The organism is Pantoea sp. USMM079 (assembly GCF_037153115.1).
Taxonomy (GTDB): Bacteria; Pseudomonadota; Gammaproteobacteria; order Enterobacterales; family Enterobacteriaceae; genus Pantoea; species Pantoea communis.
In genome coordinates this window covers 170,178-227,848 of sequence record NZ_JBBCKX010000004.1, presented here as the reverse complement: position 1 = coordinate 227,848, position 57,671 = coordinate 170,178, and the positions used below count along the sequence as shown (strand labels likewise).

Below are 57,671 nucleotides of genomic sequence, written 5' to 3'. Positions count from 1 at the left end.
CACTCAAAATGAATTTGTTGAAATCGCTGGCTGCGGTCAGTTCGATGACCCTTTTTTCCCGCGTGCTGGGCTTTGCCCGTGATGCCATAGTGGCACGCGTTTTCGGTGCCGGTATGGCCACCGATGCCTTCTTCGTGGCCTTTAAACTGCCCAATTTGCTGCGCCGTATCTTTGCGGAAGGCGCCTTTTCTCAGGCGTTTGTGCCCATTCTTGCCGAATACAAAAGCAAGCAGGGCGAAGAGGCCACACGCGTATTTGTGGCCTACGTTTCCGGTTTGCTGACGCTGGTGCTGGCGGTGGTGACGGTGCTCGGCATGATTGCCGCGCCCTGGGTGATTATGGTCACTGCGCCCGGATTTGCTGATACCGCCGATAAATTCGCGCTGACCAGTTCGCTACTACGCGTTACCTTTCCTTATATTCTGCTGATCTCCCTGGCGTCGCTGGCCGGTGCGATACTCAACACCTGGAATCGCTTCTCGGTTCCGGCATTTGCGCCGACGTTATTAAACATCAGCATGATTGGCTTTGCGGTGTTTGCTGCCCCGCATTTCCATCCACCGGTGATGGCGCTGGCATGGGCTGTGGTGGTCGGTGGGGTGTTGCAACTGTTCTACCAACTGCCGCACTTGAAGAAAATCGGCATGCTGGTGTTGCCGCGCCTCAACCTGCGTGACGCCGGCGTATGGCGCGTCATGCGCCAAATGGGACCGGCGATTCTTGGCGTATCGGTGAGCCAAATATCCCTGATCATCAACACCATTTTCGCCTCATTCCTCGTCTCGGGTTCAGTGTCGTGGATGTACTATGCTGACCGTTTGATGGAGTTCCCGTCGGGCGTATTGGGTGTCGCACTGGGCACGATTTTGCTGCCATCGTTAGCGAAGAGTTTCGCCAGCGGCAATCATGATGAGTACTCGCGTCTGATGGATTGGGGCCTGCGCCTCTGCTTCCTGTTGGCCCTGCCGAGCGCCGTTGCCCTCGGCATCCTCTCTGGCCCACTGACCGTGGCGCTGTTCCAGTACGGTAAATTCACCGCGTTCGATGCCGCCATGACGCAGCGTGCGCTGGTGGCGTATTCGGTAGGATTGATGGGGCTGATTGTGGTCAAAGTGCTGGCGCCCGGATTCTATTCGCGTCAGGACATTAAGACCCCGGTGAAGATTGCGATTGTGACGCTGATCATGACGCAGGTGATGAACCTGGCGTTTATCGGCCCGCTCAAACATGCCGGATTGTCGTTGTCGATTGGATTAGCGGCTTGTCTGAATGCCGCGCTGCTGTACTGGCAATTACGTAAACAGGATATCTTCCAGCCGCAGCCGGGTTGGTTTAGCTTCCTGGTGCGTCTGATGATTGCGGTTGTGGTCATGGCAGCAGCGCTGCTGGGCATTCTGCATGTGATGCCGGCCTGGGAAGAAGGGCAGATGTGGTGGCGGTTACTGCGTCTGGCTGCAGTCTGTGCTATTGGCGGTGGTGCTTACTTTGTCATGCTGGGTCTGTTGGGCTTCCGCCCGAGAGATTTTGCCCGCCGCACGCTGGCATAAAAAAATCCCGCCTCGGCGGGATTTTTCTTTATTAACCTTTGCGGCTGAGCGTCGACTGACCTTTGCCTAATCCATCGGGACCGTAAAACGCCTGAGTCTGGTGCGGTTTCAGTACCGAGAGCGCATCATTGGTGAAGCTGATTTGATGCTGCAGCAGAATACCGTTATGAGTGTTGGTATCGCGCAAACGGCGGGTATGCTGCTGAATGCTCTGCCAGCGGCGTTCACGATCGCTGTGACCATCATAGGGCGCCTGAGTACCGAGTGATTTTTCGGTATTTCGGCGCATGTCGTCCAGATAATTCAACGTCGTCAGCAGCGCGCTTTTATCTTCTGATATGCGCTGCAACAGGTTGCCATTAACCTGGCCGGCAGACAGTTGCTGTTGCTCTTCATCCATCACCACAGTGAGTGAAGCCAGCACGTCTTGCATTTTATCTAAGGTGGTCAGCAGATTGTCCATTGGGATTAGTTACCCTCTAAATACGCCTTGGTATCGGCGATCAGCGCGTCGGCGATCTTACCGGTATCCATTTTCAGTTCGCCATTACGAATAGCGGTTTTCAGTTGTTCAACACGTGCAGTGTTGATGTCTTTGCTGCCCGGCTGCATTAACTGCGCCTGAGCCGTGCTCAACTTCACTTCGGCACCGCTTTCGCTGGTGCTGGCGTTGGTTGAAGCAGTAACGTTTTGGCGCACCTTGCCGTTGTTATCGTTGGTGTCGCGGGATTGTACAGTGCTCACCGGAATTAAAGGCTGCGTTCTGTCGATGCTCATGGTCGTGCTCCTGTAAGGTCAGCTGAGGGTCAGTCAACTGAGTCAGCATAGGGTAATGTCTTTGTTGATATCTCTATCGGCAGAACAACAAGGTTCTTTAACGCTTTATAGCGATATCAGAATATTCCCATCCGCGTCGACGCGCCCACTGACAACCTGACCATTTCCCATGCGCACGCGCACCATTTGTGCCGCGCTGGCGTTGTTCAGCGCACGTCCTTCGCTACTGGCATTAAACCCGTTTCCGCTGGCTACCACCATCACATTTTGTCCTGCTTTGACCCGCCAGGGCTGACGCAGCATCATCGCGGTCACCGGCTGTCCAGGCGGGATGTCGCGCAGCGCAATCGCATCGGCCACACTGTTGTTATCGAACAGGGCTCGCGGAGGCAGTTCATCCAGACGCCCGGTCTCGAGACGGAAATCATTCGGGTCGAGGGTACTGCCACGGGCGACCTGATGGCTGGCAACTAAATACTGACCGGTCACCTGTACCTGAACTTGCAGGAAACGACGATTCTGATCGCAACTGGCGGCAATGCTGAGATTACCCCACTGGCGGCTGTTGCCCGGCAGTTGTAACGCCGGAGCCTCGCAGGTCGGCCACTGCTCTTTGGGCGTGCGCACCACCACGGTCATCCCCGCGGCATGTTGCGGATCGCGCGCTTTAAAAAACTGCGTTAACTGTGCGGTCAGGTCCGCCGCATGAACGGGCAGCGCGAAGGCCAACAACAACGTGGCCAGCAAAGATAAAGAACTGCGCATAAACGCCTCCTGTCGAGAAGATGGCCTGAGTCTACTCTTCGCGCGAAAAATTCAATGTCAAAAATAGCCGTGATTTTTGCTGCTATTCAGACGATCACCCTTGCATTTGTCCACTTAAGCTGTCAGCTCGAAATTCTCATTCGCGGAGGAAGCATGCTCGACAAACTCGATGCCGCGCTGCGATTTGGTACAGAAGCGTTAAATCTGCGTGCTCAGCGCCAGGAAATCCTGGCGTCCAATATTGCCAACGCCGATACCCCGGGCTACCAGGCGCGGGATATCGACTTTGCCAGCCAGCTGAGCAAGGTGATGGAAAATGGTCGCGCGGAGGGGAGCAGCATGGCGCTGAAAGTCACCTCTTCACGCCACATCGCTGCTGAAACCAACTCTCAGCCATCCATGGACCTGATGTACCGCATTCCCGATCAACCTGCCGCGGATGGCAACACCGTGGATATGGATCGTGAACGTACGCAGTTTGCTGATAACAGCCTGAAATACCAAACCGATCTCACCCTCATCAGTAGCCAAATCAAAGGCATGATGAGCGTTCTGCAGGGGCAATAACCATGGCATTGCTGAATATTTTTGATATCGCCGGTTCTGCGATGACCGCGCAATCACAGCGCCTCAACGTCAGTGCCAGTAACCTGGCCAACGCCGATAGCGTCACCGGGCCGGATGGCCAGCCTTATGTGGCAAAACAGGTGATATTTCAGACCGATGCCGCCCCTGGCGCGGCGACCGGTGGCGTCAAAGTCGCGGGCGTGGTGAACGATCCTACCCCGGCCAAATTGGTGTATGACCCCGGTAATCCGATGGCGGATGAGAAGGGTTACGTCAAGATGCCAAACGTCGATGTCGTATCAGAAACCGTCAACACCATGTCAGCGTCCCGCAGTTATCAGGCCAACGTCGAAGTGTTGAATACGGTGAAATCAATGATGATGAAAACCCTGACGATGGGTCAATAACGGAGCACGAACATGAGCGTAGCAGTCGGCGTTAATGCCAATCTTGACCCAACGGTACTGAGTTCTTCCAGTTCAACAGGGACGGGAAACAGTGCTCAGGACTTGCAGAACCAGTTCCTGACCATGCTGGTGACGCAGTTGCAGAACCAGGATCCCACCAACCCAATGGACAACAGCCAGCTCACCACTCAGCTGGCGCAGATTAACACCCTGAGCGGCATTGAGAAGCTGAATACCACATTGGGTTCTATCTCTGGCCAGCTCACTACAAGCCAGTCACTGCAGAGTACGACGCTGATTGGGCATGGTGTGATGATTGATGGCAGCCAGATCCTGGTTGGTAGTGGTACCACGACACCATTCGGTGTGGAGTTAACTACCGCATCCACAGCGACCACGGCGACGATCAAGGACAGCAGCGGTACGGTGGTTCGTACCATTGATTTGGGTGCGCTGTCTTCCGGTGTACATACCTTCTCGTGGGACGGCACCGATGCAAATGGCGCTACCGTTGCAGACGGTAAATATTCAGTATCCATTGCAGCCAGCAATGGCACAACACAACTGGTGGCTCAGCCGCTCAACTATGCCTACGTCAATGGCGTGAGTACGGTCGATGACACCTCCAAACTGGATCTCGGCACCATGGGCTCCGCGACCCTCGATGAAATTCGTCAGATTCTCTGATTAACCTTTTAGCAGGAGAAATAATATGTCTTTTTCACAAGCGGTAAGTGGTCTGAGTGCTGCTTCCAGTAACCTCGACGTCATCGGTAACAACATTGCCAACTCCGCCACTGCCGGCTTCAAATCCAGCACCATCTCTTTTGCCGATATGTTCGCCGGTTCAAACGTGGGTATGGGTACGAAAGTGGCTGCAGTCATCCAGAACTTCAACGATGGCACCACCACCACTACCAGCCGTGGTCTCGATGTGGCATTGAGCGGTAACGGTTTCTTCCGTATGACCGACTCCAGTGGAGCAGTTTATTATTCACGCAACGGTCAGTTTACTTTGGATGAGAACCGTAATCTGGTGAACACCCAGGGTCTCTCAGTAACCGGATATCCGGCCACAGGGACTCCACCGACAATTCAAACCGGTGCAAACCCGGTCGCGCTGAGTGTGCCTACCACTCAGATGTCAGCACGTGCCACAACGACTGCGACACAAGTAGCGAATTTGAACTCAACCAGTACTGCATTGGACGATACCGCATTTGATGCCTCCAACGTCGACACTTACAACGCCAAAAGTACGGTAACCGTGTATGACTCACAGGGTAATGATCATGCTTTGGATCTGTACTATGTGAAAACGGCTGATAACACCTGGAGTGTTCACGCTATTGATTCCACGACAGGAACAAGCGCTGGCGATTTTACAGCAGTGTTCGACTCTAGTGGCAAAATGACGAGCTTAGGCGGTGTGGCTGGAGCAACTTCAGTATCCCTGACCATCAACGGTTCTAATGGTGCCGCAGCAGGGCAGGCAATCACATTGAGCATGAGTGGTAGCCTGCAGCAGAACACCGGGACGACGACATTCGGCAACCCAACTCAGGATGGCTATGCGCCTGGCGATTTGACCAGCTACGCGATTAACGACGATGGCACTATCACAGGCACCTATTCCAACCAGCAGACTCAGTTGCTCGGTCAGATCGTGCTGGCTAGCTTCTCTAACCCTGAAGGTTTGAAGTCCGAAGGTGACAACGTCTGGTCAGCCACCAGCTCTTCCGGTCAGGCTGCTATTGGTCTTGCTAATACCGGTACTTACGGTTCGCTCACCTCTGGCGCGCTGGAAGCGTCTAACGTCGACATGAGCCAGGAATTGGTCAACATGATCGTGGCGCAGCGTAACTATCAGGCCAACGCCCAGACCATCAAAACGCAGGACCAGATTCTTAACACCCTGGTTAACTTACGTTAATTCGCTAACGGGATTGCATTATGGATCACGCAATATATACCGCGATGGGCGCCGCCAGTCAGACGATGGAACAACAATCGGTGACCGCCAGCAACCTCGCCAACGCCTCAACGCCGGGTTTCCGCGCCCAGCTCAACGCGTTGCGTGCGGTGCCGGTCAACGGCTGGTCGCTGCCGACGCGCACCTTAGTGGCTGCCTCAACGCCGGGTGCCGATATGACGCCAGGGGCGATGGACAACACCGGACGCCCGCTCGATGTGGCCGTACAGCAAGATGGCTGGCTGGCGGTGCGTACCGCTGACGGTTCTGAAGCCTATACCCGCAACGGCAATATGCAGATCAGCTCGACCGGTATTTTGACCATTCAGGGCAATCCCGTGATGGGCGATGGCGGTCCAATCGCCATTCCACAAGGCTCCGAACTGACCATCGCGGCTGACGGTACCATCACCTCGCGTAATGCGGGTGATGCACCGAACGCCACGGTGCAGATTGGCAAGCTGAAGCTGGTTAAGGCCACGGGCAAAGAGTTACAGCGTGGCGACGACGGCATGTTCCGTCCAACCCAAGCGACGCAGGCGACACGCGGTGCGGCTTTAGCTCCTGATGCAACGGTCGCGGTCATGCCAGGTGTGCTGGAAGGCAGTAACGTTAAGCCAGTGGAAACCATGGTCGACATGATCGCCAACGCCCGACGTTTCGAGATGCAGATGAAAGTCATCACTAACGTCGATGAAAACGAACAAAAAGCCAATCAACTGCTCAACATGAGCAGCTAAGGCGTAAGGAAAACAACATGATTCGTTCTTTATGGATCGCTAAAACCGGCCTTGACGCCCAGCAAACCAATATGGACGTCATTTCGAACAACCTTGCGAACGTTTCAACCAACGGGTTTAAACGTTCGCGTGCCGTGTTCGAAGATCTGATGTATCAGACGCTGCGTCAGCCGGGCACGCAGTCATCGGAACAGACCACATTGCCTTCAGGCTTGCAGATTGGTACCGGTGTGCGCCCAGTGACCACCGAGCGTCTGCATACCCAGGGCAACCTGTCGCAGACCAGCAACTCAAAAGACGTGGCAATCAACGGTCAGGGTTATTTCGAAGTGCAGATGCCAGATGGCACCTCATCTTATACCCGTGACGGTTCATTCCAGGTAGATCAGAACGGTCAGCTGGTGACCAACGCCGGCTATCCGGTTCAGCCTGGGATCACTATTCCGGCGAACGCCACCAGCATCACCATCTCGCGTGACGGTGTGGTGAGCGTGACGCAGCAGGGGCAGACCAACCCAGCGCAGGTGGGACAGTTGACGCTGAGCACCTTTATGAACGATGCGGGCCTCGATAGCCTGGGTGAAAACCTCTATCAGGAAACGCAGGCATCCGGTGCGGCGACGCAGAGTACGCCAGGGCAGAACGGCGCTGGTTTGCTGTATCAGGGTTATGTTGAAACCTCTAACGTCAACGTGGCGGAAGAGTTGGTCACCATGATTCAGACGCAGCGTGCTTATGAAATCAACAGCAAAGCGATCACCACCTCTGATCAGATGCTGCAGAAATTAACCCAGGTTTAATCTGGGGCCGTTGGGCCAGCCTGGCTGGCCCGATTAAGAACATGAATAAGGTCAGAACTCCGTGGCGAAGCAAGTGATTCTCAAGCCTGGGCATTGGTTAGTAGCCACGCTGCTACTGACATTAAACGGTTGTGCGTTAGTCCCGCGTACGCCTCTGGTGCAGGGTGCCACAACGGCAGAACCCACGCCTTCCGCACCGCCAGTGGTAAACGGTTCCATTTTCCAGGGCGTTGCGCCACTGAACTATGGCTATCAGCCGCTGTTCGAAGACCGCCGTCCACGTAACATTGGCGATACTCTGACGATTACGCTGCAAGAAAATGTCAGCGCCAGCAAAAGTTCTTCAGCCAATGCGAGTCGCGATGGCAGCAACAGCTTTGGCGTGAGCACTGTGCCAACCGGCCTGAGCGGTCTGGTCGGCGCCGCCGGTGAGAAAGCCGGACTGGATGCCAATGGCAAAAATGACTTCGCTGGCAAAGGTGGCGCAACGGCCAATAACACCTTTACCGGCACCATCACCGTCACCGTGAATCAGGTGTTGTCGAATGGCAACCTGCGCGTGGTCGGTGAGAAACAGATCGAAATTAACCAGGGAACCGAATTTATTCGCTTCTCCGGTGTGGTTAACCCACGCACCATCAGCGCCAGCAACGCCGTGTTGTCAACGCAGGTGGCCGATGCACGTATTGAGTATGTCGGAAACGGGTATATCAATGAGGCGCAAACCATGGGCTGGTTCCAGCGTTTCTTCCTGAACGTGTCGCCGATGTAATCGAGGTAATGATGAAAATGAACACTCTGCTGCGTCTGAGCCTGAGTCTGCTGCTCGGTGTCAGTTTGATGGCCCAGGCTGACCGCATTCGCGATCTGACATCCGTACAGGGCGTACGCGAAAACCAGCTGATCGGTTACGGCCTGGTGGTGGGACTTGATGGGACAGGTGACCAGACAACGCAAACCCCGTTTACCACCCAGACGGTAAGCAACATGCTGTCGCAGCTCGGTATCACCGTGCCCACCGGCACCAATATGCAGCTGAAAAACGTGGCGGCGGTTATGGTCACGGCAAAGCTGCCGTCGTTTGCGCGGCAGGGGCAGAATATTGACGTGGTGGTCTCTTCGCTGGGTAACGCCAAAAGCCTGCGCGGTGGCACGCTGTTAATGACGCCGATGAAAGGGGTTGATAACCAGGTGTACGCGCTGGCGCAGGGAAACATCCTCGTCGGTGGTGCGGGTGCATCAGCCGGCGGCAGCAGTGTGCAGGTGAACCAGCTTAACGGGGGTCGCATTACTGACGGAGCGACGGTGGAGCGTGAACTGCAAAGTAACTTTGGCAGCCAGAACACCATCAACCTGCAGCTGAATAATGAAGACTTCACCATGGCTCAGCGCATCGCTGATGCGATTAATAGCCGTGGTATGGGATCCGCTCAACCGCTAGATGCACGTACCGTGCAGATTCGTGTTTCGCCGAACAACAGTTCGCAAGTGCGCTTGCTGGCCGAAATCCAGAACATTGACGTTTCCGTGCCGATCGAAGATGCCAAGGTCATCATCAACTCGCGAACCGGTTCTGTGGTCATGAACCGTGAAGTCACACTGAACACTTGTGCTGTGGCACAGGGCAACCTGTCGGTAACGGTTAACCAACAGCAGAACGTCAGCCAGCCGAACACGCCTTTTGCTGGTGGACAGACGGTCGCTACCACCCAGACGTCAATCGATTTACGCCAGAGCGGTGGCGCGTTGCAGCATGTTAACTCCAGCGCCAATCTGAATAACGTGGTTCGTGCGCTGAATGCGTTGGGTGCGACACCAATTGAGCTGATGTCGATTCTGCAGTCGATGCAAAGTGCAGGCTGTCTGCGCGCCAAACTGGAAATCATCTGATGACCGATACGCAATCGCTGATGAGTGCGGCCTATGACAGCCGCTCACTGAACAACCTGAAACGCGAAGCAGCCGCCGACCCGAAAGGGAAGGCGCTGCAGGTGGCAAAACAGGTTGAGGGAATGTTCGTACAGATGATGTTGAAGAGCATGCGTGAAGCGTTGCCGCAGGATGGCATCTTCAGCAGCGACTCAACGAAGATGTACACCTCAATGTACGATCAGCAGATTGCGCAGGAAATCGGTAAACGCGGGCTGGGTATGGCGGATTTGATCGTCAAACAGATGCAGCCCGCGCAAGAGCCTGATGAAACCGCTGGCACGGTACCGATGAAGCTGGATAACAGCTTCATTTATAGCAATCTGCCTTCCAACCAACTGGAGCAGATGGTGCGCAAGGCCGTACCACGCCTGCCGGTGTCGCCGTCCAGTTTCCCAACGGATAGTAACGACTTTATTGCACAGCTGTCCCAACCCGCGCAGGCCGCGAGTCAGCAAAGTGGTATTCCTCATCACCTGATTCTTGCCCAGGCGGCACTGGAATCGGGCTGGGGACAACGCCAGATCCTGACGCGCGACGGCAAACCGAGTTACAACGTGTTTGGAATCAAGGCAGGTGGAGACTGGAAGGGCGCAACCACCGACATCATGACCACCGAATATGAAGGTGGCGTGGCGAAGAAAGTGCGTGCCACCTTCCGTGTGTATGGTTCCTACATGGAAGCACTCAGCGACTACGTCAAACTGCTGTCCAATAACCCGCGCTATGCCGCCGTTGCCAATGCTGCAACGCCGGAGCAGGGCGCACGAGCCCTGCAGGCAGCGGGCTACGCCACCGATCCGAAATATGCGCAGAAATTGGTGGGAATGATCCAACAATTCAAAAACATGGGCGAGAAAGTCGTGAAGGCGTACAGCCAGGATATCACCGATTTGTTCTGATTTTTTACCTCAAGTTTCACTTAAGCACGCCGATAACCATCATAAGCTGCGGGCGTTTTAGCCCGCCCAATCGCACTGATGACTGCCAGCCCGGTTAACGGGAAATAAAGGAACCGAGATGTCCAGCATAATTAACTCAGCGATGAGTGGGCTGAGCGCCGCACAGGCCGCATTAAGCACCACCAGTAACAACATCAGCAACTACACGGTAGCGGGTTACTCACGTCAGACCATCCTGCTTAGCCAGTCCAATAGTACGTTATCAGGCACCAGCTACTACGGTAACGGCGTTAATGTCACTGGTGTGCAGCGCGAATATGATGAGTTTATTACCGCGCAGTTACGCGGCTCCAGCGCTAACTACAGTGCAGTCAACACACAATATAATCAGATTTCCAATATCGATGATTTACTGTCGACGTCGACTACCAGCCTGTCGACTTCCATTCAAAGCTTCTTCACCAACGTGTCTAACGTGGTGAGCAATGCGAATGATCCATCAGCACGCCAGTCGATGCTGAGTTATGCGCAAGGTCTGGTCAATCAATTCCAGACCACGGCGCAATATCTGACAAGTATGCAAAACAGTGTTAACACGGATATCACATCGAGCGTTGACCAGATAAACACATATACCAGTCAGATTGCAGACCTTAATGTGCAAATTGCCAAACTAACCACGGCAAGCGGTGCGGCACCAAATGATTTATTGGACCAGCGTGATGAGCTAGTCAATAACCTGAACAATGTGGTTGGCGTGACTGTGTCGCAGCAGGATGGAAATTACATCGTATCCATGGGCAGCACGACATTGGTCAGCGGCAAAAATACCACCCAACTGGTAGCGATGCCATCCAGTAGTGATCCTTCACGCATTACCGTAGGTTATGTCGATAAGCTAGCGGGTAACGTGGAAATTCCTGAGAAGACACTGACGACCGGTTCATTAGGTGGGCTGTTAGCCTTCCGTACGCAAGACCTTGATACAGCACAGAATCAATTAGGCCAGTTGGCCGCAGCCTTCACCACCAGCTTCAATGCGGTGCAAACCGCAGGGTATGACAGTAACGGTAATCAAGGCACTGATTTCTTCACCATTGGCAGCCCAACGGTATTAAGCAACACCAAAAACACCGGTAGTGCAACGGTGACGGCTGAGTGGTCTGATAGCAGCGCATTGAAAGCATCGAACTACACGGTGAGTTATGACGGTACCAACTGGTCTGTAACGCGTATGTCAGACAACGTAAAAGTGACGGCGACACCCGGCACCGATGCCGATGGGAATACCACGCTGAGTTTTGATGGTCTCGATCTTACCGTAAGTGGAACTGCTCAGGCGAAAGACAGTTTCCTGGTCAAACCGGTGCAAAATGTTATCGGCGACATGTCGGTTGCCATCACTGATGAGTCGCAAATTGCTGCTGCATCCTCAGCGACCAGCGGTGAAAGTGACAATACCAATGCGCAGAAAATGTTGGATCTGCAGGATGCAAACCTGGTGAATGGCAACGCCACGCTGGCACAAGCCTATGCCACCATCGTGAGCACCGTTGGCAATAAAACCAGCACGCTGGAAACGGCTAGCACCACCCAGGAGAGTGTGGTGAGCCAATTGACCGACCGTCAACAATCCGTGTCTGGTGTTAACCTCGATGAAGAGTATGCCAACCTGACTAAATATCAGCAGTTTTACACGGCGAATGCCCAGGTATTGCAAACAGCGAACACGATTTTTAATGCGCTGATTGGCATCATGAGCTAAGTAGAGAGAGGATAAAAGCCCATGCGTCTTAGTACTAATATGATTTTCAACCAGCAGGTCCGCGGGATTACCGAGTCACAGGCATCCTGGTTGAAAGTGGGGCAGCAGCTTTCCAGTGGACTGCGCGTTAACACGCCATCAGACGATCCTATTGCTGCGGCAAGCTCAGTTGTGTTGGCGCAGTCACAAGCAAAAAGTAGTCAATATGCCACTGCGCGCACTTTTGCTACACAAAGTCTGTCGTTGGAAGAGAACACACTGCAAAGCGTCACCAATGGCATTATTGATGCGCAGTCCGCGCTTGTTGCGGCGTCAACCGGCACCTTGAGTGATGACGATCGTGCATCCTATGCCACTCAGCTTCAGGGCTTACGCGATCAGTTACTTGGCCTGGCGAACAGCAAAGATGCAAGCGGTCGTTATATCTTTGCCGGCTATAAAACAGAAGCTGAGCCGTTTAGCGATACCGGTACAGGCGTTACCTACGTCGGCGGAAGTGATGCCATCAGCCAGAAGGTGGATGACAGCCGCACGATGACGGTAGGAAACACCGGTGACTCTGTCTTTATGTCGATCACCAGCAATGCGAAAACTGAGCCTGACGGCAGCGCCAGTGAAACTAATTTGTTTAATATGTTGGATAGCGCCATTGCAGCACTGAAGGTGCCACAAGATGATGCCGATGATGCGACTAAGCAAGCATTCCAGGATGCAATGGATAAAACCAACCGCGGCCTGAGCAACTCTTTGAACAATGTGTTGGCGGTTCGCTCGGATGTCGGTATTAAACTCGACGAACTGGACACGCTGGATTCCCAAGGTGATACCAATGACACCATCATGGCGACTCAGATGAGTAATCTGGTGGAAGTGGATTACACCCAGGCTATCTCCAGCTACACCATGCAACAGACAGCACTGCAAGCGTCTTACAAGACCTTCACTGATATGTCGAAGATGTCACTGTTCCAGCTGAATTCATAAGATCTGACTTGAAAATTTGAGCGTGCTTAAACCGGGCGCGCTTAGTTTCTCCCACCGCCTTTTGGGGCCGTGGGATTTTTTTTGCCTGTCATTTCGTCGCACCGTTCATCGTACCTGGCACCTGCGGAGCCGCGGTCTGTTTGTGTACTCTGCCAGATCACCACCTCTTGGCTCCTGCCTCCTGCGGCGCAGCGGTCTGTTTGTCTACTCTGCCAGATCATCACCAGTCATTGCGGCAGAGCAGGATCGACAGGCAATAAAAAACCCCGAACCAGTCGGGGTTTTGTTAACGCTGATTAGCAACTAAGACTTAAACGCTTTCCGGACGTGTAGCCGGTGCCGTCGCCTGATGCGTGGCGCTATGGCCGCCCGCAGAGCCACGGCCTTCGAAGTCAAACGGTGGGCGAACCCAATCGCTGTGACGAACGACTTCTGGCTCCCATGCCGGAGCAGGTGCTTTGGTCATCGGCGCCGTGGCGTGGTGCTTCCAGCGGGTTTGAGCGTTGCTCACTGCGGTATCACGTGCAGCAACAGGAGCATGCGGCTCAGTAACCGGTGCAGCAGGCGCTTCAGCAGCCACGGGTGCAGCCAGTACTTCTTCCACTTGCTCTGCAACAGCAGGTTCAACTTCAGCGGGTGCTTGCTCAGCCGCTGCAACAGCAGGCTGAACTTCAGCAGGCGCTTGCTCAGCCACGGCTTCGCTGACCTGTGGTGCGGTAATTTCCGCAGCAGGGACTTCTTCAGCTGGTGTCACTTCAGTAGCAGAAACTGTTTCAGTCGATGCAGGCGCCGCAGCCGGTGCCACTTCAGACGATGCAGCAGCAACTTCCGTAGCGGGTGCAACTTCAGCCTGAATATCTTCAACGTCATTAGCGATGACCGTGTCAGCCGGTGCCGTTGTCACTTCATCGGCCGGTACGGCTTCAGCAGCGGTTTCTTGCGCAATCTGCTCAACAGCGGCAGAAATCACGGCAGGCTCTTCGTTAACAGGCGCAGCGACTGGGGTCAGGTCATCGGTGTTCACCACCGGCACTTCAGTGTGTGCTTGTGGTTCAGACTGATGAACAGCCTCTTGCGCTGCTGGCTGAGCAACTTGTTCTGCTGCTGCCGCAACCGGCAGTGCGTCCGTTTCACCGGTATGTTGATAGCTGTAATCAGGCATTTCGTTCAGCGCTTCCTGAGAGGAGAACTGATCGTGGGCCTGAGCAACCGGGTAGGTAATCCAGACTTTGCCGGATGCCATCTCTGGAGAAGAGGCAGCCGATTCCAGCGGCATGGCAGATTGGGTTGGGTAACGCTCATCACGGTAGCGACGACGACGTTGGCCGCTCACGCGCAGATGACGTGGTGAACGACGTGAGCGACGCGGCATGTTGGCGCTATCACGGTTCTCGTTATCATCCTGTTCATCCTGAGCGACTTCAGATTGCTCATTGAATGCAGTGCGCTGTGCATTTTCCACAACCGCTTCCGTGGCTGCTGGTGCTGGGATGGCTGCCGCCACTTCGCCAGTATCACCCACGCGCACGCGCTGGGTCAGTTGACGCTGTTTACGGCGTGGCATGACCTGCACACGTTCTTCTTCCTGCGCAACGTTTTCATCAGTGATTTCGGTCTGAGCAACGGTTTCAGCGGCTTTTTGATCCTGCTGCTGATTACGTTTCTCATCCTGACGACGACGCTGGCGTTCAGCTCGCTGCTCACGACGCTGTTGCTGCTGCTCATCACGCTGCTGCAGCTGCTCATCGGTCAGCGCTGGACGTTCACCACGAGGCTCGTTCTGACGCTTGTTACGGCGATTGTCCTGATTGTCACGCGGCTCGCGGGCTTCACGTGGTTCACGCGATTCGCGTGGCTCACGTGCTTCACGCGGTTCACGGCCTTCGCGACCCTGAGCATTTTCTCCGTTGCGCGGAGTGCGATCGCGACGATTATTGCTACGACGGTTGTTACGGCGGTCACCACGCTGCTGATTATTCTCACTTTCAGCGGCTTTCTCTTCTGGTTTAGCTTCAACAGGTGCAGCAGCAGGCGTATCGCCAGCAAACAGTTTTTTCAAACCGCCCAACAGGCGAGCGACAAAGCCAGTGCTGGCAACGGCAGGCGCCGCAGCGGCAGCTGCCGGTTTCGCATCCGCTTTAACCGCACTACGGCTCTCTTTTTCCACTTCAACCGGCGCAGGCGGCGCATCAGGCATCACAAAGGCGGCCAGGGCTGGCTGCTCAGGACGACGACGTTCGGCATGCTCTTCTTCCGAAGGCAGCGCCATTTCGGCTTCATGCAGTTTCGGCAGGTGGTAAGACAGTGTCTGCGTCTCTTCGCCTTTGCGCACGCGCAGCACAGAGTAATGTGGCGTTTCCATCTGATCGTTTGGCACGATGATGGCACGCACGCCACCCTGGCGTTTCTCGATCGCACTGACTGCATCACGTTTTTCGTTCAGCAGGTAAGAGGCGACGGGAACCGGTACAATCGCATGCACTTCTTTGGTGTTGTCTTTCAGCGCTTCTTCTTCAATCAGACGCAAGATAGACAGCGAGAGCGATTCGTTATCGCGGATGGTGCCGGTGCCGCTACAGCGTGGGCAGACGTGATGGCTGGATTCACCCAATGATGGGCTAAGACGCTGACGCGACATTTCCAGCAGACCGAAACGCGAAATGTGACTGATTTGAATGCGTGCACGATCCTGACGAACCGCTTCACGCAGACGGTTTTCAACCGCGCGCTGGTGTCGAACCGGTGTCATGTCGATGAAGTCGATGACAATCAGGCCGCCGAGGTCGCGCAGGCGCAACTGACGAGCGATTTCATCAGCCGCTTCGAGGTTAGTATTGAATGCCGTCTCTTCGATGTCGCCACCGCGTGTTGCACGGGCGGAGTTGATATCGATGGCGGTCAGCGCTTCGGTGCTATCGATAACAATTGAGCCACCGGAAGGCAAGCGCACTTCGCGCTGGAATGCCGATTCAATCTGCGACTCAATTTGGTAGTGGCTGAACAGCGGAATTTCACCGGTGTACAGTTTGATTTTGCTGCTGAAGTCAGGGCGTCCGAGCGCAGCAATATGCTGACGGGCCAGCTCCAGCACTTTCGGGTTATCGATGAGAATCTCACCAATATCCTGACGCAGATAGTCGCGGAAGGCACGTACAATGACGTTGCTTTCCTGATGGATCAGGAACGGGGCAGGGCGGCTATCAGCGGCTTTTTTGATCGCTTCCCAGTGCTTCAGTCGGAAACTCAGGTCCCACTGCAGCGATTCGGCAGATTTTCCAACGCCTGCGGTACGCACGATCAAACCCATACCGTCTGGCAGTTCCAGTGCGGACAGCGCTTCCTTCAGTTCGGTGCGATCGTCACCTTCAATACGGCGGGAAATCCCCCCGGCACGCGGGTTATTCGGCATCAGGACTAAATAGCTACCGGCCAGAGAAATGAAGGTGGTTAAGGCTGCACCTTTATTTCCACGCTCCTCTTTATCGATTTGCACGATAACTTCCTGACCTTCACGCAACACCTCTTTGATGTTAGGACGGCCATGTGCGTTGTAATTAGCAGGGAAGTATTCGCGGGAAATTTCTTTCAGAGGGAGGAAACCGTGGCGTTCAGCACCGTAATCGACAAATGCCGCTTCGAGGCTGGGTTCAACACGGGTGATTTTACCTTTGTAGATATTGGCTTTTTTCTGCTCGTGTCCGGGGCTTTCGATATCCAGATCGTACAGACGTTGGCCGTCAACAAGGGCAACGCGCAACTCTTCCTGCTGAGATGCGTTAATTAACATTCTTTTCATCGTGACTTACTCGTTATTCTCACATGAGTGATGTAGCTGCGGGCATCGTTACCCTGGACGAGAATCAACCGATGGCCCCGTGTCTTAATGCACTGACGTCAACCTCACGGCTGTCGTCGGCTAAAGGGGCGCAAATCTTGTCGGTGGCCTGTTTTTCATAAGGAAAAACAGCGCCTGAAGGTGGAATAGCTATAGAAAATTCAGAAATCCACACATCCCAGTCTGTCGTCCAGGCTGCAACCCGCAGCCCGCTAAGTGCCTGATTTAACATTACGTCTTACGCCATTGCTGCGTGTCCGTTCAATCCGGCAAAATGACTTATTTCGCTCTTTTTTCCTGCCTGAATTTTTCCAGGGCAGAAACCCCTGCATTATTCCATTGCTCACTCACATATAGCAAGGCGACTTTTGCCGAGCTGTGAAGTTTGTGCATCCTTAACCTGTTCATTTGCAGGGCTTAACATCGCATCGGTGAAAAAGTCATCATTATGACCTTTTGTCCGCGCGACAAAGAGAGAGTTAAGCACAGAAAAAGGGGTGGCGCTATCCAGGGACACTATTTAGAATCGCCGCCATGAAAACAGAGAATCCCGGCGTACTTTATGTCGCCATTACGGCTGAAAATGCCGAACAACGTATTGATAACTTTTTGCGCACTCAGCTCAAGGGCGTGCCGAAAAGTATGATTTATCGCATCTTGCGTAAAGGCGAGGTGCGCGTGAATAAAGGACGCGTGAAACCCGAGTATAAGCTGCAGGTGGGGGATGAAGTGCGCATTCCGCCAGTGCGTGTGGCCGAGCGTGAAGAGCAGGCGGTATCACCGAAACTCGATAAGGTTGCCGCGCTGGCGAACGCCATTCTGTATGAAGACGATCATCTGCTGGTGCTGAACAAGCCATCGGGTACCGCCGTTCACGGGGGTAGCGGTCTTAGCTTTGGTGTGATTGAAGGTCTGCGCGCGCTGCGTCCTGAAGCCCGTTTCCTCGAACTGGTACATCGTCTTGACCGCGACACTTCCGGTATCTTGCTGGTGGCAAAAAAACGTTCTGCGCTGCGTTCGCTGCATGAGCAGTTACGTGAAAAGGGCATGCAGAAAGATTATCTGGCGCTGGTGCGCGGTGACTGGCCTTCACATTTGAAAGCGGTGCAGGCACCGTTGCTGAAAAATATTTTGCAAAGCGGTGAGCGCGTGGTGCGTGTCAGTGCGGAAGGCAAGCCCTCCGAGACCCGTTTCAAAGTGGAAGAGCGTTTTGGTTTCGCCACTCTGGTAAAAGCCAGTCCGGTGACCGGGCGCACGCACCAGATCCGTGTGCACACGCTGCATGGCGGCCATCCTATCGCTTTTGACGATCGCTATGGCGATCGGGACTTTGATCGTCAGCTCGCGTCAACGGGCCTGGCGCGGTTGTTCCTGCATGCTGCAGCGCTGACCTTTACCCATCCGAATACCGGGGAAGTCCTGCGAATGGAAGCGCCGCTGGATAATGCGCTGAAACACTGCCTGGCGCAGTTGCGTCAGAAAAAAGCCTGATTTTCCGGGCATCAACCCAGCGCGTTGATGCCCACTTTGATCAGCATCTTATTTAACGCTATCAGCGGTAATCCAATCAGCGTATTGGGATCGCGCCCCTCCAGCAGCTCAAACAAGCAAATCCCCATACCTTCGCTTTTGAAGCTGCCCGCACAATTCAACGGCTGCTCTTTTTCCACATAGTGACGAATTTCTGCCTGACTTAAATGACGGAAATGTACGTTGAACGGTTCACAAACCACCTGCTGTTGTGCCGTTTGTGGCTGAATCAAGGCGAGCCCGGTATAAAACGTAATCACTTTGCCACTGGCCGCAGCCAGTTGCCGGCAGGCATTCTCCACCGTATGCGGTTTTCCGGTGATGTTGCCATCAAGCACGCAGACCTGATCGGAACCAATAATCCAGCTTTGTGGAAACTGAGCGGCTAGCGCCTGGGCTTTTGCCAGTGCTAAGCGTTGCACTAACTGCGGTGCGGTTTCGTTCGGTTGCGGCGTCTCGTCGCAATCGGGCGCAACGGCAATAAAAGGCAGGCCAAGCTTGCTCAGCAGGGTCTGACGGAATGGGGAAGTGGAGGCCAGAATTAACGGTGTCATGATTTTTTTTCAGAATAGATAGCGTAAAGATGACAGGCATTTTAAACTATGCGCCGCACTGGATGCGACTAACGGGTGAAAGATGCTGTAAACCGGCCTTTTTCTTTGACTCTATGACGTTACAAAGTTAATATGCGCGCCCTATGCAAAAGGTAAAATTACCCCTGACGATCGATCTGGCCCGCGCCGCGCAAAAGCGCCTTGATTACCAAGGTGTGTATGCACCTGAATTGGTGGCGCGCCTGGCCGAAACGGTCGTGAGTGTGGACAGTGATGTGGAATGCACCATGTCGTTTGCGATTGACAACCAGCGCTTAGCGGTTCTGCAAGGAACAGCCGATGTGCAGGTGACATTGTCGTGTCAACGCTGCAACCAGTCATTCCCGCATGCTGTCCACGTAAGCTATTGCTTCAGTCCTGTCTCTTCTGATGAGCAGGCCGAGGCACTGCCGGAAGCTTACGAGCCAGTTGATATCAATGATTTCGGCGAAATCGACTTGCTGGCAGTTATCGAAGATGAACTCATCCTCGCGCTGCCTGTAGTTCCGGTGCATGATTCTGAACACTGTGAAGTGTCCGACGCGGACATGGTATTTGGCAAGTTGCCTGAAGAGGCAGAAAAACCAAATCCCTTTGCCGTATTAGCCAGTTTAAAGCGTAAGTAATAGGAGTAAGGTCCATGGCCGTACAACAGAATAAACCAACCCGTTCTAAGCGTGGTATGCGTCGTTCGCACGATGCGCTGACCACCGCAGCTCTGTCAGTAGATAAAGTTTCTGGTGAAACTCATCTGCGTCACCATATCACTGCGGATGGTTACTACCGCGGTCGCAAGGTTATCACCAAGTAATTCTTTGCGGTTACGCAAGGCGATACCTTGACACGTTTGACCCTGGCAGTTGATGCCATGGGCGGGGATTTCGGTCCCTGCGTGACAGTGCCTGCATCCTTGCAGGCACTGGCCTCTCATACGAATCTGGTTCTTCTTCTGGTCGGTGATCCCGACATCATCTCGTCATTTCTTGCCAAAGCGGATTCCTCGTTACTGGGGCGTGTGCAGGTGATCCCTGCCGAATCGGTTATTGCAAGTGATGCCAAGCCTTCACAAGCCATTCGAAACAGCCGCGGCAGCTCGATGCGTGTGGCACTCGAACTGGTGAAAGAGGGGAACGCGCAAGCCTGTATCAGTGCAGGCAATACCGGCGCGTTAATGGGTCTGGCTAAGATGTTATTGAAGCCGCTGGATGGCATTGAGCGTCCGGCGCTGATGACCGTTCTGCCGCATCAGCAGCAGGGTAAAACGGTGGTGCTGGATCTCGGCGCAAATGTGGAATCGGATAGCGATATGTTGGTGCAGTTTGCCATCATGGGCGCTGTTATGGCCGAGGAAGTGCTGGAAATCGACAGACCGCGTGTCGCGCTGCTCAACATTGGGCAGGAAGAGACCAAGGGGTTGGAAACGATTCGCACAGCATCTGCGGTTCTGCGGGATACGCCGCAAATCAACTATATTGGTTATCTTGAGGGGAATGATCTCCTCACCGGCAAGACGGATGTGCTGGTCTGTGATGGCTTCGTGGGAAACGTCACGCTTAAAACCATGGAAGGCGTGGTAAGAATGTTTCTTTCTCTGCTCAAGTCGTCAGAGGATGGGAAAAAACGGGCGTGGTGGTTGAAATGGGTCGGGCGCTGGCTGCAAAAGCGTCTGGCTAAACGTTTCGGTCATCTCAACCCCGACCAGTACAATGGCGCTTGTCTGTTAGGATTGCGCGGAACAGTGATCAAAAGCCACGGTGCGGCGAATCAACGTGCGTTTGCCGTGGCGATAGAGCAGGCAGAGCAGGCGGTGCGCAGGCAAGTCCCAGAGAGGATTGCGGCGCGCCTTGACGCTGTATTAGCCAGGAGTGACAAAGCGTAGATGTTTACCAAAATTATCGGTACGGGCAGCTATTTGCCTGAGCAGGTTCGCTCCAATGCGGATCTGGAAAAAATGGTGGAGACTTCGGACGAGTGGATTGTCACGCGTACCGGTATCCGTGAGCGCCGTATTGCCGCGCCAGATGAAACGGTTGCAACTATGGGCTTTGCGGCTGCACAGCGCGCGCTGGAAATGGCAGGCGTAGCGGCCAGCGATGTTGGCCTGATTATCGTGGCGACCACCTCTTCCAGCCATGCCTTCCCAAGTTCAGCGTGCATGATCCAGCAGATGCTGGAGATCAATGACTGCGCTTCTTTCGATCTGGCCGCTGCATGTGCAGGTTTCACCTATGCACTTAGCGTTGCCGATCAGTACATCAAAAACGGTGTGGTCAAGCACGCGCTGGTGATCGGTGCGGACGTATTAGCCCGCACCCTCGATCCTAACGATCGTGGCACCATCATCCTGTTTGGTGACGGCGCTGGCGCTGTGGTGCTGGGGCAAAGTGAAGAGCCCGGTATCCTGTCAACGCATCTGCATGCTGACGGTCGTTATGGCAAGCTGTTGACGCTGCCGTATCAGGATCGTGAACATCAGGATGAGCCAGCCTATCTCACGATGGCCGGTAATGAAGTCTTTAAAGTCGCTGTGACCGAGCTTGCCCATATCGTGGACGAGACGCTGCAAGCCAATAACCTTGATCGCGAAATGCTCGACTGGCTGGTGCCACATCAGGCCAACCTGCGCATTATCAGCGCAACGGCCAGAAAGCTCGGCATGGGCATGGAAAAAGTGGTGGTGACGCTGGATCGTCATGGCAACACTTCAGCGGCTTCGGTGCCAAGTGCACTGGATGAAGCGGTGCGAGATGGCCGTATCAAGCCTGGCCAACTGATTTTGCTGGAAGCCTTTGGTGGCGGTTTCACCTGGGGTTCTGCGCTGGTTCGCTTTTGATTGACAGGAACGACAGATGACACAATTTGCTTTTGTTTTCCCAGGACAGGGCTCACAGACCGTCGGCATGCTGGCCGATCTGGCTGTGGAAAACCCGCAGGTTGAAGCCACTTTCCGTGAAGCTTCTGACGCACTGGGATATGACTTATGGCAGTTGGTACAACAAGGTCCAGCTGAAGAACTGAATAAGACCTGGCAGACGCAACCTGCGTTGCTGGCGGCCTCCGTCGCGATTTATCGCGTCTGGCAGAGCAAAAATGGCCCGCAGCCTACGCTGATGGCCGGCCATAGCCTGGGTGAATACTCTGCGCTGGTATGTGCTGGCGTACTGAACTTTGCGGACGCAATCAAGTTAGTCGAATTACGCGGCAAACTGATGCAGGAAGCGGTTCCTGAAGGGACCGGTGCCATGCAGGCAATCATCGGGCTTGATGATGAGTCTATCCGTAAAGCGTGCGAAGAAAGCGCGCAAGGTCAGGTGGTTTCGCCGGTGAACTTCAATTCGCCAGGCCAGGTGGTTATCGCGGGTAACAAAGAAGCGGTTGAGCGTGCAGGTGCTGCCTGTAAAGCAGCGGGTGCCAAACGCGCACTGCCGTTGCCTGTCAGTGTGCCTTCGCATTGTGCGTTGATGAAGCCTGCAGCAGATAAACTGGCTGTGGCACTGGAAAGCATCACTTTCAACGCGCCAACTGTACCGGTCGTCAATAACGTTGACGTCAAGTGTGAAACCGATGCCGCGGCGATCCGCAGTGCACTGGTTCGCCAGCTGTATAGCCCGGTGCGCTGGACCGAAGCCGTTGAGTTTATTGCCACCCAAGGCGTTGGCCAGTTGTTGGAGATCGGTCCAGGTAAAGTCCTGACCGGTCTGACCAAACGTATTGTGGATAGCCTGACCGCTGCAGCCGTGAACGATTCTGCGTCACTCTCTGCTGCGCTTACACAGGAATAAGAGGAAAAACATGAGCTTTGAAGGTAAAGTAGCGCTGGTGACTGGCGCAAGCCGCGGCATTGGCCGTGCAATCGCGGAAACGCTGGTTGCGCGTGGTGCGAAAGTGGTGGGAACCGCCACCAGCGAAAGCGGTGCGGAAGCAATCAGTGCTTACCTCGGCGATAACGGCAAAGGTCTGCTGTTGAACGTGACCGATGCGGCCTCTATTGAGAGCGTGCTCGAGAAAGTTCGCGCTGAATTTGGCGAAGTGGACATTTTAGTCAATAATGCAGGCATTACGCGTGATAATCTGTTGATGCGCATGAAGGACGATGAGTGGGCGGATATCCTCGATACCAACCTGACATCAGTCTTCCGTCTTTCTAAGGCGGTTATGCGTGCCATGATGAAAAAACGCGTGGGCCGTATCATTACCATCGGTTCTGTAGTTGGAACCATGGGTAACGCGGGTCAAACAAACTATGCGGCAGCAAAAGCAGGTTTGATTGGCTTTAGCAAATCACTGGCGCGAGAAGTCGCGTCACGTGGCATTACCGTAAACGTCGTGGCTCCGGGCTTTATTGAGACGGACATGACGCGTGCACTGAACGAAGATCAGCGCTCGGGCATTTTGGCAGAAGTGCCGGCAGGTCGTTTAGGCGACCCGCAGGAGATTGCCAATGCTGTTGCATTCTTAGCCTCTGACGAAGCCTCTTACATCACGGGTGAGACGCTCCACGTCAATGGCGGCATGTACATGGTCTGATAATCACGAAAACATTTGCATTATCTGCGGTAAACACCGCAGAATAGCGCAAAATCGTGGTTCGACCAGCCGGGATTTTGTTGCATCTTTTTCAACATTTTATACACTACGAAAACCATCGCGAAAGCGAGTTTTGATAGGAAATTAAATAGTATGAGCGATATCGAACAACGCGTTAAGAAAATCGTAGCTGAGCAGCTGGGTGTTAAAGAAGACGAAGTGATTAACACTGCTTCTTTCGTTGAAGACCTGGGTGCAGATTCTCTTGACACCGTTGAGCTGGTAATGGCTCTGGAAGAAGAGTTTGATACTGAAATTCCAGACGAAGAAGCTGAGAAAATCACTACCGTTCAGGCAGCGATCGATTACATCAATAGCCACCAAGGCTAATGAATATCTTCAGGCGGTCACCTCGACCGCCTGAGTTTTATGTTTGCCCCACATAGCGTTATTTTTTCCCTCCCTGGAGGACGTACGTGTCTAAGCGTCGTGTAGTTGTGACTGGTCTTGGCATGTTGTCTCCTGTCGGCAATACCGTAGAGTCTACCTGGAGTGCTCTCCTTGCCGGTCAGAGCGGCATCAGCCTGATCGACCATTTTGATACTAGTGCCTACGCAACACGCTTTGCGGGCTTAGTAAGAGATTTTAATTGCGATGAATTCATCTCGCGCAAAGATCAGCGCAAGATGGATGACTTCATCCAATACGGCATTGTTGCCGGTATTCAGGCTATGGCGGACTCTGGTCTGGTCGTAACTGACGAAAATGCCGGTCGCATCGGCGCAGCTATCGGTTCCGGCATCGGCGGACTGGGTTTGATTGAAGACAACCACAGTTCACTGGTCAACGGCGGTCCGCGCAAAATCAGCCCGTTCTTCGTTCCCTCTACCATTGTTAACATGGTGGCAGGTCACCTGACGATTATGTATGGCCTGAAAGGTCCAAGCATCTCGATTGCGACGGCTTGTACTTCAGGCGTGCATAACATTGGCCATGCAGCACGTATCATTGCGTATAACGATGCTGACGTGATGCTGGCAGGTGGTGCAGAGAAAGCCAGTACCCCGCTGGGTGTCGGTGGCTTTGGTGCTGCACGTGCGCTCTCAACCAATAACGATAATCCGCAGGCGGCAAGCCGTCCGTGGGATAAAGACCGTGATGGTTTCGTATTGGGCGATGGTGCAGGCATTGTGGTGCTGGAAGAGTACGAGCATGCGAAAAAGCGCGGTGCGAAAATTTATGCTGAAATCATCGGTTTCGGCATGAGCAGCGATGCTTACCACATGACGTCTCCACCGGAGGACGGTTCAGGTGCTGCAGCAGCGATGGTGAATGCATTGCGTGACGCGCAGCTGAATGCTGAACAGATTGGCTACGTCAACGCGCATGGCACCTCTACGCCAGCGGGTGACAAAGCTGAAGCTCAGGCGGTCAAGTCTGTATTTGGTGCAGCGGCTCACAGCGTGATGGTGAGTTCTACCAAATCCATGACTGGGCACCTGCTGGGCGCAGCAGGCGCGGTAGAAGCGATTTATTCGATTCTGGCGCTGCGCGACCAGGCGGTTCCGCCAACCATCAACCTGGATAACCCAGATGAAGGTTGTGACCTCGACTTCGTGCCGCATACAGCACGTCAGGTGAGCGGACTGGAGTACACGCTGTGTAACTCCTTTGGATTTGGCGGCACCAACGGCTCGCTGATCTTCCGCAAGGTCTAAGTTTTACCCAGCCAAACAGAGGCCCGCAATGCGGGCCTTTTTTATATTTTGTCACGCAGTGGCGTGGATTCTTACCGCTGTCAGTGGTATTCAGACTGGCAGGGTAGCCAAAGGTGAGCGGTATGTGGATAAACGGCGTAGAGCAGTTCGAACTTTCTGCGCGCGATCGCGCGGTGCAGTTTGGTGATGGCTGTTTTACCACTGCTGCGGTAGTGGCAGGCAAGATACAACTGCTGAATGCTCATTTGCAGCGATTGCAGGAAGGCTGTGAGCGTTTATTCATTCCCTTACCGGATATGGCGCAGCTGGCTGCGGAGATGCAGCATGCCGCCAATGGTCAAACCCAGTCCGTTTTAAAAGTGATTCTGACGCCAGGCGTCGGTGGACGGGGATATAGCCGAACCGGTTGCACAACCCCGACGCGCATCCTCTCCCTTTCTCCGTGGCCGCAACACTACACCACTTTGCAGCAGCAGGGTGCAGCGCTCATAACCAGCCCAGTGAGACTGGCGCGCAATCCACTGCTCGCCGGCCTCAAACATCTTAACCGACTGGAACAGGTGCTGATCCGTCAGCAGCTTGACTACACCGATGCTGATGAGGCGCTGGTGCTTGACACTGCAGGGACGGTGGTGGAATGCTGTGCGGCCAATTTATTCTGGCGCAAAGGTGATCAGGTTTTCACGCCGCGTCTTGAGCAAGCGGGTGTCGATGGCATTATGCGCCGTTATCTGATGGCGCAGATGGCGTCAGAAGGCCAGGCTTGTCAGTTGATTGAAGGAAGCAGGGAGGATGTGCTGAACGCCGATGAAGTGGTGATCTGCAATGCCCTGATGCCGGTTTTACCTGTGCGGAAAATTGACGATGTTTCGTTCACCGCACGCACGCTGTACCAGCAGCTGTATAACAGTTGCCAGAAGATGGAAGCATCATGACCCGAATGAAAAAAATACTCGCCAGCGCTGTGGCGATTGCCGGCCTCGCGGCGGCATTGAGTTATTGGCAGATTGAACGTTTTGCCGATACCCCTTTGACCATTAATCAGGAAACGATCTACACATTGCCCGCGGGTAGTGGTCGGGTCGTGCTGGAAGCGCAACTGGAAAGCCAGCACATCATTCCGGAAAGTATCTGGTTTGGGCCGCTTTTGAAACTTGAGCCTGAACTCGCGAAGTTCAAAGCCGGCACCTACCGACTGGAAAGCAATATGACGGTAAGACAGCTGTTGCAGTTACTGGCCAGCGGTAAAGAAGCGCAATTTCCGGTGCGGTTTGTCGAGGGCTCGCGCCTGAAGGAGTGGTTGGCCGAACTGCGTCAAGCGCCCTATATCAAACATACGCTAACTGACGATCAGTTTGCGACTGTCGCCGCTGCGCTGAAAATGGATGCAAATCAGCTTGAAGGCGCTTTCTATCCCGACACCTATTTGTATACAGCTAACACCAGTGATATATCGCTGCTGGAGCGGGCACACACGCGCATGAATAAACTGGTGGATGAGATCTGGCAGGGGCGGATGGACAATCTGCCCTATAAAAATGAGCAAGATCTGGTCACCATGGCCTCGATTATCGAAAAAGAGACCGGCGTGACGGAAGAGCGCGCGCGCGTTGCCTCGGTATTTATTAATCGCTTGCGCACCGGCATGAAGCTGCAAACCGACCCTACCGTGATTTACGGTATGGGTGATAACTACACCGGTACGATTACGCGTAAAGACCTCGAAACGCCGACCGATTACAATACCTACACGATTAGCGGATTGCCGCCAGGTCCTATCGCGATGCCAGGCCGAGCCTCGCTGGAAGCGGCGGCGCATCCAGAAAAAACCAACTATCTCTATTTTGTCGCGGATGGCAAAGGCGGACATACCTTTACCACCAATCTCGCCAGTCATAATAAAGCGGTGCAGGTCTATCGGCTGGCTATGAAGGAAAAAAATGAAAAGTAAGTTTATCGTCATTGAAGGCCTTGAAGGCGCGGGCAAAACCACTGCGCGTGATGCCATTGTGGCGGTGCTGCATGAGCAGGGAATCGATGATGTGGTGTTCACCCGTGAGCCTGGCGGCACGCCGCTGGCAGAACAATTACGCGTGCTGGTGAAGCAGGGAATTGATGGCGAACAGGTGACTGACAAAGCCGAACTGCTGATGCTGTATGCCGCCCGTGTTCAATTGGTCGAGAACGTGATTAAGCCTGCGTTAGCGCGTGGCGCCTGGGTGGTTGGTGACCGTCACGATCTCTCATCCCAGGCTTACCAGGGCGGTGGCCGTGGCCTGGATACGCAGTTGATGACCACCCTGCGGGATGCGGTATTGGGCGACTTCCGTCCGGACTTGACCCTCTACCTGGATGTGACACCGGAAATTGGCCTGCAACGCGCGCGTGCTCGCGGGGAACTCGACCGTATTGAGCAGGAATCACTGCGTTTCTTTGAACGCACACGTGACCGTTATCTGGCGTTGGCTGCCAGCGATGACTCCATTTTAACCATTGATGCCACACAAAATATTGCAGAAGTGACATCGTCACTTAAATCAGCGCTACAAAAATGGCTGGCAGGTCAGGCGGCATGAACTGGTATCCGTGGCTGAATCAGCCCTATCGGCAGATTATCAGCCGTCATCAAAGCGGTCAGGCACACCATGCCTTGCTGATACAGGCCATTAATGGCATGGGTGACGATGCGTTAGTGTGGGGTGTTAGCCGCTGGTTAATGTGCCAACATCCGGAAGGCTTGAAGAGCTGCGGCCATTGCCACGGCTGCCAGCTAATGCAGGCGCAGACGCATCCTGACTGGTATCGTCTGGAAGCAGAAAAAGGCAAATCTTCACTGGGTATTGATGCGGTACGTGACGTCACCGAGAAGCTCTACCATTTTGCTCAGCAGGGCGGAGCAAAGATTGTCTGGTTGCCGGATGCGGCGCAGCTCACTGAAGCCGCCGCCAATGCGTTGTTGAAAACGCTGGAAGAGCCTCCTGCCAACTGCTGGTTTTTCCTCAGCGTCCGTGAGCCATCACGTTTGCTGGCAACCTTGCGCAGCCGCTGCATGACATGGCATCTTTCCCCCCCGGAAGAGCTGCCCAGTTTGCAATGGCTGCAGAAACAGCTGCCGCAATCCGAGCCAGTCCTGCGAGCCGCTCTGCGCTTGAGCAATGGCGCACCTGCTGCGGCATTGACCCTGCTGCAGCCTGAGCGCTGGCAGGCACGTGAGAAGCTGTGTGAAACTTTGCTCAGCGCGTTGAACAGCGATGTACTGCAACTGCTGCCCGCGCTGAACAGCGACGATGTGGCAGAGCGCCTCAGCTGGCTGATTTCATTACTGGTGGATGCCATGAAAGTGCAGCAGGGTGCCAGCAACTGGTTAAGCAACGGCGACTATCCTGAGGTCGTATCGCAACTGGCTCAGCAGCTTAACAGCAGTGCGCTCAACGCCAGCGCCCAGCAGTGGATGCAGTGTCGTGAGCAACTGTTGCATGTCGCCGCCCTGAACCGTGAACTGATTTTGACCGATCGCCTGTTAGCCTGGGGACGCTTAATGTCGCCCACGGCGGTCGGCTAAGCGTAAAAGAGAGAAGTATGTTTATTGTTGATTCGCACTGCCATCTTGATGGCCTGGATTATGAGAAGCAGCATCGCGATCTGGACGATGTGATCGCCAAAGCCGCCGCGCGTGACGTGAAGTTTATGCTGGCGATTGCCACCACGCTGCCGGATTACTACAAGATCAAGCAACTGGTCGGCGACAGGGAAAACATCGCCCTGGCGTGCGGCGTGCATCCGTTAAATCAGGAAGCACCGTACGATGTCGAAGAGTTTCGTCGACTGGCAGCTGAAGAGCAGGTGATTGCACTGGGCGAAACCGGGCTGGATTACTTCTATCAGCAGGAGACCAAAGCGCAGCAGCAAGCCTCGTTTCGTGAACACATCCGTACCGGCATCGCGCTGAATAAGCCGATCATCGTGCACACCCGTGACGCGCGTGAAGATACGCTGGCGATTCTGCGTGAAGAGCAGGTGGAAAAATGCGGCGGCGTGTTGCACTGCTTTACTGAAGATAAAGAGACTGCGGCGCAGTTGCTGGATATGGGCTTTTATATCTCCTTCTCCGGCATTTTGACCTTCCGCAATGCTGAGCAGATTCGTGATGCCGCGCGTTATGTGCCGCTGGATCGTATGCTGGTCGAAACTGACTCGCCGTATCTGGCGCCGGTTCCGCATCGTGGCAAAGAAAATCAGCCAGCTTTTACGCGCGATGTCGCGGATTATATGGCTGTGCTGAAGGGTGTGGATATCGAAACGCTGGCTGCAGCGACCACAGAAAACTTCTCGCGTCTGTTCCATGTCCCAATGAGCCGACTCGGCGGCTAATCCGCTTTATTTTAAACTCCGTATTAATTCTATAATCACTGACCTGTGCGGCATATAACGCGGCACGGGCAGTGATTTATTGCTGTTTCTCCAGGCAATTCAGTCAAAAACAACAGAAAGCAAGCGTTCGTCTTGAGCGAAACGTGATAGCCGTCAAAGTAACAAATATCGATTTATTTTACCCTTCGTAATAAATCAAAAGACGCTCAGCGTCACCCCGGTGAAGGATCCTCCCCCTTTGCCAGCGCACTGCGCAAATATGCACTCATACTCAGGAGCTTTTATGTTCAAGAACGCATTTGCGAACCTGCAAAAAGTAGGTAAATCGCTGATGTTGCCGGTATCGGTTTTGCCGATTGCCGGTATTTTATTAGGTGTTGGTTCGGCTAACTTCAGCTGGTTGCCTGCTGTCGTTTCACATGTCATGGCGGAGGCGGGCGGTTCCGTGTTCGCCAACATGCCGCTGATCTTTGCGATTGGCGTGGCGCTCGGTTTTACCAATAACGATGGCGTATCGGCGCTGGCTTCCGTGGTGGCTTACGGCATCATGGTGAAAACCATGGCGGTGGTTGCACCACTGGTGTTGCACTTACCGCCAGCGGAAATTGAGGCCAAACACCTTGCCGATACCGGGGTGCTGGGCGGGATCATTGCCGGTTCAATCGCCGCGTATATGTTCAACCGTTTCTACCGTATCAAGCTGCCTGAATATCTTGGCTTCTTTGCGGGTAAACGTTTTGTGCCGATCATTTCCGGTCTGACCGCGATTTTCATTGGCATCGTGTTGTCCTTTATCTGGCCACCGATTGGTACCGCGATTCAGGATTTCTCCCAGTGGGCAGCCTATCAGAACCCGGTGGTGGCGTTCGGCATTTACGGTGTCGTTGAGCGTTCGCTGGTGCCGTTTGGTCTGCACCATATCTGGAACGTGCCTTTCCAGATGCAGATTGGTGAGTTCACCAACGCCGCAGGTCAGGTGTTCCACGGTGATATCCCACGCTACATGGCGGGCGATCCAACCGCAGGTAAACTCTCTGGCGGCTTCCTGTTCAAAATGTACGGTCTGCCTGCGGCTGCGATTGCTATCTGGCACTCGGCTAAGCCGGAAAACCGCGCCAAAGTGGGCGGCATTATGATCTCCGCCGCGCTGACCTCGTTCCTGACTGGTATCACCGAACCGATTGAATTTTCGTTTATGTTCGTGGCGCCGATTCTGTATGTCATCCATGCGATTCTGGCGGGTCTGGCATTCCCAATCTGTATTCTGCTGGGCATGCGTGATGGCACCAGCTTCTCACACGGTCTGATTGACTTTGTGGTGCTGAGCGGTAACAGCAGCAAGATCTGGTTGTTCCCGATTGTCGGTATCATTTACGGCCTGATTTATTACACCGTTTTCCGTGTGCTGATTGTGAAATTGAATCTGAAAACACCTGGACGTGAGGACACTGCAATGGAGCAGAGCAGCGCTACCGGTAGCGAGATGGCAGGCAAACTGGTGACTGCATTTGGTGGTAAAGAGAACATTACCAATCTTGATGCCTGTATTACGCGTCTGCGTGTGAGTGTCGCGGATGTGGCAAAAGTGAATCAAACTGAACTGAAAAACCTCGGCGCGCGTGGCGTGGTGGTGGCCGGTTCCGGTGTTCAGGCGATTTTCGGGACCAAGTCCGATAACCTGAAAACTGAGATGGATGATTATATTCGTAATATGTAAAGGATTGGGCTCGGCCTGAGGTCAAGGTCAAGGCAGAGGCCGAGCCTGTGCGATGAAGCGGCGGCAGATCGTAAAGACGCCATAAACCATCCCTGGGGCTCGGCCCGCGACATCCCTGTCGCGGGACGCTTTACTCCTCTGCCGCCGCTTCCTCGCACCTCACCTTGGGTGCGGTATTGGAAAAACCCCGTTTTTCATTGGACTGTACTGACGCATCGCCAGAAATTAGGGTATCGGTGTTAGCGGTATTGGGTGGTCACGCTATGTTTCACTGCCCATGGTTGCTGACTCGGAATGCTTTATACGTCTGCCGCCGTTTTCTCCCACTTCAACGTGATTGCGGTTACAAATAAACCCGCAGATACTCCGTCAGACACAGAAGCGCCATCGCCTGACCATAGGGCATCGACGTCAGCGGTACCTGGCGGTAATACTCCAAATCGCTGCCCATTGCGGTGCCAAACGACACCTGTTTTAACTCCCCGTCTTCATCAATATTGGCGATCACGCCACGCAAGGCTTTTTCCGCCATTGGGCGATACTCGTCAGACAAATACCGTTTACGCACCGCTTTGAGAATTCCATAAGCGAATCCCGCCGTGGCAGACGCTTCCGGATAGCTTTGTGGATCGTCGAGTAGGGTATGCCAGAGACCGCTGCTGTGCTGACAAGCGGCTAATGCCTTTACCTGACTGGCCAATACCTGCTGCAGGAAACGACGCGTGGCATGTTGTTCCGGCCAGTTCATCATTTCGAGGAAATCCGGGATCACGATGGTCAGCCAGCTGTTGCCGCGTGCCCAGCGGGCATTAGCAAAATTGTGTCGGCCATCGAAGGTCCAGCCGTGGAACCACAAACCGGTTTGACGATCCATCAGGTATTGAGTGTGGATCAGGAATTGATAGCTGGCTTCTTCAACAAACTCCGGGCGATCGAGTAACTGGCCGATCTTCGCCAGCGCCATCACGCTCATCATTAAGGTGTCGTCCCACAGCTGCTGGGTATTTTCGTTGTTGTAAACGATGTGCTGTAGACCGCCTTGCTCAGTGCGCGGCATTTCATACATCACCCACTCAGCCCAGCGTTCCAGCACCGGCCGCCATGCTGCATGACCGGTCTCTTCATAACGATAAGCCAGCGTCAGGAACGGGCATACGGTGTTCACGTTTTTTGTCGGTGTGCCTTCTGCTAAGCGCGCGCTAAACCAGTCATCGATAATCTTCAGGGTTGCCTGATCGCCCGTCTGCTGGGTGTAATGCAGCATGCCATACAGCCCGATGCCGTGCGTCCATTCCCAGCCAGCCCAACCCTTAGTGTCAATGACGCGGCCATCATCCAGCCGCAGCAAAAACTCGCCGCTGTGATCGGTGATATTGACCAGATTGTCAGTGATTTTGTGGATGAGTTGCACTAATTCACTGCGTGGCAACAGGTATTCAGGCTGGCGCAACAAGGCGCTGTGTTTTACAGGAAATACAGTCATGGTTCATTCCTATCGTTAATCAGGGTAGGGAGAGAGTGAAGCGTGCCGCGATGCGTGGATAGCGCGAGCGCTGCGGGCTTGTTACGGTTGAGGTAACCGACGTTGTTGTTGCCCCATAAGTTTTCATACGGCATACCCGCCAGGGTTTCGACGATGGTGCGCGCCTGCGGTGTTATACGTTCCGGGACCACACGGCCCGCTTCACGCATCTTCAGCGTCTCTTCGCGCAGAACGGTGTGGGTATGCAGATTCAGTTTGAAGCGCAGCGACACAATAAAGCCGCAGATCAGCACGCCAACGGTGCCGACGCTGAGGATCAGCAGAATGGTATGGCCCACCGCAGGAATCTGTTCAGTTTTACCGGAGGTGAAACCCGCCAGCTGCAACATGATGCCAACGATCATCACGGCACCGGCCTGCGAGGCTTTACGCGTCAATGTCATGATCCCGGCGAATATGCCTTCACGTCGCTGTCCGGTGATCACTTCATCGACATCGGCAATATAGGTGTAGGTATTCCATGGCACGTAGTTGATGCCGCCACGTCCTAAACCGGCGAAGGCCGAGATCAGCACTAACAGCGCGAAGTTATCGTTCATCCCGCTGTACCACAGTCCAGCGTAGGAGAGGGCGCTGAGGCCAAACAGCATCACCACCAGACGATAGGCTGGGGCCGGTCCGAGGCGTATACACAGCGGGATCATTGCCATCACCGCTATAAATTGCAGCACCGCCATCGTTCCCATCAGGCTGGAAGCGATTTGCGCGCTCTGCATCAGTACAAACACCACGTACCAGGTAAATACCGCATTAAAGACGTCCTGAGCGATGTAACCGCCCAGATACATGCCAAGATGCTGGCGAAAGATACGGATGCGCAGCGTGGAGGCGAGCTCGATATACAGGCGTTTCAGGCTTTGGAACAGCGAGAGTTGCGCCTTTTCTTCTTCAGCCCGACGTGACTCGGCGGAAAAATCCTCCGGCGCGCGTTCCCAGGTGAAGCGCCACACCAGGAATAGCACCAGCGCACAGATGACCGAGAACACCAGGCTGGCATAAAAGAAGGAGATGGGATTCTCTTTGCCAAACCAGCCAATCAGGATGCCTGGCAGGAAGGCGGCCAGAATCGATGACAGTTGTGCCAGCGCGATACGTGCGCCGGAGAAGCGGGTCTTTTGTTTAAAGTCGTCGGTCATCTCCGGCACCAGCGTTTCGTACGGCACCAGAATCATGGTGTAGACCATATCGAATAACAGATAGGTCAGGAGATACCACCAGAAACTCATATCGCCGATCCACATCAGGCTATAACTGAACACGCACGGGATACCGAGCAGGATAAAGAACTTGCGACGGCCGAAGCGTCTGCCAAGCCAGGTGGATCCGAAGTTATCGGTGAGAAAGCCCATTAACGGGCTGACGACCGCATCCAGCACGCGGGCAGCAGCAAAAATAAAGGTGGCTTCAATCGGCGAAAGCCCACAGAAGGTAGTGTAGAAATAGAGCAACCAGGCGGCGGTAAGCGCCGTGGTGCCGGCGCCGAGGAAATCCCCGGAACCGTAAGCCAGATAATGGCCCAGACCAATCTTACGAGACTGCATGGCAGCTTCTCCTTGAAATTGACGGATGACACATCCCTCATTGCTCCGTACTGCTTGCCCGGATTGGATAGAAAGTAGAGCGCCGCGCAACGGCAAACCTTCGTGATTTGGCAAGGGTTGTCGGTTGAGTGGCAAAAACACAAAGAAACTGGCGTGATATCTCTAATTTATAAAACAGCGTTTCATTTTGGTGATCTGCGATGGCGTAAATTTGAGAGGGAGAGCACAGCAATGCTGTCTGGGAGATGAAATGGCGTAAAGGCAGCCATTTAACAGAAGAAAAGTGGTACTGAGGTTGAAAGCAAACGAATTCCTCGCGCATACTGCCTGACTGAACTCAGGCTTAAGGAAATGCACCATGGCTGAAGAAACCATTTTCAGTAAAATCATTCGTCGCGAAATCCCCGCCGACGTGGTTTATCAGGACGAACTGGTCACCGCCTTCCGCGACATCGCGCCTAAAGCGCCAACGCACATTCTGATTATCCCTAATGTATTGATCCCCACCGCCAATGACGTGCAGGAAGCACACGAGCATGCGTTGGGCCGTATGATTACCGTGGCGGCGAAAATCGCGAAACAGGAAGGGATTGCCGAGGATGGCTATCGTCTGATCATGAACTGTAATCAGCATGGTGGTCAGGAGGTTTATCATATTCATATGCACCTGGTCGGCGGTCAGCCACTGGGTCCGATGCTATCTATTTAACCTCAGGCGGACCTTGTGATGCGTCAATGGCTGAGTGGCCTGCTGTTGCTGACCCTTGTCGGGTGCAGCAGTGACAAACCGATGATCAACACCTCGCAATCGCTGGTAATGGAATCTTCCGTGCTCTCTGCGGGCATCATTACCGACGAACCTGCGCTGGCCAGCCGTGATGGGCAGATGCGTGCCTCAAGTGTGCTCTATAATCAGCGGGAAACGCCGGTGACCGTTCACTATCGTTTTTATTGGTACGACGAGAAGGGGCTGGAGATAACACCGGAAGAGCCGGCTCAAACTCAAATCGTCCCGGCGCATGGCAGCACAGAAGTTGTCTCGCAAATCGGTAACCTGACCGCCAGTAAGGTGCGTCTCTATCTTTATCTCTGAGGAGTAACCTGTGATTCGCAGTGTAAAACGTTCCAGCGCGCTGTTATTTGCGTTGATGCTCACCGGTTGTGTGGTGAAACAGCAAACCCCAGCGCCGGTTGAACCGACCCAGCCAACGACGCCAACTCAACCGGAGCAGCCTCCTGTGCAGCCGGTACCGCCGCCGGAAACGGTGCCGCAGCCGCCAAAACTGAAAACCATTAACTGGAATGCCAGCGTGCAGCCATTAGTGGGGAATATGGTGCAGTCTGCTGGTGTGAATCCAGGCAGTGTGCTGCTGGTGGACCGCATCAAGAACAGCACCAACGGAGCGTTGCAGAGCGATAAAGCCACCGATGCCATCCAGAATGCGCTGGCAAACAACGGCAAATTCACTTTGGTGACGCCAGAACAGCTGGCTCAGGCAAAACAGACTTTGGGCTTGTCAGCCGATGACAGCCTCAATTCGCGCAGCAAAGCCATTGGCCTGGCACGTAATGTCAACGCGCAGTATGTGCTTTACAGCAGTGCACAGGGCGATGTGAAAGCGCCAACGCTGCAGATGCAGCTGATGCTGGTGCAGACCGGTGAAATTATCTGGTCAGGCAATGGTATTGCTCAACCCTGATCCCATACTGCAACAACGGATTCAGCAACAATGGCCGACGGCGCAAGCTGCCGGTTATTTTTTCGCGCTGCCGGGATTGAGTGGCAACAGTGTGCGGGTGAAAACCGAGCAGGGTGAGCTGCTGGCGCGTCGTGCGCCACAGCAACCGCTCCCGTTTGTTGATCGCCAACGCGAATATCGCATCTTGCGTCGAATGCGTGCTGCGCAACTCGGGCCGACGCCACTGGATTGGCATCATCCCTGGTTATTACAGAGCTGGTTGCCCGGCGAGGTGCTGACTCCTGCGCAATTCAATCAACAGCGTGATGCGGTGCTTGCCTTGCTACATCGCCTGCATCAGCAGCCGCTGACAGGCTATCGCTTGCGACTGACACCGCTGTTGCAACACTACTGGCAGCTGTGTCAGCAACGCCACTGGCGCTGGCAACATCAACTGCAGCGCCTGATCAGGCAGGGTGAACCCCGGCCGTTACGCCTCGTGCCGATTCATATGGATGTTCACGCGGGCAATGTGATAGCCACGTCAGACGGCTTACGTCTCATCGATTGGGAATATGCTGCCGATGGCGATGTGGCATTGGAACTCGCGGCGCTCTGCGCGGTCGATGGTGAACACCCAATCGACTGGATTGCGGGTTACGCGCAACGCAGCCAGCTTGACGAAGCGCGACTTAAGCGACATATGCGGCGCTGGCAGCCGTGGCTGCATCTGCTGATGGCGAGCTGGTATCAGCTGCGTGCTGAACAGAGCGGTGACCCTCATTTGCAACAGCTGGCGCAGGCCAGCTGGCAGGATCTCTAACTCAGGATTGTAACCATGACCATGAATACCCCCGGCCCATTAATGCTGGATGTTGAAAGCTACGAACTCGACGCCGAAGAGCGCGAGATTCTGAAGCATCCGCTGGTGGGCGGACTGATTCTGTTTGCCCGCAACTTTCACGATGTGGATCAGCTGGCGGAACTGGTACGCCAGATTCGCGCTGCTTCGCGTAATCGTTTAGTGGTCGCCGTGGATCAGGAAGGCGGACGGGTGCAGCGCTTCCGTGAAGGCTTTACCACACTCCCCGCGATGCAATCTTTTGCCGCCCTGCATGATATCGCCACGGCGGGTGAAGTCGCCCAGCAGGCGGGCTGGCAGATGGCAGCGGAAATGATCGCGATGGATATCGACATCAGCTTTGCGCCAGTGCTGGATATTGGCCACATCAGCGCGGCGATTGGCGACCGTTCCTTCCATGAAGATCCCGCGATTGCATTGCAAATTGCTCGCCGTTTTATCAACGGCATGCACGAAGCCGGCATGAAAACCACTGGCAAGCATTTCCCCGGCCACGGTGCGGTGAGTGCTGATTCACACAAAGAGACCCCGCGCGATCCGCGCGATGCCGCCACGCTGCGCCAGCATGATATGGCGATCTTTAAGCAGTTGATTGATGAGCAACTGCTGGATGCCGTGATGCCGGCGCACGTTATCTATACTGAGATCGATACATTACCTGCCAGCGGCTCACCTTATTGGCTGCAAACCGTGCTGCGTAAAGAACTCGGTTTTAACGGGGTGATTTTCTCCGACGATCTGTCGATGGAAGGTGCTGCGGTAATGGGCAGTTATGCTGAGCGCGCTCAGCAGTCGCTCAATGCGGGCTGCGACATGATCCTGGTGTGCAATCAGCGCGCCGGAGCGGTGAGTGTGCTGGATAACTTGACGCCGATCCAGGCGGAGCGTGTCACGCAATTATACCATCAGGGGCGTTATACCCGAGAAGCGCTGCAATCCAGTGAACGCTGGAAGCAGAATCATCATCAGCTGAGCGCATTACAGGAGCGCTGGCTGGAGCATAAAGCGTCGGGCAGATAAGCGTCGCTGCCCGGATTTCATTCCACGCTGAGGATAATCATGATCATCTATCTGCACGGTTTTGATTCCAATAGTCCGGGCAACCACGAAAAAGTGCTGCAACTGCAGTTTATTGACCCGGACGTCAGACTCATCAGTTACAGCACGCAGCACCCCAAACATGACATGCAGTTTCTGCTGAAAGAGTGCGATAAATTGCAGCAGCAGGGCGGTGACGCGTATCCCTTGATTTGCGGGGTAGGGCTGGGTGGTTACTGGGCCGAACGTATCGGTTTTCTCTGCGGTATGCGTCAGGTGATTTTCAATCCCAACCTATTCCCGTATGAGAACATGGAAGGCAAGATTGATCGTCCGGAAGAGTATCTGGATATCGCCACCAAGTGCGTCAGTGATTTTCGTGAAAAGAATCGCGATCGCTGCCTGACCATTTTGTCCCGCCATGACGAGGCGCTGGATAATCAGCGCACGGCCGCACAACTGCACCCTTTCTATGAAATCGTGTGGGACGAACAGGCCAGCCATAAATTCAAGAACATCTCGCCGCATTTACACCGCATTAAGGCCTTTAAATCCCTTGCCTGAGCCTCCGCGCGCCGTGTGATGCGGCGCACAAAACGTTTAACATTCTGATAATGCGCTTGAAAGATTGATGTACATCAATTTTCTTATGATATGTCGTTAGCGCCGTGATATTCTGCCCTCAGCTCGCGATTTAACGTCGCCAACCCTATGTTTATTAAGGTTTTTAGTAACCATTAATTAACTATTGGTTTACAACTTTGAGGGGGTCTTTGTTGACTACATCTATGGAAAAAATCGTCATTATTGGCGGTGGTGCCGGCGGCTTAGAGCTGGCAACGCAGCTCGGTCACAAGCTGGGCAGGAACAAGAAAGCCGAGATTATTCTCGTCGATCGCAACCACAGCCATCTGTGGAAGCCATTGTTGCATGAAGTGGCAACCGGTTCGATGGACGAAGGGATCGATGCCCTGAGTTATCTGGCGCACGCGCGTAATCACGGTTTTCAGTTCCAGCTGGGTTCGCTGACGCAAATCAACCGCGAAAACAAAACCATTGAGCTGGCGGAAATCCGTGATGCTAACGGTGAATTACTGGTACCGCAGCGCGAGATGGCTTATGACCGTCTGGTGATGGCACTGGGCAGTACTTCCAATGACTTCGGCACTCCGGGTGTGAAAGATCACTGCATCTTCCTCGATAACCCGCATCAGGCTCGTCGTTTCCACAACGAAATGCTTAACCTGTTCCTGCGCTTCTCCGCCAGTGAAGGTAGCCTGGAAAAAGTGAACATTGCGATTGTCGGCGGCGGCGCCACCGGCGTTGAGCTGTCAGCAGAACTCTACAATGCCGTGAAACAGCTGCACAGCTATGGCTACAAAGGCCTTGATAGCTCTGCACTGAACGTGACGCTGGTGGAAGCCGGTGAGCGTATTCTGCCAGCATTGCCACCGCGCATTTCTGCTGCGGCACACCAGGAACTGACCAAGCTCGGCGTACGCGTCCTGACGCAAACCATGGTGACCAGCGCAACAGAAGAGGGGCTCAATACCAAAGGCGGCGAATTTATTAATGCTGACTTGATGGTGTGGGCTGCCGGTATTAAAGCGCCGGACTTTATGAAAGAGATTGGCGGGCTGGAAACCAACCGTATCAATCAGTTGGTGGTGAAAGACACGCTGCAAACCACGCTGGATGATGACATCTACGCGATTGGTGACTGCGCCTCCTGCGCACTGCCGGGCGGCGGTTTTGTGCCACCGCGCGCGCAGTCTGCACACCAGATGGCGTCACGCGCGCTGGAAAATATTCTGGCGCAACGCAAAGGCAAACCGCTCAAAGCCTACGTCTATAAAGACCACGGTTCCCTGGTATCACTGTCGCGCTTCACCACCGTGGGTAGTCTGATGGGTAACCTGATGCGCGGCTCGATGATGGTAGAAGGGCGCATTGCGCGTTTCGTCTACATTTCTCTATATCGCATGCACCAGATTGCGCTCCATGGATACTTCAAAACCGGCCTGATGATGCTGGTCGGTAGCCTGAACCGCGTGCTGCGTCCTCGCCTCAAGTTGCATTAATGTTTTCGGGCGGTCCTCTGCCGCCCGATGCCGCTCTGCCTGCCGTAACCCGCTGAAAAACGACAATTCAGTTTAAGGTTACGGCGGTATTTCAGCCTCTCTCAGAACTCTCCGAAAAACTGGCCCTGACGGCTTTCCGCTGCGTTTCCTCCATTAATCTGATGTTGCAATTACGGACCATCTGTAAAACTTATATCCACAAACACGGCGCGGCGCGCACGCCGGTTATGCCTCGGCTACACAGGATTTCGTAGCGGCAGGAATGCGCGGTAACAACATTCAGGAGGACATTCCTGTGAATAAATCAATGTTAGCGGGTATCGGTATCGGCGTGGCAGCAGCGTTAGGGGTTGCCGCCGTCGCCAGCATGGATGTCTTTGATCGCGGCCCGCAGTATGCACAAGTTCTCTCGGCGACGCCGATCAAAGAGAGCATTAAACAACCGCGACAGGAGTGTCGCAACGTGACGTTAACGCATCGTCGTCCGGTACAGGATGAGAACCGCATCGCCGGTTCGGTACTGGGTGCAGTGGCGGGCGGCGTGCTCGGTCACCAGTTTGGTGGCGGTCGTGGGCGCGATGTCGCAACGGTAGCGGGCGCGCTGGCGGGCGGTTACGGTGGTAACCAGGTGCAGGGGGCACTGCAGGATCGTGATACCTACACCACCAACGAGCAGCGTTGCAAAACCGTTTATGACAAACAGGAAAAAATGCTGGGTTATGATGTGACCTATAAAATAGGCGACCAGCAGGGCAAAATCCGCATGGAAAATGACCCTGGCACCCGCATTCCGCTTGACCGTAATGGTCAGCTGATCCTGAATTCGAATCAGGCCTGATTGGGCAAAGACACGTCACAGCAGCAGTAACGAAAAAAGCGCCGTAAGGCGCTTTTTTTATGGTGTAAACCGGCGCGGCGAGATTCATCTCGCGTCCCGATAGCCACCATGTTGCATGCAGAAGCGCAATGTATCGCTTCGCCAGGCGAGATGCGGCTGAGGACGCTAAATCCGATTCTTCGCCAGTTCGGCAATGAAGCCCTGAATCCACTCCATCCGCACTTTGCGCTCTTCCAAATCACGAGTGAATCTCAGACGGGTTGGACCATCCAACTTCCACTGTTTAGGATCTTTTTGCAGCAGGCCAATCAACCAACCGGGATCGACATGATTCTGCGGCGCGAACTCGAAGAATCCGCCTTTTTCACTGGCTTCAATTTTACGCACGCCCAGTTCTCGCGCCACCAGACGTAAAGCCGCCACATCCAGAAGGTTGCGCGCCGCATCCGGCAACTTGCCAAAACGATCGATCATCTCAACCTTCAGCTCAGCCAGTTCCTGCTCGTCACTGGCTGAGGCAACGCGTTTATAGAGTGACAAACGCGTGTTCACGTCCGGGATAAAGTCATCCGGCAGCAGCGCAGGCATGCGCAGTTCGATTTCGGTCTGGTTGCTGGTGAGATCTTCCAGCGACGGCTCGCGCCCGGCCTTCAGCGCATCCACGGCGTTTTCCAGCAGTTCCATATACAGCGTGAAACCGATCGTTTCCATCTGGCCGCTCTGATCTTCGCCCAGCAGCTCGCCGGCACCGCGAATCTCAAGATCGTGCGTCGCCAGCGCAAAGCCCGCGCCCAGGTCTTCCAGCGAGGCAATCGCCTCCAGACGCTTCTGCGCATCAGTGGTCATGGCTTTTGGATGCGGCGTTAACAGCCAGGCATAGGCCTGATGGTGTGAGCGACCGACGCGGCCACGCAGCTGATGCAGCTGCGCCAGGCCAAAGTGGTCAGCACGCTCAATAATGATGGTGTTGGCGCTCGGCACATCAATACCGGTTTCGATGATGGTGGTACACACCAGCACGTTAAAACGCTGGTGGTGGAAATCATTCATCACCCGTTCCAGCTCGCGCTCGCGCATCTGGCCGTGGCCGATGGCGATGCGGGCCTCCGGCACCAGCTCCGCCAGACGCTGTGCGGCTTTTTCGATGTTCTCAACATCGTTGTAGAGATAGTAAACCTGACCGCCGCGTAAAATTTCACGCAGCAGCGCTTCACGCACCACCAGGCTGTCGTACTCGCGCACAAAGGTTTTCACTGCTAAACGGCGGGCTGGCGGTGTTGCAATGATCGACAGATCGCGCATGCCGCTCATCGCCATATTCAGCGTACGCGGGATGGGGGTAGCAGTGAGCGTCAGGATATCAACGTCCGCGCGCATCGCTTTAATACGCTCTTTATGACGCACGCCAAAACGGTGCTCTTCATCGACGATCAACAGACCGAGATCGTGCCATTTCAGGTCGTTTGACAGCAACTTATGCGTGCCTATCAGAATATCCACTTTGCCTTCACGTGCCTGTTCCAGCACCTGACTCTGCTCTTTCGCGCTACGGAAGCGTGACAGCATCTCAATGCGCACTGGCCAGTTGGCGAAACGGTCGCGGAAGTTATCGTAATGCTGCTGCGCCAGCAGGGTGGTGGGCACCAGCACGGCGATTTGTTTGGCATTCTCCACCGCGAGGAAGGCGGCGCGCATCGCCACTTCAGTTTTACCAAAGCCTACGTCACCGCACACCAGACGATCCATTGCCAGCGGCTGGCACATGTCGCTCAGCACCGCATTAATGGCCTGGCCCTGATCCGGCGTAGTCTCAAACGGGAAGCCTTCGCAGAACAGTTGATACTGATCGCGATCGTGCTTAAAGGCGAAGCCGGTTTTGGCCGCGCGTTGGGCGTAGATATCCAGCAGTTCGGCCGCCACATCACGCACTTTCTCCGCCGCTTTCTGGCGTGCGCGTGACCAGGCATCGCTGCCCAGCTTGTGCAGCGGGGCATTCTCATCCGCGCCACCCGCGTAACGGCTGATCAGGTGCAGTGATGAAACCGGCACGTACAGCTTGGCGTCGCCCGCATAGGAGAGCATCAGATATTCCGCGACAATGCCGCCGGCTTCCAGTGTAGTCAGGCCAATATAACGGCCCACACCGTGTTCCAGATGCACCACCGGCTGGCCGGGATGTAGCTCGGCGAGGTTGCGGATCAACACATCGGGATTGATGGTACGGCGATTATCCTGGCGACGACGGCTGACACGCTCACCCAGCAGGTCGCTTTCACAAATCAACGCGCGATGGCCCGCGCTATCAATAAAGCCGCGTTCGCTGGCACCAATCATTAAACTGTACGGCTGTTTGGCGGCTTCTTCAAAGCGTTCAATCGGCTGTGGGCGCAGTTTGATGCGCGCCAGCAATTCCTGCAGGCTTTCACGACGGCCTTCACTTTCTACTGAGAAAATGATCTGCCCATCAAACTGCTCCATGAACTGACGCAGCAGATCGAGTGGCGCTTTCGCCTGGGCCTGCACCGTCAGTTCCGGCAGCGGTTGATAGCCGAGATTGGTATTGGCGGCTTTTTCTGGCAGCGTTTCGCTGCTGAGCTGCATGCGTGGCCAGGCTTTCAGTTCGCCGAGCAACGCGTCCGGGCGCAGCCACAACGTTGCAGGCTCCAGCAGCGGGCGCATAGGATCGATGCGGCGATTGTCGAAACGCGCGTTAGCATCCTGCCAGAAGCGATCGGCGCTGCCGTGCAGATCGCCACTGTTGAGTACCAGCGTGTTAGCAGGCAGATAGCTGAACAGGGTAGGCAACTCCTGCTCAAAGAACAGCGGCTGCCAGTATTCGATCCCGGCAGGCAGCGTGCCTTTGCTCACCTGCTGATAGACATGCTCCGGCTCGCGGCGCACATCAAATAGCTCGCGCCAGCGGCTGCGGAACAGCTCAATCGCCGCTTTATCAGTGGGAAATTCGTGCGCAGGCAGCAAATTGATGGCGTCAACCGCTTCCAGCGTGCGCTGGCTGTCCACATCGAACAGGCGCAGGCTGTCAATTTCGTCATCAAAGAAGTCGATACGATAGGGCTGATCGCTGCCCATCGGGAACAGGTCCAGTAGCGCGCCGCGCGTGGCGTACTCGCCGTGCTCCATCACCTGATCGACATGGCGATAGCCAGCCTGCTCCAGCTGATCACGCAGCGCATCGCGCGAGAGTTTTTGCCCCTGCTTCATCACCAGCGCATGGCCATGCAGGAAGCTGTGCGGACAGACGCGCTGCATCAGCGTGTTGACCGGCATAATCAGCATGCCGCGCGTCAGATTGGGCAGTTGATAAAGGGTGGAAAGACGGGCAGAGATAATGTCCTGATGCGGCGAGAAGCTGTCGTAAGGCAGCGTTTCCCAGTCGGCGAGATTGGTGACCGGCAGATCGGTGAACTGGCGAATCTCCTCCTGCAGACGCAGGGCAGATTGCATATCCGGCGTAATCATCAGCACCGGACCCGGGTGGCGTTCGGTGATACTGGCGCACTCAACCGCCTGCGCGGCGCCAATCAGTTCGCCGAGCTGACGATGATCGCCCGCTTTCGCAGGCAGGGTATAACGACTCTGTTCCGACATAAGGACTCGACATTCTCTCCTTGGATTCCAGGGCGTCATCATTCCATAATCTGCCCCCAGGATCATCTGTCGCGGTGCTATTTCTCATCGCCCTTCATACTTCGCGCTGTGGCCGCGTTGGCTGCGTCTGCGAACCCCGGTCACTTACTTGATTGCTGTGTGTAGTGCATGCGCGGACGATCGACGTTAGCCCAGGACAGCTCTTTTTCCAGATGATAGCTGTGGTTGCCGTCGTCCCACTTCACGTAATAGCCGGTTGCCGCATCTCCCTGTTCAAAGACGTTGACGATCTCGCCTCTGATTTCTCCCGATTTGTGTTTCACGATACTGCCCTTCGGAAATCTGAACATGGGTATACTCCTTTTCGCCCGGCATCTTTCGCACCGTGGCGGCGTTGGCTGCGCCTACTAACCCCAGTCACTTACTGATGTAAGCTCCTTGGGATTAGCAGGCTTGCCGCCTTGCCACAGCACGAAATCTTTGGGCTGACTGCGGTGCTGATTAAACGGGCATACTGCGGTGCCGGCTGGACATAAATTTGTGCTACATGGAGAAGTCTACCGCAGGGTATGCCTAATAAACGCACAATAAGTATCATTATTTTGTCGCAATTTTATGCATTGACGCAGATTGCGACGTATTTGGATGCAACTTTGCCACAGACTCAGAGGGTTAGAGGTTTCATAAACAGGGCTGCTCCTTTATCATCCCACTACTTATTTTCAGGCAACTGCCAAGACGGATCTCATGTATCAACCAGTCGCGTTATTCATCGGTTTGCGCTACATGCGTGGACGTGCCTCAGACCGCTTCGGTCGCTTCGTCTCCTGGCTTTCCACCATCGGTATCACGCTGGGCGTGCTGGCGCTGGTCACCGTACTGTCGGTGATGAACGGCTTCGAGCGTGAGCTGGAGGGCAATATCCTCGGCCTGATGCCGCAAGCGTTGGTCACCAGCGACAAAGGCAGCATCAATCCACAACAGGTGACGGCGGAGAGCCTCAAACTGCAGGGCGTCACACGTGTGGCCCCGCTGACGACCGCTGATGTGGTGCTGCAAAGCGCGCGCAATGTCTCAGTGGGCGTGATGCTGGGTATCAACCCGGACGAACAAGATCCGCTCACCCCTTATCTTGTGAACACGCAACAGAACGTGCTGCAACCGGGCCAATACAATGTGATTCTCGGTGAACAGTTGGCGTCTCAGTTGGGCGTTAAACGTGGCGACCAACTGCGTCTGATGGTGCCGACGGTGAGCCAGTTTACGCCGGTGGGCCGCTTGCCGAGCCAGCGTATCTTCACCGTCGCAGGCACCTATGCTGCCAACAGCGAAGTCGATGCCTATCAGATTCTGGTGAATCAGCAGGATGCCTCCCGCGTGATGCGCTATCCGCTGGGTAACATCACCGGCTGGCGTTTGTGGCTGGATAAACCGCTGAATGTGGATGCCTTCAGTGAACAGCACCTGCCGGATGGCCTGACGCTGAAAGACTGGCGCGAGCGCAAAGGCGATCTGTTCCAGGCGGTACGCATGGAAAAAAACATGATGGGGCTGCTGCTGAGTCTGATCATCGCGGTAGCGGCGTTTAACATCATTACTTCACTCGGTCTGCTGATCATGGAAAAGCAGGGTGAAGTGGCGATTCTGCAAACGCAGGGCTTAACCCGCCGACAGATCGTCGCGGTGTTTATGGTGCAGGGCGCCAGTGCTGGCATTATCGGCACCTTGCTCGGTACGCTGCTCGGCGTGCTGCTCGCCAGCCAGCTGAATAATTTGATGCCAGTGATTGGCCTGTTCCTGGATGGCGCGGCATTGCCGGTCGATATCAACATCTGGCAGGTGGTCACGATTGCGCTGGTCTCCATGATCGTTGCGCTGCTCTCAACCCTTTATCCGTCATGGCGCGCTGCCGCCGTTCAACCCGCTGAGGCTCTACGTTATGAGTAATACCCCTTTGTTGCAGTGTCGTGACCTGTGCAAACGCTATCAGGAAGGCAGCGTGCAGACCGATGTGCTGCGCAATGTGGCTTTTAGCCTGCAGCCAGGCGAACTGACGGCCATCGTTGGTAGCTCCGGCTCGGGCAAAAGTACCTTACTGCATCTGCTCGGCGGGCTCGATGCGCCCACTTCGGGTGACGTGGTGTTCGACGGCAAATCACTGAATGCGATGTCCTCTGCTGCCAAAGCCGAGCTGCGTAACCGTGAGCTGGGCTTTATCTACCAGTTTCACCATCTATTGCCAGACTTCACGGCACTGGAGAACGTGGCGATGCCATTGCTGATTGGCAAAACCGCAAAAGCGGAGGCCGCCTCGGGCGCGCTGGAAATGCTGGCAGCGGTCGGACTGGAAAAACGCGCTGCGCATCGTCCTTCTGAGCTGTCGGGCGGTGAGCGTCAGCGTGTCGCAATCGCGCGTGCGCTGGTGAACCGTCCGCGCCTGGTGATGGCGGATGAACCGACCGGTAACCTGGACGCGCGTAATGCCGATGCGATTTTCAAACTGCTGGGCGAGCTGAATCAGCAGCAGGGCACCGCATTTCTGGTGGTGACGCACGATCTGAATCTGGCTAAGCGTCTGAATCGCCAGATGGAGATGCGCGACGGTCAGCTGAGCGAGCATCTGACGCTGGGAGCCATCTGATGGGTTCGTCATTATCCCTGCTGCTTGGCCTGCGCTTCAGTCGCGGTCGGCGGCGTGGTGGCATGGTCTCACTGATCTCCATCATCTCGACTATCGGCATCGCCCTGGGTGTTGCCGTGTTGATTATTGGCCTGAGCGCGATGAACGGTTTTGAACGCGAGCTGAACAAGCGCATTCTGGCCGTGGTACCGCACGGTGAAATCGAGCCGGTGAATCAGCCTTTCCGCAACTGGCAGCCGATGATCGCACCGATTGAAAAGGTGCCGGGTATTGCGGCAGCGGCGCCTTACATTAACTTTACCGGCTTGATTGAGAGCGGCGCGAAGATGCAGGCGTTGCAGGTGAAGGGTGTCGATCCGCAACAGGAATCGCGGCTAAGCGCCTTGCCGAGTTTTGTCGATGGCGATGCGTGGCAGCAGTTTGGCGCGAATAAGCAGCAGATCATCCTCGGTGGCGGCATTGCGAAATCGCTTAACGTGAAGCAGGGCGATTGGATCACCATCATGATCCCAAACAATGACGGTGAAAATAAGCTGCTGCAACCGAAACGTATTCGTCTGCAGGTATCAGGCATTCTGCAACTCAGCGGGATGCTCGACCACAGCCTGGCGCTGGTGCCGCTGGCGGATGCGCAAAAATATCTTGATATGGGTGACAGCGTCAGCGGCATTGCGCTGAAGATGAGTGATCCCTTCCAGGCGCAAAAACTGGTGCGCGATGCGGGTGAAGCCACGCACTCCTATGTCTATATTAAGAGCTGGATTGGCACCTACGGTTACATGTACCGCGATATCCAGATGATCCGCGCGATTATGTATCTGGCGATGGTGCTGGTCATTGGCGTGGCCTGTTTTAATATCGTCTCGACGCTGGTAATGGCGGTGAAAGATAAGAGCAGTGATATTGCGGTGCTGCGCACGCTGGGCGCCAAAGATGGCCTGATCCGCGCCATTTTTATCTGGTATGGCTTACTGGCCGGATTGCTCGGCAGCATCAGCGGTGTCGTGGTGGGTGTGCTGGTGGCGCTCAACCTGACACCGATCGTGCGTGGACTGGAGCATCTTACCGGTCATCAATTGCTGGCGGGGGATATCTACTTCATTGATTTCCTGCCATCGGAGTTGCACTGGATTGATGTGATTTCGGTGCTGGTGACCGCCATCCTCCTCAGCCTGATTGCCAGCTGGTATCCGGCGCGGCGTGCCAGTCGAATCGATCCGGCTCGCGTGCTGAGCGGGCAGTAATGATAAAAAACGCAGCCGCCTTCGCGGCTGCGCACATTTTCAGCGTCTGTGGCATGCAGCCGTCATGCGCAGCCGCTATTATCGGGAACCATTATCCCGAGCCAAACACCCGACATGCGGTGACAACCACCGCAGCATAAGGAGCTTTTATGCGCATACCGCGCCGCCGCCTACGACTCGCCCGCGACAAGAAAAATCGCCGCAAAGTGCATCAGCGCTTTCGCCAGCGCATCTTTGAACGCGATCGCAAAGCTGAACTGGCTGCGCACCCGCAACCGCGCGTCGTGGTACTGACCGGCGCTGGCATCTCCGCCGAGTCAGGCATTCAAACCTTCCGCGCTGCCGACGGATTATGGGAAGAGCATCGGGTTGAAGATGTTGCCACACCAGAAGGATTTCATCGTAATCCCGATCTGGTGCAAGGATTCTACAATGCGCGCCGCCGTCAGTTGCAACAGCCGGAGATTCAGCCAAATGCCGCGCACAAAGCGCTGGCCGAACTGGAACAGGTGCTGGGCGACAACTTCCTGTTGGTGACGCAGAACATCGATAATCTCCATGAGCGGGCAGGCAGTCAGCGCGTGTTGCATATGCACGGTGAATTGCTAAAAGTGCGCTGTGAAAGCAGTGGCCAGGTGCTGGATTGGACGGAAGATGTTAAGCCGGACGATCGTTGCACCTGCTGCCAGTTCCCGGCCCGACTCCGTCCGCATGTGGTGTGGTTTGGAGAAATGCCGCTCGGCATGGAAGAGATTTATCAGGCGATTGAGAAAGCCAATCTGTTTATCGCCATTGGCACCTCCGGGCATGTCTATCCCGCCGCCGGCTTTGTGCATGAAGCAAAACTGCAGGGGGCGCATACCGTTGAGCTTAATCTGGAGCCGAGTCAGGTGGGCAATGAATTCGCGGAAAGCCAGTACGGCTTGGCCAGTGAGGTGGTACCGGATTTTGTGCATACCTTTCTACGCGGGCTGTATAAGTAAGACGATATCTGGTTAAGCACTTTGCGCTGAGAACGCTAACCTGAAGGATAATGATTTGACGCAACATGGCGCGCCTCACGCGCCATGATAATAACGCAGGTTCTTTAGAGGGATGACAAATGGATCAATTACTTGAGCGTTTTCTCAGTTATGTGGCCGTAGAAACTCAGTCAAAACCGCAGGCGCGTCAGGTGCCCAGCAGTGAAGGGCAGTGGACGCTGGCGCGTCAGTTACAGGAAGAGCTGATTGCACTGGGATTTGTTGATGTGTCCCTGAGCGATCACTGCTGCGTGATGGGCACTTTGCCCGCCAACGTTGACTGGCCGACCCCGGTGATCGGCTTTATCTCGCATATGGATACGTCACCGGATTTCACCGCTAAAAACGTCAATCCGCAGATTATCGAAAACTACCGTGGCGGCGATATTGCGCTGGGCAATGGCGATGAAATCCTCTCGCCGGTGATGTTCCCGATTCTTCACAAATTGATTGGCCATACGCTGATCACCACTGATGGCAAAACCTTGCTGGGCGCAGATGATAAAGCGGGTATCGCTGAAATCATGACGGCGATGGCGCGACTGGTGAAAGAGAATATTCCGCACGGCGCGATTCGTGTGGCGTTTACCCCAGATGAAGAGATTGGACGCGGCACCTCTCATTTCGATGTTGAAGGTTTTGCAGCGGACTGGGCGTACACCATTGATGGCAGCGATCTCGGCGAATTTGAATTTGAAAACTTCAATGCAGCAACCGCGATGGTGAAAATCACCGGCAATAACGTGCACCCCGGCAGTGCGAAAAACGTCATGGTGAACGCGCTGGATCTGGCGATGCGTTTCCACGCCGAGCTGCCAGCCAAAGAGAAACCGCAGTTCACTGACGGTTATGAAGGCTTTTTCCATCTGCATACCATCAAAGGCACGGTTGAGCATGCCGAGTTAATGTATTTGATTCGTGATTTCGACGCCGACAGTTATGAACAGCGTAAACAGCTGCTGGAAGAGATTGCTGCGCGCGTTGGGAAGGGGCTGCAGGCTGAATGCTCAGTGAAAGTAGAGATTAACGACAGCTACCGCAATATGCGTGAGAAAGTTGAGCCACATCCTCAGATTATTGAGCTGGCGCTGCAGGCGATTCGCGATTGCGGGATTGAACCGGTGGTGAAACCGATTCGCGGTGGCACCGACGGTTCTGCGCTATCGTGGAAAGGTTTGCCGTGTCCGAACCTGTTCACCGGCGGCTATAACTACCACGGTAAACACGAGTTCGCGTCATTAAATGTGATGTCGCAGGCGGTGGATGTGATTGTGCGCTTGTCTGCGCTGGCAGCAGAGAAGAAATAATATGAAAAAGGCCTGCTAAGCAGGCCTTTTATCAATATCTTACGTGGCAGCGCAGTCAACAGCGTCTCTGTCGCGGCAAACATCTGTGGCAAATCGCGCCGTGATAAAGAGGCGCGATTTTAGCGCAACAGATTACTCACCAAAGAACCAGTAGCCGCTGTTCACCAGCGCCGCAAGCTGTGCCAGCAGCGACGGATCGTCCAGCGCATCGCCGAAATCTTCCAGCGTTAACACCTGATTGTGTGCCAGTGCCGCCAGCACTTCCGGGTGGCTGCACGCCACGCGCTCGCCATTCACAAACACCGCATCGCCCAGCGTTAACACGCGCAGGCCACCAAGACGTGTCAGCGCATCGCCTTGCTGCAGCGCATCGTAAATCTCATCAGGCTGATACGGCGGCTCAGGAGGTGCGATATCCAGTTCGTGACGTGTCTGTGAGATAAACTCACCAAACCACTGATTAAACTGTTCTGGCTGATTAATGACATCCAGCATCACCTGACGAATCCCTTCAACTTCAGAAGGCAAAATCTGTGACGGGCAATCACGCGACGGCACATCCGGATCGCTGAAACGATAGCTGCCTAATTCGTGCGCCAGCATGTAATCAGCGAAGCCGCTAATCAATTCACGACCGTTAGGTGCACGGAAACCGACCGAATAATTGATGGCATTTTCAAGCGAATAGCCCTCATGCGGGAATCCTGGTGGAATGTACAGAATGTCGCCCGGCTCCATCTCTTCATCGATGATGGCATCAAACGGCTCAACCTGAAGCAGATCGGGATGCGGGCAGTGCTGTTTCATCGGCACTTTTTCGCCTACGCGCCAGCGACGACGGCCGGTGCCCTGAATGATAAACACATCATACTGGTCGAAGTGCGGGCCTACGCCGCCGCCCGGAACGGCAAAAGAGATCATCAGATCGTCCATGCGCCAGTCAGGCAGGAAGCGGAACGGGCGCATCAGGGCAGCAGAAGGTTCATGCCAGTGATTTACCGCCTGCACCAGCAGCGACCAGTTGCTCTCGCCGAGATGATCATAGCTTTCAAACGGACCATGGCTAACCTGCCATTTGCCGTTGTTATGGCTCACCAGGCGGCTGTCCACCTCGTTTTCCATCGCCAGACCCGCCAGCTCATCAGGAGAAATGGGATCAATGAAGTTTTTAAAACCACGCTTGAGCACCACCGGGCGTTTTTGCCAGTAGCGCTGAATAAAGTCGGGCCAGTTAATATCGAGCTGATAGTCCATACGAGTGTTCCGGTTAGGGCCATGAATGCAGGCAAGTATAACAGCCCGCAGGCCTTTCTACTCGCGGTGATGTTCAACTTCCTGACGCTGGAAAATCACTTCCATGCGGGCACCGCCTAGTGGGCTGGTGCTGGCGATCACCTTACCGGCGTATTGTTCGAGGATGTCGCGGACCACGGCTAAGCCAAGGCCCTGGCCGGGACGTAACGTATCGGCACGCTGACCGCGCACGAAGATCAGATCGCGTTTGCTTTCAGGAATGCCGGGGCCGTCATCATCAATAAACAGATGCAGTGCCTTGTCGGTTTGTCGTGCGCTGACCTCAATAAATTCCAGGCAGTATTTGCAGGCGTTATCCAGCACATTGCCCAGCACTTCCATAAAGTCATTTTGGTCGCCGATAAAGGTCAACTCGGGGGAGATATCCAGGGTGATTTCGACCCCTTTGCGCTGATAAACCTTATTCAGCGCCGAGCAAAGGCTATCCAGTAGTGCCGACACCGAATGCAGATCGCGCTGCAGCGGATTATGATCGGCTTGCATACTGGCTCGATGCAGGTAGTAGCCAATTTGTTGTGAAATACGGCTAATCTGCTCCAGCATCACTGGCTCGGCCTGCTCCACGGTGAGCTCCTTGCCGCTGCGCAGGGAGCGCAAGGTACTCTGCAACACCGCCAGCGGGGTTTTCAGGCTGTGCGTTAAATCAGACAGGGTGGTGCGATAACGCGTGTAGCGCTGGCGCTCATTGGTCAGCAGCAGGTTGAGATTTCGCACCAGGCTGCGCAACTCCTGCGGTGGATTGTCGTCCAGATTCTCGCGATGACCCGTTTCCAGTTCACGCACCTGCGCGGTTAAATCACCAATAGGGCGCAGGCTCCAGTGCGCGGCCAGCCACAGCAGCGGAATCACTAACAGCAGGTTTGCTGCCAGCACATAGCTAAACCATGACCACACCACATCCGAGTGCTGCAGTTCCTGGGGGATGGAATCCACCACGACGATGGTCAGTGCCGGTAAGTTGGTGGTGGCATCGTAACGGTTGACGGCGACCGAGTGGGTAAAGGTGTCGTTGTTGTCGCTGTCCAGTTGATGTAACCGCTCTTTGACCTCGGAGTTGTTGCCGATGGCGGCCAGACTGGTGCGATTTGTGGTGTCAATTTCATAAAAATCGGGCTTGAGCAGCCACTCACGCCGAATGTTTTTGCGGATGTCAGGCACATCACGCTGCTGCCACAGCAACTTGCCGTGTTCATCGTAGATGAACACCAGCGTCGGGAAATTGAGCGTCATCCGCTCTGGCTGGGCAATGGTCAGCTTATTGTTTTGCCATTGCGCCAGGGTGAAGAACAGGTTGCTCTCGCCGCGCATCACGCGATAGGTGTTTTTATCGAAACTCACCACATAGCCGACTACGGCAACCATGCCGTAGGAGAGCGATAGAAACAGGACAATAGCGGCAGTCGCCAGTAAAAACCGGGCGCGTAATGAGAAAGGACGTAAGCGATTCAGCCAATTCATAAATCAGAGATCAAAGCGATAGCCCTGGCCGCGCACGGTGTTAATCACTTCGGTCGGATGGAGCGCAAGAATCTTTTTACGCAGGCGCCCCATCAAAACATCAATGGTGTGGCTCTCGCGCAGTTCGGCATCGGGATAGAGTTGCAGCATCAGCGAATCTTTGCTGACCACTTTTCCGGCGTTGCGGATCAAGGTTTCTACAATGGTGTACTCAAAGGCGGTGAGTTTGACCGGTGCATCATTGACGGTGACTTCGCGACGTGACAGATCAACCTGGAACGGCGGCATCGCAATGATCTGCGAAGCGTGTCCACTGTTGCGACGCATCAGCGCCTGCAAACGTGCAGCGACTTCTTCGATATGGAAAGGTTTGGTGACGTAGTCATCGGCACCGGCTTCGAGTGCTTCCACTTTAGCCTGCCAGCCTTCACGTGCCGTCAACACCAGAATCGGTTGACGCACAGCATCGCCGCGCCAGCGACGAATCAACGACATGCCATCTTCATCAGGCAAGCCTAAATCGACCAGCGCAATGTCGGGAATGTGTTCCTGCAGGAAATAGTCGGCTTCTTTGGCATCTTCGGCAGCATCCACCTGATGACCCATTTCACGTAACTGCACGGCGAGATGATGACGCAGCAGTGCATTATCTTCCACAACCAGAACACGCATAGAATTTCCTTACCTTCAAACTCAGTGATGATGGCAAGAGTATATGTTAAGCGAGCTAAACAAGAGAACAACACTTGATTGTCATCGTTTGAACGACAGCAGCAAAAAGCGGCGAGCATTCATTCCGGACGCAGGCAACAAGGGATTGATGCACTGGCCAATTTGCTGTTGCTCGGATGCCTGAGGGGAAAAAAGGGTGTGCCCGCAGGCACACCGTTAATAATTATTTTAAATCATCAACCATCTGAATGGCGCGGCCGAGATAGTTGGCCGGTGTCATCTGCTTCAGACGCACTTTCTCTTCTTCCGGCAGTTCGAGACTGTCGATGAAGGCCTGCATACCGGCTGCATCTACACGTTTACCACGCGTCAGCTCTTTCAGCTTTTCGTATGGCTTCTCGATACCGTAGCGGCGCATCACGGTCTGGATCGGCTCGGCCAGCACTTCCCAGTTGTGATCCAGTTCGTCCAGCAGACGATCGCGGTTCACTTCCAGTTTAGAGATACCTTTCAACGTCGCCTGATAAGCGATCAGCGCATAGCCCACGCCGACGCCGAGGTTACGCAGTACGGTAGAGTCGGTGAGATCGCGCTGCCAGCGGGAAACCGGCAGTTTGCTCGCCAGGTGCTGCATCACCGCATTCGCCAGACCGAGGTTGCCTTCAGAGTTTTCGAAGTCAATCGGGTTCACTTTATGCGGCATGGTGGAAGAGCCAATTTCGCCCGCGATAGTTTTCTGCTTGAAGTGATTCAGGGCAACGTAGCCCCAGATATCACGGTCAAAGTCGATCAGAATGGTGTTGAAACGTGCGATGCAATCAAACAGTTCCGCGATGTAATCATGCGGTTCGATCTGAGTGGTGTACGGGTTCCAGGTGACGCCCAGTGAGGTAACAAACTGCTCGCTCAGCTGATGCCAGTCTACTTCCGGATACGCAGCGATGTGGGCGTTGTAGTTGCCGACCGCGCCGTTGATTTTGCCCAGCACTTCGATTTTGCTCAATTGACGCAGCTGACGTTCCATACGGTAAGCGACGTTAGCCATCTCTTTACCCATGGTGGATGGCGTAGCGGGTTGGCCATGCGTACGCGACAGCAGCGGGATATCGCGATATTCCTGCGCCAGACCTTTCACCGCATCGATAATTTTGTTCCAGAAAGGCACGATGACGTCACGGCGAGCGGTTTCAAGCATCAGCGCGTGAGACAGGTTGTTAATATCTTCAGAAGTACAGGCGAAGTGGATGAACTCGGATACCGCATGCAGCGCAGGGACATCAGCCACTTTCTCTTTCAGGAAGTACTCAACCGCTTTGACGTCGTGGTTGGTGGTGCGTTCGATGGTTTTGATGCGCGCCGCGTCTTCTTCGCTGAAATTGGCGACAATGGCATCAAGGAAAGCGTTTGCGTCAGCATCAAATGCAGGAACTTCCTTGATCTCTGCGGTCGTAGCCAGTTTCTGTAACCAGCGAACTTCAACCTCAACGCGGAATTTCAGCAAACCGTATTCGCTGAAAATGGCGCGCAGCGGGCTGACTTTATCGCCATAACGGCCATCGACAGGTGAGACGGCGGTCAGAGAGGATAATTCCATCAGTGCAACTCCTGAATCGTTAACAAATTAGGGCAGGGCGGCGCTTAATACGCCGGGCCCAACCGGGATAAAATGGTTTTGGCTTCACGCAGCAAACGCTGACGCGAGAACATCAGCTGCAGGCGGCCACCGCCAACCTGCTGCCACAGCACAGCAGCACGAATACCTGCCAGTAAGGTGGCACGCACTTTACTCTGTACCTGAGAATTCTGTAATACCTGCGGCGAACCGGTGACCTGAATGCGCGGACCCAGTGGGCTAATGACATCGACATAAATCCCTGCCATGGCACTGGTGATGGTTTCAGATTCCAGCTCGTAATGCGCGAGTTGGCGATCAAGCTGCGCAATACGCTGAGAAAGGGTGTTCAGCGCCGCGCTGTTGCCGTGCAATTTGCGCTCCAGCACCATCATACTCAGGGTGTAACGTGTCAGTTCGGCCCCGGCACCCTGGCGGCTGCCGCTGTTCAACACCGCCATCAGCGATTCCAGGCCGAGATGCAGATTCGCTTCATCATTGCCAAATACCGCCAGCGTCGAGCCGGGGTTCAGATCCAGCAGGCTGCGCAGCGACACGGTTAATGCGGCATTGTTGCAACTGCCCTGATGCGCTAATTGCTGCACCAGATGCGCGGACTGACAAATACCCGCCAGCGCGAGCGTTATCTCATAATAGTTCTTGGCCACGCTTAACTCCTGTCATCGCGTCGGCAGCGCCGACCTCAGGCTTCTGCCAATGGCAGGCGCTGTTCAATAATGCCGCCGCCGAGGCAAACATCACCCAGATAAAATACGGCCGACTGGCCAGGCGTGACGGCCGCAACCGGCTCGTCAAAACGCACTTCAATACGATTGCTATCGAGCGGAATGATTTCACAGGGAATATCGGTCTGGCGATAACGGGTTTTCACCGTGCAGCGCAGCGGGGCCGTCATCGTTTGGCGATCAACCCAATCCAGTTGCTGAGCGACCAAGCCCACAGACATCAGGCGTGGATGTTCCGCACCCTGAGCCACCACCAGGCGATTGCGTGCGACGTCTTTGTCGACCACATACCAGGGATCGTCATTGCTCTCTTTGCGACCACCAATACCTAATCCTTTGCGCTGACCCAGCGTGTGATACATCAGCCCCTGGTGCTCACCGACAATCTCACCCTCAACGGTTTCGATTTCGCCCGGTTGTGCAGGTAAGTAACGACCAAGGAAGTCGCGGAATTTGCGCTCGCCGATAAAGCAGATGCCGGTCGAGTCTTTTTTCTTCGCGGTGATCAAATCCAGTTCTTCAGCGATACGGCGTACTTCAGGCTTCTCCAGTTCCCCCACCGGGAACAAGCTTTGCGCAATCTGTTCATGGCTCAGGGTGTAGAGGAAGTAACTCTGATCTTTATTGCCGTCGAGACCGCGCAGTAACTGGCTGGTGCCATTCACATCGGCGCGGCGCACATAGTGACCGGTGGCGATGAAGTCTGCACCGAGATCTTCAGCCGCGAATTCAAGGAAGGCTTTAAATTTGATCTCTTTATTGCACAGAATATCGGGGTTTGGCGTGCGGCCCGCTTTGTACTCTTCCAGGAAGTGTTCGAACACGTTATCCCAGTACTCAGCCGCGAAGTTGATTTTGTGCAGTTTAATGCCGAGTTTGTCACACACGGCTTGAGCGTCAGCCAGATCATCAGCGGCGGTGCAATACTCCTCGCCGTCGTCTTCCTCCCAGTTCTTCATGAACAGGCCTTCAACCTGATAGCCCTGCTGTTGCAGTAACCAGGCGGATACGGAAGAAT

The 57,671-nt window shown here is 54.7% G+C and carries 56 protein-coding genes (1 of these 56 only partly in view); 40 read left to right on the top strand and 16 right to left on the bottom strand.

Translation table 11 applies throughout. The features are described from left to right. Positions 1–8: 8 nt before the first annotated feature. Positions 9–1,547, top strand: a complete 1,539-nt coding sequence (gene murJ / locus WFP70_RS09290) for a murein biosynthesis integral membrane protein MurJ (protein ID WP_097119606.1) — start codon at positions 9–11, stop codon at positions 1,545–1,547. A 31-nt stretch (positions 1,548–1,578) separates the two neighbouring features. Here murJ and flgN read toward each other — a convergent pair whose 3' ends face one another. The 3 genes from flgN to flgA all read right to left on the bottom strand — a co-directional run bounded on the left by flgN (position 1,579) and on the right by flgA (position 3,089). Continuing rightward, the gene (gene flgN / locus WFP70_RS09285) at positions 1,579–2,010 is read right to left on the bottom strand and encodes a flagellar export chaperone FlgN (protein ID WP_058959595.1); all 432 of its coding nucleotides are present in this window, start codon (positions 2,008–2,010) and stop codon (positions 1,579–1,581) included. Positions 2,011–2,015: 5 nt separating this feature from the next. Further along, positions 2,016–2,324, bottom strand: a complete 309-nt coding sequence (gene flgM / locus WFP70_RS09280; protein WP_034830662.1) for a flagellar biosynthesis anti-sigma factor FlgM — start codon at positions 2,322–2,324, stop codon at positions 2,016–2,018. Between the two features lie 105 nt (positions 2,325–2,429). After that, positions 2,430–3,089, bottom strand: a complete 660-nt coding sequence (gene flgA / locus WFP70_RS09275; RefSeq protein WP_058959594.1) for a flagellar basal body P-ring formation chaperone FlgA — start codon at positions 3,087–3,089, stop codon at positions 2,430–2,432. Between the two features lie 153 nt (positions 3,090–3,242). Between flgA and flgB the strand changes: the two genes are divergently transcribed. The 11 genes from flgB (at position 3,243) to flgL (ending at position 13,155) form a co-directional block, all read left to right on the top strand. Then, a complete protein-coding gene (gene flgB, locus WFP70_RS09270; RefSeq protein ID WP_034830667.1) occupies positions 3,243–3,656 on the top strand; it encodes a flagellar basal body rod protein FlgB in 414 nt (137 codons plus the stop codon). A 2-nt stretch (positions 3,657–3,658) separates the two neighbouring features. Continuing rightward, a complete protein-coding gene (flgC, locus tag WFP70_RS09265) occupies positions 3,659–4,063 on the top strand; it encodes a flagellar basal body rod protein FlgC (protein WP_034830669.1) in 405 nt (134 codons plus the stop codon). Between the two features lie 12 nt (positions 4,064–4,075). Next, a complete protein-coding gene (gene flgD / locus WFP70_RS09260; protein WP_337023206.1) occupies positions 4,076–4,750 on the top strand; it encodes a flagellar hook assembly protein FlgD in 675 nt (224 codons plus the stop codon). Between the two features lie 25 nt (positions 4,751–4,775). Further along, the gene (gene flgE / locus WFP70_RS09255) at positions 4,776–5,996 is read left to right on the top strand and encodes a flagellar hook protein FlgE (RefSeq protein WP_337023207.1); all 1,221 of its coding nucleotides are present in this window, start codon (positions 4,776–4,778) and stop codon (positions 5,994–5,996) included. Between the two features lie 20 nt (positions 5,997–6,016). Then, complete coding sequence (locus WFP70_RS09250) at positions 6,017–6,775, top strand: flagellar basal body rod protein FlgF (protein ID WP_034830676.1); 759 nt, start codon at positions 6,017–6,019, stop codon at positions 6,773–6,775. Between the two features lie 17 nt (positions 6,776–6,792). Next, the gene (gene flgG, locus WFP70_RS09245; RefSeq protein ID WP_034830678.1) at positions 6,793–7,575 is read left to right on the top strand and encodes a flagellar basal-body rod protein FlgG; all 783 of its coding nucleotides are present in this window, start codon (positions 6,793–6,795) and stop codon (positions 7,573–7,575) included. Positions 7,576–7,636: 61 nt separating this feature from the next. Continuing rightward, a complete protein-coding gene (locus tag WFP70_RS09240; protein ID WP_034830679.1) occupies positions 7,637–8,347 on the top strand; it encodes a flagellar basal body L-ring protein FlgH in 711 nt (236 codons plus the stop codon). Between the two features lie 11 nt (positions 8,348–8,358). Continuing rightward, positions 8,359–9,465, top strand: coding sequence for a flagellar basal body P-ring protein FlgI (locus WFP70_RS09235; protein ID WP_166931829.1), 1,107 nt, complete (start codon positions 8,359–8,361; stop codon positions 9,463–9,465). Next, positions 9,465–10,406 (top strand): flagellar assembly peptidoglycan hydrolase FlgJ, encoded by a 942-nt coding sequence (gene flgJ, locus WFP70_RS09230; RefSeq protein ID WP_337023208.1) that lies wholly within the window; start codon positions 9,465–9,467, stop codon positions 10,404–10,406. The genes WFP70_RS09235 and flgJ overlap by 1 nt, the downstream gene beginning before the upstream one ends. 118 nt (positions 10,407–10,524) lie before the next feature. Continuing rightward, positions 10,525–12,171, top strand: a complete 1,647-nt coding sequence (flgK, locus tag WFP70_RS09225) for a flagellar hook-associated protein FlgK (RefSeq protein ID WP_160868229.1) — start codon at positions 10,525–10,527, stop codon at positions 12,169–12,171. A 21-nt stretch (positions 12,172–12,192) separates the two neighbouring features. Then, a complete protein-coding gene (gene flgL / locus WFP70_RS09220; protein ID WP_160868228.1) occupies positions 12,193–13,155 on the top strand; it encodes a flagellar hook-associated protein FlgL in 963 nt (320 codons plus the stop codon). A gap of 310 nt (positions 13,156–13,465) precedes the next feature. Here the strand turns inward: flgL and rne are convergent, their stop codons facing one another. Together rne and WFP70_RS09210 are read right to left on the bottom strand one after the other, a co-directional pair. Continuing rightward, positions 13,466–16,951 carry a ribonuclease E gene (gene rne / locus WFP70_RS09215; protein ID WP_337023209.1) on the bottom strand — a complete coding sequence of 1,162 codons (3,486 nt, stop codon included), beginning with the start codon at positions 16,949–16,951 and terminating at the stop codon, positions 13,466–13,468. A 64-nt stretch (positions 16,952–17,015) separates the two neighbouring features. Continuing rightward, a complete protein-coding gene (locus tag WFP70_RS09210; RefSeq protein ID WP_141399045.1) occupies positions 17,016–17,222 on the bottom strand; it encodes a hypothetical protein in 207 nt (68 codons plus the stop codon). A gap of 302 nt (positions 17,223–17,524) precedes the next feature. On the opposite strand from WFP70_RS09210, the gene rluC reads away from it, so the two are divergent. Beyond that, positions 17,525–18,481: a 23S rRNA pseudouridine(955/2504/2580) synthase RluC gene (gene rluC / locus WFP70_RS09205; RefSeq protein WP_097119613.1), complete on the top strand. Its 957-nt coding sequence runs from the start codon at positions 17,525–17,527 to the stop codon at positions 18,479–18,481. Between the two features lie 11 nt (positions 18,482–18,492). Here rluC and WFP70_RS09200 read toward each other — a convergent pair whose 3' ends face one another. Continuing rightward, a complete protein-coding gene (locus tag WFP70_RS09200; protein ID WP_337023210.1) occupies positions 18,493–19,074 on the bottom strand; it encodes a Maf family protein in 582 nt (193 codons plus the stop codon). Between the two features lie 143 nt (positions 19,075–19,217). On the opposite strand from WFP70_RS09200, the gene yceD reads away from it, so the two are divergent. The 14 genes from yceD (at position 19,218) to ptsG (ending at position 31,446) form a co-directional block, all read left to right on the top strand. Beyond that, positions 19,218–19,739, top strand: coding sequence for a 23S rRNA accumulation protein YceD (yceD, locus tag WFP70_RS09195; protein WP_034830691.1), 522 nt, complete (start codon positions 19,218–19,220; stop codon positions 19,737–19,739). 14 nt (positions 19,740–19,753) lie between these two features. Further along, a complete protein-coding gene (gene rpmF, locus WFP70_RS09190) occupies positions 19,754–19,924 on the top strand; it encodes a 50S ribosomal protein L32 (RefSeq protein ID WP_007885783.1) in 171 nt (56 codons plus the stop codon). A gap of 27 nt (positions 19,925–19,951) precedes the next feature. Further along, complete coding sequence (gene plsX / locus WFP70_RS09185) at positions 19,952–20,992, top strand: phosphate acyltransferase PlsX (RefSeq protein WP_034830692.1); 1,041 nt, start codon at positions 19,952–19,954, stop codon at positions 20,990–20,992. Further along, positions 20,993–21,946 (top strand): beta-ketoacyl-ACP synthase III, encoded by a 954-nt coding sequence (locus WFP70_RS09180; RefSeq protein WP_034830694.1) that lies wholly within the window; start codon positions 20,993–20,995, stop codon positions 21,944–21,946. Between the two features lie 16 nt (positions 21,947–21,962). Continuing rightward, positions 21,963–22,895, top strand: coding sequence for an ACP S-malonyltransferase (fabD, locus tag WFP70_RS09175; protein ID WP_045813865.1), 933 nt, complete (start codon positions 21,963–21,965; stop codon positions 22,893–22,895). Between the two features lie 10 nt (positions 22,896–22,905). Then, positions 22,906–23,640: a 3-oxoacyl-ACP reductase FabG gene (fabG, locus tag WFP70_RS09170; RefSeq protein ID WP_034830697.1), complete on the top strand. Its 735-nt coding sequence runs from the start codon at positions 22,906–22,908 to the stop codon at positions 23,638–23,640. Positions 23,641–23,793: 153 nt separating this feature from the next. Then, positions 23,794–24,030, top strand: a complete 237-nt coding sequence (gene acpP, locus WFP70_RS09165; RefSeq protein WP_007885774.1) for an acyl carrier protein — start codon at positions 23,794–23,796, stop codon at positions 24,028–24,030. Between the two features lie 86 nt (positions 24,031–24,116). Then, the gene (gene fabF / locus WFP70_RS09160; RefSeq protein ID WP_034830699.1) at positions 24,117–25,358 is read left to right on the top strand and encodes a beta-ketoacyl-ACP synthase II; all 1,242 of its coding nucleotides are present in this window, start codon (positions 24,117–24,119) and stop codon (positions 25,356–25,358) included. Between the two features lie 122 nt (positions 25,359–25,480). Then, the gene (gene pabC, locus WFP70_RS09155) at positions 25,481–26,293 is read left to right on the top strand and encodes an aminodeoxychorismate lyase (RefSeq protein WP_337023211.1); all 813 of its coding nucleotides are present in this window, start codon (positions 25,481–25,483) and stop codon (positions 26,291–26,293) included. Continuing rightward, a complete protein-coding gene (gene mltG, locus WFP70_RS09150; protein WP_097119619.1) occupies positions 26,290–27,309 on the top strand; it encodes an endolytic transglycosylase MltG in 1,020 nt (339 codons plus the stop codon). Before pabC ends, mltG begins: the two co-directional genes overlap by 4 nt. After that, entirely contained in the window at positions 27,299–27,934 is a 636-nt protein-coding gene (gene tmk, locus WFP70_RS09145; protein WP_337023212.1) for a dTMP kinase, read from the top strand. The genes mltG and tmk overlap by 11 nt, the downstream gene beginning before the upstream one ends. Then, on the top strand, positions 27,931–28,920 hold the full coding sequence (gene holB, locus WFP70_RS09140) for a DNA polymerase III subunit delta' (RefSeq protein ID WP_337023213.1): 990 nt from the start codon (positions 27,931–27,933) through the stop codon (positions 28,918–28,920). The genes tmk and holB overlap by 4 nt, the downstream gene beginning before the upstream one ends. A gap of 17 nt (positions 28,921–28,937) precedes the next feature. Beyond that, a complete protein-coding gene (locus WFP70_RS09135) occupies positions 28,938–29,729 on the top strand; it encodes a metal-dependent hydrolase (protein WP_034830707.1) in 792 nt (263 codons plus the stop codon). A 283-nt stretch (positions 29,730–30,012) separates the two neighbouring features. Further along, positions 30,013–31,446: a PTS glucose transporter subunit IIBC gene (ptsG, locus tag WFP70_RS09130; RefSeq protein ID WP_337023214.1), complete on the top strand. Its 1,434-nt coding sequence runs from the start codon at positions 30,013–30,015 to the stop codon at positions 31,444–31,446. 343 nt (positions 31,447–31,789) lie between these two features. Here the strand turns inward: ptsG and bglB are convergent, their stop codons facing one another. Together bglB and WFP70_RS09120 are read right to left on the bottom strand one after the other, a co-directional pair. Then, positions 31,790–32,929 carry a beta-galactosidase BglB gene (gene bglB / locus WFP70_RS09125; RefSeq protein ID WP_337023215.1) on the bottom strand — a complete coding sequence of 380 codons (1,140 nt, stop codon included), beginning with the start codon at positions 32,927–32,929 and terminating at the stop codon, positions 31,790–31,792. Next, positions 32,926–34,530 (bottom strand): MFS transporter, encoded by a 1,605-nt coding sequence (locus tag WFP70_RS09120; RefSeq protein WP_337023216.1) that lies wholly within the window; start codon positions 34,528–34,530, stop codon positions 32,926–32,928. The genes bglB and WFP70_RS09120 overlap by 4 nt, the downstream gene beginning before the upstream one ends. Positions 34,531–34,888: 358 nt before the next feature. Here WFP70_RS09120 and hinT point away from each other — a divergent pair, with 358 nt between their 5' ends. From hinT to WFP70_RS09080, 8 genes are all read left to right on the top strand, one after another. Beyond that, positions 34,889–35,239, top strand: coding sequence for a purine nucleoside phosphoramidase (hinT, locus tag WFP70_RS09115; RefSeq protein ID WP_058959575.1), 351 nt, complete (start codon positions 34,889–34,891; stop codon positions 35,237–35,239). Positions 35,240–35,257: 18 nt separating this feature from the next. After that, positions 35,258–35,623, top strand: coding sequence for a YcfL family protein (locus WFP70_RS09110; protein ID WP_166931791.1), 366 nt, complete (start codon positions 35,258–35,260; stop codon positions 35,621–35,623). Between the two features lie 10 nt (positions 35,624–35,633). Beyond that, on the top strand, positions 35,634–36,230 hold the full coding sequence (gene lpoB, locus WFP70_RS09105) for a penicillin-binding protein activator LpoB (RefSeq protein WP_283003964.1): 597 nt from the start codon (positions 35,634–35,636) through the stop codon (positions 36,228–36,230). Further along, on the top strand, positions 36,190–37,032 hold the full coding sequence (gene thiK, locus WFP70_RS09100) for a thiamine kinase (RefSeq protein WP_442956339.1): 843 nt from the start codon (positions 36,190–36,192) through the stop codon (positions 37,030–37,032). The genes lpoB and thiK overlap by 41 nt, the downstream gene beginning before the upstream one ends. A gap of 15 nt (positions 37,033–37,047) precedes the next feature. After that, the gene (nagZ, locus tag WFP70_RS09095) at positions 37,048–38,091 is read left to right on the top strand and encodes a beta-N-acetylhexosaminidase (RefSeq protein WP_337023217.1); all 1,044 of its coding nucleotides are present in this window, start codon (positions 37,048–37,050) and stop codon (positions 38,089–38,091) included. Positions 38,092–38,130: 39 nt separating this feature from the next. After that, the gene (gene ycfP / locus WFP70_RS09090; protein ID WP_034822066.1) at positions 38,131–38,673 is read left to right on the top strand and encodes an alpha/beta hydrolase YcfP; all 543 of its coding nucleotides are present in this window, start codon (positions 38,131–38,133) and stop codon (positions 38,671–38,673) included. A 212-nt stretch (positions 38,674–38,885) separates the two neighbouring features. Further along, complete coding sequence (locus WFP70_RS09085) at positions 38,886–40,190, top strand: NAD(P)/FAD-dependent oxidoreductase (protein ID WP_034822063.1); 1,305 nt, start codon at positions 38,886–38,888, stop codon at positions 40,188–40,190. Positions 40,191–40,485: 295 nt separating this feature from the next. Continuing rightward, entirely contained in the window at positions 40,486–41,028 is a 543-nt protein-coding gene (locus WFP70_RS09080) for a glycine zipper 2TM domain-containing protein (RefSeq protein ID WP_034822117.1), read from the top strand. A gap of 165 nt (positions 41,029–41,193) precedes the next feature. Here WFP70_RS09080 and mfd read toward each other — a convergent pair whose 3' ends face one another. Together mfd and WFP70_RS09070 are read right to left on the bottom strand one after the other, a co-directional pair. Then, entirely contained in the window at positions 41,194–44,637 is a 3,444-nt protein-coding gene (gene mfd / locus WFP70_RS09075; RefSeq protein ID WP_337023218.1) for a transcription-repair coupling factor, read from the bottom strand. 140 nt (positions 44,638–44,777) lie between these two features. After that, positions 44,778–44,987 carry a hypothetical protein gene (locus tag WFP70_RS09070; RefSeq protein ID WP_034822057.1) on the bottom strand — a complete coding sequence of 70 codons (210 nt, stop codon included), beginning with the start codon at positions 44,985–44,987 and terminating at the stop codon, positions 44,778–44,780. A 397-nt stretch (positions 44,988–45,384) separates the two neighbouring features. Between WFP70_RS09070 and lolC the strand changes: the two genes are divergently transcribed. The 5 genes from lolC (at position 45,385) to pepT (ending at position 50,851) form a co-directional block, all read left to right on the top strand. Beyond that, positions 45,385–46,584, top strand: coding sequence for a lipoprotein-releasing ABC transporter permease subunit LolC (gene lolC, locus WFP70_RS09065; RefSeq protein ID WP_160832500.1), 1,200 nt, complete (start codon positions 45,385–45,387; stop codon positions 46,582–46,584). Next, positions 46,577–47,278 carry a lipoprotein-releasing ABC transporter ATP-binding protein LolD gene (gene lolD / locus WFP70_RS09060; protein ID WP_337023219.1) on the top strand — a complete coding sequence of 234 codons (702 nt, stop codon included), beginning with the start codon at positions 46,577–46,579 and terminating at the stop codon, positions 47,276–47,278. The genes lolC and lolD overlap by 8 nt, the downstream gene beginning before the upstream one ends. Then, a complete protein-coding gene (gene lolE / locus WFP70_RS09055; RefSeq protein WP_337023220.1) occupies positions 47,278–48,522 on the top strand; it encodes a lipoprotein-releasing ABC transporter permease subunit LolE in 1,245 nt (414 codons plus the stop codon). Before lolD ends, lolE begins: the two co-directional genes overlap by 1 nt. 149 nt (positions 48,523–48,671) lie before the next feature. Then, entirely contained in the window at positions 48,672–49,505 is an 834-nt protein-coding gene (gene cobB, locus WFP70_RS09050) for a Sir2 family NAD+-dependent deacetylase (protein WP_034822045.1), read from the top strand. Positions 49,506–49,624: 119 nt separating this feature from the next. Next, on the top strand, positions 49,625–50,851 hold the full coding sequence (gene pepT, locus WFP70_RS09045; protein ID WP_034822041.1) for a peptidase T: 1,227 nt from the start codon (positions 49,625–49,627) through the stop codon (positions 50,849–50,851). 132 nt (positions 50,852–50,983) lie between these two features. Here the strand turns inward: pepT and WFP70_RS09040 are convergent, their stop codons facing one another. The 6 genes from WFP70_RS09040 to mnmA all read right to left on the bottom strand — a co-directional run. Continuing rightward, a complete protein-coding gene (locus tag WFP70_RS09040; protein WP_337023221.1) occupies positions 50,984–52,105 on the bottom strand; it encodes a ribosomal protein uL16 3-hydroxylase in 1,122 nt (373 codons plus the stop codon). A gap of 57 nt (positions 52,106–52,162) precedes the next feature. Next, positions 52,163–53,623 carry a two-component system sensor histidine kinase PhoQ gene (phoQ, locus tag WFP70_RS09035; protein ID WP_058962308.1) on the bottom strand — a complete coding sequence of 487 codons (1,461 nt, stop codon included), beginning with the start codon at positions 53,621–53,623 and terminating at the stop codon, positions 52,163–52,165. A 3-nt stretch (positions 53,624–53,626) separates the two neighbouring features. Beyond that, a complete protein-coding gene (gene phoP, locus WFP70_RS09030; protein WP_034822036.1) occupies positions 53,627–54,295 on the bottom strand; it encodes a two-component system response regulator PhoP in 669 nt (222 codons plus the stop codon). A gap of 223 nt (positions 54,296–54,518) precedes the next feature. Then, positions 54,519–55,889, bottom strand: coding sequence for an adenylosuccinate lyase (gene purB / locus WFP70_RS09025; protein ID WP_034822034.1), 1,371 nt, complete (start codon positions 55,887–55,889; stop codon positions 54,519–54,521). A 44-nt stretch (positions 55,890–55,933) separates the two neighbouring features. Beyond that, positions 55,934–56,575 carry a high frequency lysogenization protein HflD gene (gene hflD / locus WFP70_RS09020; RefSeq protein WP_034822031.1) on the bottom strand — a complete coding sequence of 214 codons (642 nt, stop codon included), beginning with the start codon at positions 56,573–56,575 and terminating at the stop codon, positions 55,934–55,936. Positions 56,576–56,610: 35 nt separating this feature from the next. Next, positions 56,611–57,671, bottom strand: the 3' portion of a protein-coding gene (gene mnmA / locus WFP70_RS09015; RefSeq protein ID WP_337023222.1) for a tRNA 2-thiouridine(34) synthase MnmA. It continues 52 nt past the right edge of the window; only the last 1,061 of its 1,113 coding nucleotides appear in the window; its start codon lies beyond the right edge, outside the window; it ends in the stop codon at positions 56,611–56,613.

What these genes read in the sequence shown, in the direction of transcription:
- rluC (WP_097119613.1), top strand. Translation starts at nt 17,525, where the DNA reads ATGAAAACAGAGAATCCCGGCGTACTTTATGTCGCCATTACGGCTGAA.
- ptsG (WP_337023214.1), top strand. Translation starts at nt 30,013, where the DNA reads ATGTTCAAGAACGCATTTGCGAACCTGCAAAAAGTAGGTAAATCGCTG.
- flgM (WP_034830662.1), bottom strand. Translation starts at nt 2,324, where the DNA reads ATGAGCATCGACAGAACGCAGCCTTTAATTCCGGTGAGCACTGTACAA.
- flgA (WP_058959594.1), bottom strand. Translation starts at nt 3,089, where the DNA reads ATGCGCAGTTCTTTATCTTTGCTGGCCACGTTGTTGTTGGCCTTCGCG.
- flgL (WP_160868228.1), top strand. Translation starts at nt 12,193, where the DNA reads ATGCGTCTTAGTACTAATATGATTTTCAACCAGCAGGTCCGCGGGATT.
- phoP (WP_034822036.1), bottom strand. Translation starts at nt 54,295, where the DNA reads ATGCGTGTTCTGGTTGTGGAAGATAATGCACTGCTGCGTCATCATCTC.
- flgN (WP_058959595.1), bottom strand. Translation starts at nt 2,010, where the DNA reads ATGGACAATCTGCTGACCACCTTAGATAAAATGCAAGACGTGCTGGCT.
- WFP70_RS09210 (WP_141399045.1), bottom strand. Translation starts at nt 17,222, where the DNA reads ATGTTAAATCAGGCACTTAGCGGGCTGCGGGTTGCAGCCTGGACGACA.
- flgK (WP_160868229.1), top strand. Translation starts at nt 10,525, where the DNA reads ATGTCCAGCATAATTAACTCAGCGATGAGTGGGCTGAGCGCCGCACAG.
- holB (WP_337023213.1), top strand. Translation starts at nt 27,931, where the DNA reads ATGAACTGGTATCCGTGGCTGAATCAGCCCTATCGGCAGATTATCAGC.
- WFP70_RS09250 (WP_034830676.1), top strand. Translation starts at nt 6,017, where the DNA reads ATGGATCACGCAATATATACCGCGATGGGCGCCGCCAGTCAGACGATG.
- mfd (WP_337023218.1), bottom strand. Translation starts at nt 44,637, where the DNA reads ATGTCGGAACAGAGTCGTTATACCCTGCCTGCGAAAGCGGGCGATCAT.
- flgG (WP_034830678.1), top strand. Translation starts at nt 6,793, where the DNA reads ATGATTCGTTCTTTATGGATCGCTAAAACCGGCCTTGACGCCCAGCAA.
- WFP70_RS09120 (WP_337023216.1), bottom strand. Translation starts at nt 34,530, where the DNA reads ATGCAGTCTCGTAAGATTGGTCTGGGCCATTATCTGGCTTACGGTTCC.
- WFP70_RS09135 (WP_034830707.1), top strand. Translation starts at nt 28,938, where the DNA reads ATGTTTATTGTTGATTCGCACTGCCATCTTGATGGCCTGGATTATGAG.
- pepT (WP_034822041.1), top strand. Translation starts at nt 49,625, where the DNA reads ATGGATCAATTACTTGAGCGTTTTCTCAGTTATGTGGCCGTAGAAACT.
- tmk (WP_337023212.1), top strand. Translation starts at nt 27,299, where the DNA reads ATGAAAAGTAAGTTTATCGTCATTGAAGGCCTTGAAGGCGCGGGCAAA.
- WFP70_RS09235 (WP_166931829.1), top strand. Translation starts at nt 8,359, where the DNA reads ATGAAAATGAACACTCTGCTGCGTCTGAGCCTGAGTCTGCTGCTCGGT.
- rpmF (WP_007885783.1), top strand. Translation starts at nt 19,754, where the DNA reads ATGGCCGTACAACAGAATAAACCAACCCGTTCTAAGCGTGGTATGCGT.
- fabG (WP_034830697.1), top strand. Translation starts at nt 22,906, where the DNA reads ATGAGCTTTGAAGGTAAAGTAGCGCTGGTGACTGGCGCAAGCCGCGGC.
- ycfP (WP_034822066.1), top strand. Translation starts at nt 38,131, where the DNA reads ATGATCATCTATCTGCACGGTTTTGATTCCAATAGTCCGGGCAACCAC.
- flgD (WP_337023206.1), top strand. Translation starts at nt 4,076, where the DNA reads ATGAGCGTAGCAGTCGGCGTTAATGCCAATCTTGACCCAACGGTACTG.
- bglB (WP_337023215.1), bottom strand. Translation starts at nt 32,929, where the DNA reads ATGACTGTATTTCCTGTAAAACACAGCGCCTTGTTGCGCCAGCCTGAA.
- mltG (WP_097119619.1), top strand. Translation starts at nt 26,290, where the DNA reads ATGACCCGAATGAAAAAAATACTCGCCAGCGCTGTGGCGATTGCCGGC.
- phoQ (WP_058962308.1), bottom strand. Translation starts at nt 53,623, where the DNA reads ATGAATTGGCTGAATCGCTTACGTCCTTTCTCATTACGCGCCCGGTTT.
- cobB (WP_034822045.1), top strand. Translation starts at nt 48,672, where the DNA reads ATGCGCATACCGCGCCGCCGCCTACGACTCGCCCGCGACAAGAAAAAT.
- nagZ (WP_337023217.1), top strand. Translation starts at nt 37,048, where the DNA reads ATGACCATGAATACCCCCGGCCCATTAATGCTGGATGTTGAAAGCTAC.
- yceD (WP_034830691.1), top strand. Translation starts at nt 19,218, where the DNA reads ATGCAAAAGGTAAAATTACCCCTGACGATCGATCTGGCCCGCGCCGCG.
- lolC (WP_160832500.1), top strand. Translation starts at nt 45,385, where the DNA reads ATGTATCAACCAGTCGCGTTATTCATCGGTTTGCGCTACATGCGTGGA.
- fabD (WP_045813865.1), top strand. Translation starts at nt 21,963, where the DNA reads ATGACACAATTTGCTTTTGTTTTCCCAGGACAGGGCTCACAGACCGTC.
- hinT (WP_058959575.1), top strand. Translation starts at nt 34,889, where the DNA reads ATGGCTGAAGAAACCATTTTCAGTAAAATCATTCGTCGCGAAATCCCC.
- lolE (WP_337023220.1), top strand. Translation starts at nt 47,278, where the DNA reads ATGGGTTCGTCATTATCCCTGCTGCTTGGCCTGCGCTTCAGTCGCGGT.
- flgE (WP_337023207.1), top strand. Translation starts at nt 4,776, where the DNA reads ATGTCTTTTTCACAAGCGGTAAGTGGTCTGAGTGCTGCTTCCAGTAAC.
- WFP70_RS09040 (WP_337023221.1), bottom strand. Translation starts at nt 52,105, where the DNA reads ATGGACTATCAGCTCGATATTAACTGGCCCGACTTTATTCAGCGCTAC.
- flgJ (WP_337023208.1), top strand. Translation starts at nt 9,465, where the DNA reads ATGACCGATACGCAATCGCTGATGAGTGCGGCCTATGACAGCCGCTCA.
- pabC (WP_337023211.1), top strand. Translation starts at nt 25,481, where the DNA reads ATGTGGATAAACGGCGTAGAGCAGTTCGAACTTTCTGCGCGCGATCGC.
- WFP70_RS09200 (WP_337023210.1), bottom strand. Translation starts at nt 19,074, where the DNA reads ATGACACCGTTAATTCTGGCCTCCACTTCCCCATTCCGTCAGACCCTG.
- lolD (WP_337023219.1), top strand. Translation starts at nt 46,577, where the DNA reads ATGAGTAATACCCCTTTGTTGCAGTGTCGTGACCTGTGCAAACGCTAT.
- purB (WP_034822034.1), bottom strand. Translation starts at nt 55,889, where the DNA reads ATGGAATTATCCTCTCTGACCGCCGTCTCACCTGTCGATGGCCGTTAT.
- rne (WP_337023209.1), bottom strand. Translation starts at nt 16,951, where the DNA reads ATGAAAAGAATGTTAATTAACGCATCTCAGCAGGAAGAGTTGCGCGTT.
- WFP70_RS09110 (WP_166931791.1), top strand. Translation starts at nt 35,258, where the DNA reads ATGCGTCAATGGCTGAGTGGCCTGCTGTTGCTGACCCTTGTCGGGTGC.
- flgB (WP_034830667.1), top strand. Translation starts at nt 3,243, where the DNA reads ATGCTCGACAAACTCGATGCCGCGCTGCGATTTGGTACAGAAGCGTTA.
- WFP70_RS09070 (WP_034822057.1), bottom strand. Translation starts at nt 44,987, where the DNA reads ATGTTCAGATTTCCGAAGGGCAGTATCGTGAAACACAAATCGGGAGAA.
- WFP70_RS09180 (WP_034830694.1), top strand. Translation starts at nt 20,993, where the DNA reads ATGTTTACCAAAATTATCGGTACGGGCAGCTATTTGCCTGAGCAGGTT.
- flgC (WP_034830669.1), top strand. Translation starts at nt 3,659, where the DNA reads ATGGCATTGCTGAATATTTTTGATATCGCCGGTTCTGCGATGACCGCG.
- acpP (WP_007885774.1), top strand. Translation starts at nt 23,794, where the DNA reads ATGAGCGATATCGAACAACGCGTTAAGAAAATCGTAGCTGAGCAGCTG.
- murJ (WP_097119606.1), top strand. Translation starts at nt 9, where the DNA reads ATGAATTTGTTGAAATCGCTGGCTGCGGTCAGTTCGATGACCCTTTTT.